Source organism: Nocardia sp. NPDC002869, assembly GCF_046764065.1.
In the GTDB taxonomy this organism is placed as follows: Bacteria; Actinomycetota; Actinomycetes; order Mycobacteriales; family Mycobacteriaceae; genus Nocardia; species Nocardia rhamnosiphila.
This window is the reverse complement of sequence record NZ_JBKOOL010000007.1, coordinates 1-55589: the sequence shown is the minus strand read 5'-3', so window position 1 is coordinate 55589 and position 55589 is coordinate 1. Positions and strand designations below refer to the sequence as shown.

Genomic DNA, 55589 nt, shown 5'->3' with positions numbered 1-55589 from the left:
CACCGCCACACCGGCCTTCGGGCATCTCCGCGACGTTCCCGCCACGACAGTGCACGCCGACCGATCCACCGGCAAGCGACAGATGAGGTGCGGTGATGAGCACTTCCGACGACGAGTCCGGCCCGGACCGGCCACCGGAGTCCACACCCGGCGCCGATCCGATCGGTGAGGCCGAACGCACTGCGGCAGCGCTGAGCAGCGGCTCGCAGCCGCGCGGCGGACTCGGCCCTCGATTCGACCGGAACTCACCTTTCTTTGTCGGCATGACGGCGGCCGCCGGGGTCTTCACCACGATCACCGCGGTCGCGGCGTTGCGGGCGGTGGAACCCGTACTGGTGATGATCGGAGTCGCGTTCTTCCTCGCCCTGGGCCTCGAACCTCTCGTCCAGTGGGCGACCGCGCGCCATCTGCCGCGCTGGGCGGCGGTCACCGGAGTGTTCGTCCTCGGGGGCGCGGCGGTGGCCGGATTGGTGGCGGCGGCGGTCCCCCCGCTGACCCAGCAGGCTTCGCAGTTCATCGATGCGGTCCCCCGGTATCTCGACCAGCTCACCGATCCCGCGTCGTGGACCGGTCGGCTCAACGACCGGTTCGACCTGCAGAATCGGTTGACGCAGGCGTGGAACGGCGCCGGATCATCGGTGGTCGGCGAGATCGCCACGGCGGGGGAGGCGGTGTTCACCGCCTTGACCGACACCGTCATCGTCACGGTCCTGACCGTCTACTTCCTGGCCGGACTGCCTCGTCTACGGGCCGCGCTGTACCGGTTCGTGCCCCATTCCCGCCGGCCGCGGGCGATCCTGCTGGGCGACGAGATCTTCGCCAAGGTCGGCGCCTACGTCGCCGGCAACGTTCTCATCTCGGTGATCGCCGGAGCGGCGACTTTTCTGTGGTTGGTCGCGTTCTCGGTGCCGTACGCACTGCTGCTGGCCCTGTTCGTCGCCGTGCTCGATCTGGTGCCGGTGGTCGGTTCGACGATCGCCGGGATCGCGGTGGCGGCCGTGGCGCTGACGGTATCGGTTCCGGTCTGCGTCACCACTGTCATCTTCTTCGTCGCTTTCCGCCTCGCGGAGGATTATCTACTCGTCCCCAAGATCATCGGAAGGTCGGTGAAGGTCCCCGCGCTGAGCACTCTCATCGCGGTCCTGGTCGGCGGGGCACTGCTCGGACTGGTCGGCGCATTGGTCGCCATCCCTGTCGCCGCCGCCCTGCACCTGATCGCCCATGAGGTGCTCTTTCCACGCCTCGACAAGGCGTGACGCGCGACGCGCCAGGTCCTCGGCGACCATGTCGTGCCGGTGGGCTCACCGCCGTTCGGTGATCACGACCGGCTCGACCCCGGCCGGGGTATCGGCCGGCCATATGGTGCTCCACCGGGTCGCCGCTACGTCGCGGCCGCGTCGGCGCCCACGGTCTCGGGCCGCGCGGCCGGTTTCCGCAAACGGCCGACGATCAGTCCGGTCGCCGCGAGCGCACCGGCGATGGGCCACTCGACCGCTCCCGCGACGGTGAGCGCACCGAGCCCGCCGTAGTAGAGATAGCGGGTGGGCAGGCACAGCTCGACCGGCCCCGCCTTCATCTTGATGCCCTGGCCGGGAATCGCGACCTTGGCGTCGAAGAAAGGCAGGGCCAGTGTGGCCGCGGGCGCGGCCTCGGTGGTGGGCTGCCCGGCCGGTTTCTCCGGGGACCCGGAGGTCTTCTCGCGGGCTGATCCGCCGCCGCCGGCCGCGGCGGTACTGTTCGTTTTACCTTGTGCAGGCACGGGACACGATCCTCTCGTCGTCGAGAACTACCGGTTCCGGCCTCTCCGGCGCGCGCCGGAGAGGTGTGACAGCGAGCGTGAACGTCATCGATGATCGCGCTCCGAGGGGGTGGAAGGCAACCGATCGACACGATCGATCAGCTCCTCGGTGCGCCGGGCGAACCACGCCGGGGAGAGCACGACCAGCGCGGTGGCGGCGGTGACCGCCGTGAGCACACCGGCCCAGGCCACCGGACCCAGCGGTGTGCACCCGAAGAACTGGCTGACGCCGGGTATCTCGACGACGGCCACGAGCACCGCCGCGCTACCGACCGCCGTGGCCACCACGAGCGGATCATCGTGCCGCAGTAGCAGCGTCTGGGCAAGTTGGGCGCCGACCAGTGCCGTCAACCCCATGGTCGCGGAGCGCCGCCGGGTACCCGGCGTCCAGCGGCCGATCGCCCACGCGACGGTGGCCCCGGCGGCGGTGGCCGCACCACGACGGACTATCGCCTCGACCAATGGGCGGCCGAGCGAGGGAGCAGGTGCGGACAGGACCGAATCCGCATAGCCCGCACCGGTCGCGGCCGGCCCCGCCGCGGCCGCGGGACTCGGCGGTGACACCGCGATGGCGAGCGCCGGGAACATATCCGTGAGCAGGTTGACCAGCAGGAGTTGCCGGGTACTCACCGGGGCGCCGCCGCGGCCGAGGGCGGTGCCGAGGATGGTGAACACCACTTCGCCCGCATTGCCTCCGAGCAACAGGGTCAGGGCATCGCGGACCCCGATCCACATATTGCGGCCTTCGACGAGAGCGTCGAGCAGGGCGGTGAGGTTCTCGCCGGTCAAGACCAGATCGGCGGCTTCGCGGGCCGGTGAGGACCCGCGCCCGGTCACTCCGATACCGGCATCGGCCATCCGGATCGCGGCGGCGTCGTTGGCGCCGTCGCCGACCATGGCGACCACCCGGCCGCACTGCTGCAGGGCCGCGATCACCTGTACCTTCTGCTCCGGGCCGACCCGCGCGAAGACCTGGGCCGAGGCCGCCAGTTCGGCGCGGCCGTTCTCGTCCGCGGCGGCCAGTTCGGCACCGGTGACGACCCGGGCGCCGGCCGGGAAACCGAGCTGGCGCGCGATGGCACGGGCGGTGACGGGGTGATCCCCGGTGATCAGCGCGACGGCGCAGTGGGCGGTGGCCAACTGCTGCAGGAGGGGGCGCGCCGAATCGCGGACGGTGTCGGCGAGACCGACGTAACCCGTGATGGTCAGCTCGCCGGCCAGTTCCTCGATCCGGTCCTGATCGAAACGTGTCCCCTCCCCCAGCGAGTCGAGCTCGCATTGGGCGACGGCGAGCACCCGCAGGCCCTGATCCGCCAGGTGGTGGACGAGATCATCCGCTGCGTCCCGGCCCGAGGATCCGCTGTCGAACCGGCAGCGCGGCACGATCACCTCCGGGGCGCCCTTGAGCACCAACCGTGCCGAGGCGCCCGGTCCGCCGTCGCCGTCGACGATGACGGCCGCCGCGTAACCGCGGCAGGATTCGAAGGGCAGCTCCGCGATCACGATCGGATCGGGACCGTCCTCCGGCAGGCGGGCGGCCGCGGTGAGGACGGCCTCGTCCGTGGCATGTGTATGACCCTCACCCGTGTGCGGACGGGGACACGCCCATGCGGCGGCCCGCACCACCGCGGCCGCGGCCGGTTCGGTGATCTCCGGATAGCCGCCACCCGGCGGGAAATCCGGGGGCACCGCCGTCACGACGGCGAGCCGGTTCAGTGTCAACGTCCCCGTCTTGTCGAAGCAGACGGTGTCGACCCGGCCGATGGCCTCCAGCGCCCGGGGCGCCCGGACCAGTACCCCCAGTTTCGACAGCCGGCGGGCGGCGGCGAGCTGTGCCATGGTCGCCACCAGCGGTAGCCCTTCCGGAACGGCTGCCACGGCAATGGCCACCCCGTCGGCCACCGCCCGGCGCAGCGGTCCACGACGCACCAGCGACAAACCGGTGACCACCGCGCCGCCGGCCAGTGTGAGCGGCAGTACCCGGCCGGTGAGATCGCGCAGCCTGCCCTGGACCCCGGTGGCCGGTGCCACGCCGGACACCGTCGAGATCGCGCGATTCGCGACCGTGGCGGGGCCGGTGGCCACGACGATCGCGCGGGCCCGCCCGGCGACTATCGTGCTGCCCTGGAACAGCATGCTGGCGCGTTCCGCGGCGTGGCCGGCCACCGGTTCGACGTGTTTGAGCACCGGCACCGACTCGCCGGTCATCGACGACTCGTCGACCTCGAGATCCTCGGCGACCAGCAGCCGGGCATCGGCCGGGACCACCTCCGGCGCCCGCAGCTCCAGGACATCGCCGGGCCGCAGCCGGGTCGCGGAGATGACACTGAACCGGTCCGAGGTCCGCGCCGCTTCCAGCCGGTTCGCCGTGGCCGCCTTCGGAACGACGACCCGGCGGACAGCCTGTTCCTGTTCGGCGAACAGGGCTGCCGCGGCATCCTCCGCGCGCAGCCGCTGGATACCACTGACCAGCGCGTTGACGCTCATTACGCCCGCGACCAGCAGCGCGTCGACATTGCTGCCCAGGATCGCGGCGGCCGCGGCACCGATGGCGAGAACCGGGGTGAGCGGATCGCTCAGTTCCCGGCGTGCCGCACCGGCCAGCCGGCCCAGCAGCGCTGTGGGTACGCGCAGTCGTTCGCCCACCACGCTGTGCGACAGGGCGGAGGCCCTCCGGCGCCAACCCGGCGCGGGGTTCGGAATCGGCGCCCGCCGGCCACGGAGGACACGCGCGTACACGATCGCGGGATCGAGGGCGTGCCAGGCGGTGAGCGGGTGCGGCGGCGGGTCCGGTGACCGCACCACCCGCTGCGCGGCCAGCCCGCACAGGATCCAGGCGGTGGCGCCCGCGGCGTCGACCGGAGCGAGCCACCGCCCCAGCCCGAGCCGGCTCCGCCGGCCGGTTTCCCCGGTCACCACGAGCAGGCCCGCCAAGGTGCTGCCCGCCTTGGCCAGGCGCACCGCGGCGTCGATCGCCGGACGCGCGGCCACGACCGCCGCGAGCACCCGGACAGCGTCGGCGAGGTCGGCGCCGGTGACGAGGTCGGCGGTCCACGGTGCCGCTGCCGCGGGATCGTCGACGGCGACCCCGATATCGGCAAGCGCCAGGGCGGCCAGGGTATCCACCGCGTCGGCGTCCGGATGCAACGACGAGATCAGCAGCACCGGGCCACGGTCGGCGCGCAGTTCCCGGACGACGTCGAGCAGGCCGGTACCCGGGCGGTAGGCGGCAGTGACGGAGGCGCCGAGTTCCTCGGTGCCGGCCACATTGCGCAGCACCACCCGCGCACCGGTACGCCGAGCGGTCTCGATCAGCGGAACAGCGCAGGGGTCGAGCTCCCACCCGATCGTCACGGTGGCGACCACCGCGCCGTCGGCGAGCAGGTCGGCGCGGTCGGTCCCCGGCACCGTGGAATCCGGAGTTTCGTGCCACCGCAAGGTGGCGCTGTCGAAACCGGTCTCGTCGGCGGACGCGGGGATCGGCTCACCGTGCAGCAGGGCATCGGCGATCTCGAAGATCCGTCCCCGGCGCCACCCCGGCGCCGAAACCTCGACGTCGAGCACCGTCCGGGTCTCGCCACGCAGTGCCGCGCCGTCGATGACGACCACCCGGACCCGGTCGAGCCGGCGCAACACCCCCGGGTCCAGCACCAGTGAGCCCGCCTTGGCCAATCCCCGGCCGAGGACGAGTGCGTAGGCCTCCCGGCCCATCTGCGCCGCCTTCGGTATGCCGGCCAGCAGCGTATCGGCGATATCGTCGGCCGTACCGCCCCCGAGCAGGGTGCCCGCGGCCGCCACGAGCGACCCGTTGGCGGCTTGTTCGGCGTACTCCTCGACCGGACCGGCTGTCGCGGTGGCGACCGGATCCTCGGCCGGGCGGAGTTCGGATCCGGCCTGCTCCGCCGCGTAGATCGCCGCGGGAGCCGGGCCGCGCGGCCGGGTGGCGGCCGCGAGCCCGGGTTCGCGTTCACACCAGGCCTGCCGGCGGGCCAATGCCTCGGAGATCTGGGCGGTGCGCGCGACGAGATCCAGCAGCGGCGCGGCGGGCGCCAGACCGAGCCCGTGCGCGGTGGCGGAGAACATGGTCGTCAGCAGATCGGTGCCGGCCCGTCCGAGCTTGGACTCCAGTAGGGCGACGATCCGCGGCTGATGGTTGATCACCGCCGCGGCGGCCCGGGCGGCCCGCGGTGCCCGGGGGAACCGTCCCAGCCATCCGATCACCGAGGTACCGACCGCGAGAACATCGGCCACCGCGGCCACCACCGGAACGGCGACCGCCAAGGGGTCCCCGGGATCGGTTGCCGGCCTGCGGTATTGCGTCCCCGGCTCCGGCCCGGCACTCGGCGGGCCGGCCGCGGGGCGGATCATCCGGCGGATCTCGTCCGGATCGGCGGCCTCCGCCAGCTCGATCACCAATCGCCCGAGGATGTTCTCGACGTGCGCGGACACAACACCGGCCCCGGCGCCGACCAGCCGTTCGAGCTCCGCGGCGCCCTCGACGCCGTCCGTCCCCGGCAGGGCCCGGTCCAGATCGATGTGCAGTCTGCGTCCGGACGCCCACACCGGCGGGACACCCGCCTCGTCCGTGTCCCCGCGCGGTGGACCGCCGAGTACGACGCGGGCCCAGTCGCGAATCGGCCCGACCGCCGGGCCCACGAGCGCAGGCGCGACCAGCGCGGTAGCGGATCCGATACGGACGGTCGCCGCCATCGCCCCTGCCGCGAGCCGCGCGATCCCACCGAGATCGATACCCCGCATGCGCTCAGGCTTCCCGAGTGATCGGTCGATGCATTCGGGCGAGTGTAGGCGGGGGAAAGGGCAGTCCCGGAGGCGCGCGCCGCATGTTGCGGTATCGGGATCCAACTGTGCACACGCTGCGCCGAATGCCGATCAGCTCTGATTTGTTGCCTCCACTATCCAGGCCGCTATCTGGACGCGGGAGGTGAACCCCAGTTTGGTCAGAATGTGTTCGACATGCCCCTGAGCAGTGCGCGGCGAGACAACCAGTTCGGTGGCGATCTGCTTGTTATCGACCCCGCGGGCGACCAGAGCGGCGACCTCCCGTTCACGTCTGGTCAAAATGCTGGGAACCGTGCCGGCGATGGACTGCTCGCCCAGTGTCGCGGGCGGCGGTGAGTACGAGCAGGCCCGCCGCGAGTCCTGCCCCGTCCATCGCCGTACAGACCGCGACACCACCGCGGCACGCTCGACGAACAGCGTCACCGCATCGAAACGAGACAGGTCCTGCAACGACGGCTGACGATCCGGAGCCGGGGTTTTCAGCGGCATCACCCACACGGTCGCCTCTCCAGCGATCCTCAGCGGCTCACGACTGGTGATAATGGTCCGCACCCCTGGGCAGGAGAGCAGCAGCGTTTCGGTGAGCTCAGCAACGGCCGCCACGATCTGCTCACAGTTGTCCAGGACAAGCAGCGTTTCGCGCCGGCTCAGATAATGCACCAGGACCTCGAGCAAAGGCCTCGTTGGGAACGAGGCGCTACGCGACGGCGCGGCGGGCGTGGCCCCAGCGGCCGGACCATCCCTCGACACCACCGGGGCGGCAGGCAGCTCACCGGGTGCCGACGGCGTAATCCTGGCGGCGTGGGCGGCCGCGAACCCGTACCTCCGGTGATCGCCGGTCTACCGGGCCGGATACCGTCCAGGGGTGAGCAACCCGGACTCGTAGGCGAGGACGACGAGCTGTGCGCGATCCCGGGCGCCCAGCGCCGCCAGCAGACGGCTCACATAGGTGCGGGCCGTAGCCGGGCTCAGGTGCAGGCTCGCACCGATCTCGCTGTTGTTCTCCCCCCATACCGACGGGCGCGAGTACCTGCCGTTCCCGTTCGGTCAGCCCGGCGATGAGCTCGGGACGGGTCGCGCCGAGATCCCGGGCCACACGGTCGACGAGGGTGCGGGTGATCGACGGAGAGAGTAGCGAGTCACCGGCGGCAACGGTGCGTATCGCGGCGCGCAGTTCGGCGGGGCCGATGTCCTTGAGTAGATAGCCGACGGCGCCCGCCCGGATCGCCGCGACGATGTTGTCGTCCTCGCACCGCGGCCACTCCGTCCGTGCCCGTGGCCGCCTCGCCGACGATGTGGAGACCGGCTTCGCGCAACTCCCCGAGGACGAGCACAAGATCGCCTTCGGCGGTAATACCGACGGCTGGGCCGGCGAACTCGCCGAACTCGTCCAGTACCTCGATGCAGCCTGACCAGGAAACCACCGCCGAACGGGTCTTCGTCGCTCTCGCCGATCCGAGCAGGCGCTCAGTCCTTGCCACCCTCGCCGCGGCCGGTCCAGCCACCGCGACCGATCTCGCCGATCGACTGCCCATCACTCGACAGGCCATCGCCAAACACCTTGCTCTGCTTTCGGACGCGGGCCTGGTGATCGCGGAACCCGGGGAACGGCGGCGCGTCCGGTACCGACTCGATTCCGCACCCATGCAAGTGGCGCAGCAATTCCTGGCCGCGATGGCGCGGGACTGAGACGGCCCGCTCGACGCATTACGTAGACAGCTGGACAGCGGGGAGCATGCGTAGCGGAGTTCATTTCACCCACAGGTAGACGGCCGCCGCGAGCAGGTCGGCGACCTCCGGCCGGACCGCGGCGGCCGGGAGCGAGGCCCTCTGCGGCGCCGCCAGGGACGCGGCGAGCGCGCCGATGGCGGCGGCCGGCCCCCAGCCGATCATCAACATCCGGCCGACCGGCACGCCGATCAGGTGCGCCGAGTCCGGGTTACCGGCGGCTCTCCACGGGGCGCTGGGCAACGACGCGACCGGCGTCGACGAGTACCGCCGACGTGCCGATGTCGAGCGCGAGATGGGCGTTCCTCGCCGGCGGGCACCGCGAAGTCGATGCCGTGCAGCACTTCCGCGCTGCCGGAGCGGGCATGCAGCCCCTCGACGGAGCCGGGACGGTCGGCCGATATGGCGGTGATCGACGTCGACGGGTCACGAGCACACGACATATGTGCCGCGATCGTCGAGGGCGGCGGCGGTATGACCGAGGCGACGATAGTGGTCGGCGAAGTACGCTTCCGGCGTGCGCGGCGGCGAACCGTTACAGCGACGGCCGGTGATGCCGGCCCGCCGGGTGCGCTGCTCGCGGCGGGCTGCACCCGCGCCGACCTGCGTGCGGACAAGGGCTACGACTGAGGGTGCGTGGGATGAGTTCCATCGCGTGGTTGACCGGCTACCGGCGATTGACGATCCGCTACGAACGCCACGGCCATCTCTTCGCCGCATTTCTACAACTCGCAGCCGCGATCACCTGCTACAAGAAACTGCCCACATAAGACACCCTCTTACTCGTCTAGGCGGGTACCCCGAGCCCTTCGGCGAGGAGCGGCCAGGACCGGTAGAACGCGTCACGCCAGTAACCCCACGAGTGCGTGCCCGACGGCGCGTAGTCGAAGGTGGCCGGAATCCGGAGCTGAGCGAGCCGGTCCTGGAGGTTGCGGGTGCACCAACCGGTGGCGGCCTCGATGACGCCGCCGACCAGGAGCTGATTGGCCAGGCCCTGGGGGCCCGGCAGTGCGTAGTCGCCGTCGACGGTGTCCCACTGCCCGGGCAGTCCGTTGCCGGTCGACACGAACAGCCTCGTACCGCGCAGTGCCTCGGCGTTCACCACCGGATCGTTGGCGACCCAGGCCGGATCGTCGTCTTCGCCGTACATATTGCGGACATCGCCGCCACCGTAGAGTTCGACGACGAGTTTGGTGAACTGTCGCCCGACGGGGTCCGCGATCTGGGCGCAGCCGCTGTACCCGGCGACGCTCCGGTAGAAGCCGGGGGCGGCCTCGGCCATCTGCAGAATCGCGGTGGCGGTCATCGAGTTCGCGGCGATGGCATTGACCCCGTTGGTGCCCAGGGCTGCGTCGACCAGCGGCGGCAGCTCCTCGAGGAAGAAGGTGCGCCACTTGTTGCGGCCGAGCACCGGATCATCGCGCTTCCAATCGGTGTAGTAGGCGAACGCGCCACCGACCGGCATCACGACATTCACGTCCTTGGTGGCCAGGAAATCGCCGACATCGGTATTGACCCACCAGGTCGCCGCGTCGGTACCCCCGCCTGCCCCGTTCACGAGGTAGAGCACCGGCCGGGGTTGTGAGGCGTCCCGGGGGCGCTGCACCCGGACGGTGATGTTCTCGTCCATCGCCGCGGAGTGGACCAGCATGGTCAGGCTGCGGCCGTCGACTCTGCTCGCGACGATTCGCGAGCCGTTCGGCGAGACCGGTTCGGCGAGCAACTTCTTGGTGTCGACGATCGGATCGCCGCTGTCGGCGGAGCCGTTCCCGGCGCCGAATACCGTGACGGATGCGGCGAACATCACAGCGGCAAGAGCGACCAGCAGCGCGGGCCTCATACGTCGGCGTCTCATATCGAACCCCAGGTCTCGACTCACGACAGACGGTGCGTCGGCCGGGATTGGAAATCTACCCGATAACCCTGTGGGGCAACCATTCCCGGCCGGCAGATTCCGGGCCCGCGCGTCGCCGCCGCCGCCGCACTCTTCCTGGACCGAGCGCGGGCCGCCGACGCCCGACGGTCAGCCGTCGGTGAAGAGTTGATAGCCCGCTACGACCACGGCACCGCCGATCCTCATGTCGACTACTCCCTCACCGCCGCCGGAACCCGGCTCGTGGCCACGATCCATACGCTGTGTGATTGGCCGCGTACCCACCTCGACCGGCTGCTCGAGGCACCCGCCCATCGAGCAGAACCTTCCGCATGATCCCGGCCGTCCGAAGCCGCCCGGGCGCACGCGGATGCCGGGCCGCTCGGTCACACGGGTATCGACAGCGAGGACGACCGGTGGTACTCCGGCTGCTCGCCTCGCGGAACCCGTCCGGCGGTGAGCGGCGATACATGAGGCGTATCACAGGCTTCGGACACCGATGTCCCGGACGCGGCCTGAGCGAATCCGCTGCCGCAGCGGCGGTCGAACGGTCCCGCGTACCCGCGATGCTCCTGGACACCTCGCCTCCACGCCGGATTCTGAGTTCCCGGATCGGACAGCTGGTGCCATAGGGCCGGGTACCGAGCGCACGACCGCGACAACTCACCTCTTTCGGGCGCACGTTGCGCGATAGCCGGATAACAGTTCGGTTGCGCACCCCGGGGCGCGGATCCACGAGCTCACGACCACCAGTGGGCGAAAGGCATCATGGCTTCCGATTCACCGTCAGGAAGCGTGACCGTGCCATTCCGTATGTCCGAAACACAACAAGGAGGAGTCTCCGTGACAGAAGCGCGTGACACGCTGCCGGGTCCTTCTGCCGTGACGCACACCGCGATGGAGCCGGCCCGGTGAAGATCGGGGTTCCCCGCGAGCTCAAAACGCACGAATACCGTGTCGCGATCACGCCCGCGGGCGCACACGAACTCGTTCGCCGTGGCCATACCGTCGTGATCGAAGCGGGTGCGGGCATCGGTTCCTCGTTCTCCGACGACGATTTCACGGCCGTCGGCGCCGAGATCGCGAGCACCGCCGAGGAGGTATGGCGAACCGCCGATCTGCTCCTCAAGGTGAAAGAACCCGTGACGGAGGAATATTCGCTACTGCGCGCGAATCAGGTGCTGTTCACCTTCCTGCATCTGGCGGCCTCGAAATCCTGCACCGACGCGCTGCTGGCCTCCGGCACCACGGCGATCGCCTACGAGACCGTGACCGCGGGGACGTCCCTGCCGCTGCTGGCGCCGATGAGCGAGGTGGCCGGCCGGTTGTCGGCGCAGGCCGGGGCCTACCACCTGCTGAAACCGACCGGTGGCCGCGGGGTCCTGATGGGCGGGGTCCCGGGGGTCCGGCCCGCCGAAGTCGTGGTGATCGGCGCCGGGGTCGCCGGAAGCAACGCGATCGCGGTGGCATCCGGGATGCGCGCGGATGTGACCGTTCTCGACCTCTCCCTGGATCGGCTCCGGGATATCGACGCGCGCTATGGCGGACAGGTCGAGACGGTCACCTCCAATGCCTACGCGATCGAGCAGGCTCTCCTGCGTGCCGATCTCGTCATCGGAGCGGTCCTGGTACCCGGCGCGAAGGCTCCCACGCTCGTGCCGAACAGCCTGGTGGCGCGCATGAAACCCGGATCGGTCCTGGTCGACGTCGCCATCGACCAGGGTGGCTGCTTCGAGGACTCCCGGCCGACCACGCACGCCGAGCCGACCTACCGGGTACACAACTCGTTGTTCTACTGCGTGGCGAATATGCCCGGCGCCGTTCCGAACACGTCGACGAACGCTCTGACGAACGCCACCCTGCCCTACGTCGTCGCCCTGGCCGACAAGGGCTGGCAGCGCGCGGTTGCCGACGATGCCGGGCTCTCCTCGGGGCTGAGCACGGATCGCGGGCGCCTGTTCTCCGAAGAAGTGGCCGCCGCGCACGGTTACGAGTTCGTCGCGCTCTGAGCCGGCTGCCCCGGCCTCGGCCAATGGCTGCCCGAGACGGCCGCGCCGCGCGTCGGCGGGTTTCAGCTGCCCGGCCGCCCCGGCGGAAGCGGTCGCCTCCGCCGGCCAGGACGGGCCGGACACCCGTTACGCCTCGTTCTCACCGCGCAGACACCGTGGCCCCGAGTCCGCGCCGGCGTAGCACAGCCGTCGCGCGGACAGGCCGCCCGTTCACCTGTCGCACCGACGCCCCGCCGGTGCGGCGGCCCCGGCGAAGTGGGGCCGATTGGACTCTACTGGCCGGTACCGCGCGGCCCTATGCTTCAGAAGTGGCCGTTCTCGGCGTCGTCAAGCGACTGCTGGTAGGGCCCGCGTTACGTACCGAACGCGAGCGGGGGCAACTGCTGCCCAAGTGGGTGGCCCTGCCGGTGTTCTGCTCCGATCCGATCTCCTCGGTGGCCTACGCCACCGAGCAGATCCTGCTGATAGTAGGTCTCGGCGGCGTCACCTACCTGGGGCTGGCCGCACCTGTTTCAGTGGCAGTGGGGGTACTGCTGGCTGTGGTCGTGCTCTCCTACCGGCAGACGTGCCACGCCTATCCCGGGGGCGGCGGGGCATTCGTGGTCAGCATGGACAACCTCGGAGAAAAGGCCGCGCTGACCGCTGCCGCCGCCCTGCTGGTCGACTACGTGATGACCGTGACCGTGTCCGTGGTGGCCGGGGTTCTCGCCATCACCTCACGATTTCCGGCTCTGCAGCCGTATGCCGTCGAACTCGCGGCCGGCGGTGTGCTCGTCCTGGCCGTGGGCAACCTCCGCGGGGTGAAGGAGAGCGGGAAGGCGTTCGCCGCGCCCACCTACGCATTCATCGCGCTGGTTTTCCTGCTGCTCGCCACCGCGGCCGTCCGGGATGTTCTCGGCCTCGGCATCCCGCTCGCGTCAGGGGCCGGTGAGCAACTGGTCGCACATGAAGCGACCGGCGGATACCTGACCCTGTTGTTGGCGCTGCGGGCATTCGCGTCGGGCTGCACCGCGCTCACCGGTGTCGAAGCGATCAGCAACGGCGTCCCCTCGTTCCGCCCGCCCCGAGCCCGCAACGCGGCCACCACCTTGACGATCATGGGTGTGCTGGCGATCGCCATGTTCACCGGACTCACCGTTCTGGCAGCGAAAATGCACGCCCGGGCCTATCCCGACGGTTTCCCGTCGGTGATCAGCCAGCTCGGTGCCGGAATCTGGGGATCGAATTCGATAGCGTTCCTGTTCTTCCAGCTCTCGACCGCGGCGATACTCATCCTGGCCGCCAATACCGCATTCAACGGGTTCCCCGTGCTGGCCTCGATCCTGGCGCGGAACCGCTACCTGCCACGGCAGCTGTACCACCGCGGTGACCGGCTCGTCTATTCCAACGGCGTGCTGCTGCTCGCGGGCTTCGCGGTCGTGTTGATCATCGGTTTCGACGCCAATATCGACAAGCTGATCCAGCTCTACATCGTCGGGGTGTTCACCTCGTTCACGCTGAGCCAGACCGGTATGGTCCGCCACTGGCAACGCCTTCTCGCACAGACCTCCGAGCCGGTGACCCGCACCCGCATGCGCCGGTCCCAACTGATCAACCTCACCGGCGCGGTGACCACCGGACTCGTCCTGAGCATCGTCATCCGCTACAAGTTCGTCGGCGGCGCCTACCTCGCCATCATCGCCATGGTGGTGCTGTACGCGATGATGAAGGCGATCAACGTCCACTACCGCCGGGTCGGGGAGACGATGTCGGTGCCCGAGCACGCCGAACTCGTCCAGCCCAGCCGCAACCATGCCATCGTGCTGGTCTCCCAGGTCAACCAACCCACCGTATTCGCCCTCGGCTACGCCGAGCTCATCCGTCCCGACCGGATCACCGCGCTGTCGGTCGCCATCGACGAACCCGAAGCCCGTCGGCTCCGCGACACATGGGAGCGGCAGCATTTCGACATCCCGTTGACGATCGTGGAGTCGCCCTACCGGGAGATCACCCGACCGATCCTCGGCTATATCCGCCGACTGCGCCGCGGTTATCCGCGCGATGTCGTGACCGTGGTGATCCCCGAGCACGTCGCCGGACACTGGTGGGAACAACTCCTGCACAACCAGAGCGCGCTGCGACTGAAGACCCGGCTGCATTTCGAACCCGGGGTCGTCGTCGCCAGCGTGCCCTACCGGCTACGGCCGTCCCTCGGCGCGGGCCCGGTGCCCCGCGCCCGGACGCACCGGATACCCGGGCAGTAGGGCGGGATACGAGCCGCAGCCGTACCGGTACCAGTCATGTTCCCGCGCCCCGGTCCGCTACCGGCGATGGTCCGATCGGCGCCGCCGGCCGTCCCGGCCGGTCTACTCCGCAACGCCACCCTGCACCTCTATGCCACCGATCTCGGAACCGGCGGCACACGACGGGCCGGCGAGGCCGGACCGACAGCGCGTCGGCCCGGCTCTCTTCGCAGTACAGCGGAACTCGGTCCCCGAACCGCCCCCGCGCTCATCGCGGCGCAGCGCCACGGACGATTTCGACGGACGCGGCTCAGGAGATCTTGCGGCGGTAGGTGTTCATGGCGAAGAGATAGGCGACGATCAGGATGCCGACGCACCAGCCGAGGGCGATCCAGATGTCCTTGCCGACCGGCTGCTCGGAGAACAGGGCGCGGATGGCGTCGATGATGGAGGTCACCGGCTGATTCTCGGCAAAAACACGAAGCGGGCCCGGCATGGTGTCGGTGGGCACGAACGCCGAGCTGATGAACGGCAGGAAGATCAGCGGATAGGAGAACGCGCTCGCGCCGTCCGGGGTCTTCGCGGACAGGCCGGGGATGACCGCGATCCAGGTCAGCGCCAGAGTGAACAGGACCAGTATCCCGGCCACCGAGAGCCACGACAGCACTCCGGCGCCGGAGCGGAAACCCATGAGCAGGGCGACGAGCACGACGACCACGACAGAGATCACGTTGGCGACCAGCGAGGTCAGTACATGCGCCCACAGCACCGACGACCGCGCGATCGGCATCGACTGGAATCGCTCGAAGATGCCACTCTTCATATCGAGAAACAGCCGGAACGCCGTGTAGGAGATACCCGATGCGATCGTGATGAGCAGGATGCCGGGTAGCAGATATCGGACATACGAATCCGATCCCGAGTCGATCGCGCCGCCGAAGACATAGACGAACAGCAGCATGAACGCGATCGGAATGATCGTGGTCGTGATGACGGTGTCCACGCTACGCGTGATATGCCGCAGGGATCGTCCCAGCAACAGGGTGGTGTCGGCGAAGAAATGCGTGGTCATCGTCGTTCCTTATCTCGTCCGAACCGCGCCGCGGTCATTGCCGGAAGTACCCTTGTCGTCATCGTCTCCGACGAGAGCGAAGAAGATGTCCTCGAGGCTCGGCTGCTTCTCGACATATTCGACTTCGGCAGGTGGAAGTAGCTGTTTGAGCTCGGCCAGGGTCCCGTTGACGATGATCCGGCCCCGGTGCAGGATTGCGATCCGGTCGGCGAGTTGTTCGGCCTCGTCCAGGTATTGCGTGGTGAGCAGCACCGTCGTGCCGTGCTCGGCGAGTTCTTTCACCGCGTCCCACACCTCGATGCGCGCCTGCGGGTCGAGCCCGGTCGTGGGCTCGTCGAGGAAGATCACCGGCGGGTTCCCGATGAGGCTCATGGCGATATCGAGGCGACGGCGCATTCCACCGGAATACGTAGAGACCTTCCGCGTGGCCGCGTCGGTCAGTGAGAAGCGCTCGAGCAGGTCGTCGGCGACGGTGTCCGCGTTCTTCAGGTGCCGCAATTTGGCGATCAGCACGAGATTCTCCCGCCCGCTGAGAATTTCGTCGACAGCGGCGAACTGTCCGGTGAGGCTGATGGACTCCCGCACGTGGCCCGGTTGCGTGGCGACGTCGAAGCCGTTGACGCCGGCCGTTCCCGCGTCGGCCGCGAGCAGGGTGGACAGGATCCGCACGATCGTGGTCTTGCCGGCGCCGTTCGAGCCGAGCAGCGCGAAGATACTGCCCCGTTCGACGTCGAAGTCCACGCCGCGCAGCACCTCCGCCTTGTTGTAGGACTTCTCCAGACCCTGCACGCGGATCGCCGGAACTTGCTGTGTCGTCATCGAAAGGCCCTACTTTCCTTCTGTGGCGGCGCGCTCGATGGCGCTGTTCAGCCGAGCCCGTTCCCGATTGAGCCAGGATTCCTCTTGGTAGTTGCGCGCGAAGGTCTCGATGAACCCCACCGGGTCGCCTCCGACGACCTCGCGGATGGGGATTTCATCGGCCGCGCTCTGCTCGAACAGATCGATGAGGTCGTCGAACATCGCAACGCCGCCGCCGCCCGTTCCGCCGTACATCAGGTACCGCTCGAAAGCCTCGACCGCGGTGCGATAATTCGGGGGTAGCTGCTTGGATCGCGTTTTGTACTGCCGCCACCGCTTCTTGTCGCCCAGGTCGCCGATCACCTTCGAGGCGAGATCCGATACGTCCATGGCTATTTGCCTCCCTTTACACGGAGCTGTTCGATACGTTCAGCGAGGAAGCTCCAGGTCCTCCAGAACTCGTCGAGATATTCCTGTCCTGCGGCGTTGAGGGAATACACCTTGCGCGGGGGTCCCTTCTCCGAGGGAACCTTTTCCACGTCCACGAATCCGCGCTTCTCGATCCTGACCAGCAGGGCGTAGACGGTGCCCTCGGCGATATCGGAGAAACCCTGCTCCCGCAGCCATGCGGTGATCTCGTAGCCGTACGCGGGACGACCGAGCAGAATCGCCAGCACAATGCCCTCCAGCGTTCCCTTGAGCATTTCGGTCTCCTGTTTGCCCATGAACACTCCTCAGCTACTCGGTGACACTGACTACTGCTAGATAGTAACACTGAGTAGTAGTTCCGCAAGCCCCTCGGCCGGCCCACGCGGCCGGCGGCCGAACCGGCCGAGAGGCGGGCATGTCCACACCCGTCGGCGCCACCCGGGCGATCGACTCCGGCACGACAACAGGCTGATCATAAGTAGACGTATACGTACAAGCCCGACGCTGAATATACGTATAGTTGCACGTATATGCAAGCAGCAGGTGATAAAGCAATTCGAGCCTCGCCCGCGGCATGTCGCGCCACCGCCCGGCTCTTCGTCACTGTGCCCGGACACCTGGTCGCACACGCCGACCATGGCCCGACGAGCGAGGGCACCGCGGTAGATGTCAGCAGTTGCGACCAGGACTGCGCGCACGGATTCGCACACCCTCGATGGCCTGCGCACACCGAGAACGGGGGCGTGGACACCCTGGCCGGATCACCAGGTGCGGTGCTGTCCGGCCAGGGGCGTCTACGCTGCCCCGCTCGTCGCCGCGTAGACCAGCAACGTCATCATCGGCGCGATGAATCCCAGCACACCGCCTATGAGGGCGTCCTTCCGATTGGTCGCGATACCACGATCGACGCGGTCCCAGCCGATGAAACCCGCTATCACAGCGGCCAACCCGGCCGGTGCCGTGAGAATCTCGCTCGCGAAAGGAACGAAGGCGACCGCGACCGCGAAGATACCGAGCAGCAGTGCGGCCGATCCGGCACCGTTACGGGCAGGCGGGGAGTCGTCCGGGTCCGGTGCCATATCCGCGAGCCTGGACTTCACGCGGCCGGCCACCGCGCTGGTCGCCGGCGCGGCCGTCGACCGGGGCCCGGCCCCGCGCGACCTCTCGCATCTGCAACCCGACTTCGTCCCCGCCCCCGGTCCCGATACCGCCCTGCCGGGACACGACTTCGGCGCGACACTCACCCCGCCGGCCGCGCACTACACCCGCGGCACCCGGGCCGAGGTGGAATTCGCCTCCGCCCACCCGAAACACAACCCCCGCCGCAACGGCACCTTCCTCGAGGTGCAGCGGCTGGTGGACGGGAGGTGGGTGCGGGTCGCGAACGAGGGCGAATGGGCCGTGCGCTTCCACTGGAGCACACGCGGCCCGGGGACCTCGGTGGCATCCTTCACCTGGGATATCCCCGCCGATGCCGCACCGGGATGTCATCGTTTCGTGCACTTCGCCGATCGGCTCACGCCCGGCGGCCGCCTGGAGCCGATCGTGGGGACCAGTACCGAATTCGACATCGCCTGATACCGCTCGACCGCCGCGGCACGCGATCGAGCGACCCGTTCAGGGCAGGATGGAATCGATGTAGCCGCCGTCCACACGGACCGCGCCCCCGGTCGTGGCGGAGGCCTGATCCGAGGCGAGGTAGACGACCATATTGCCGATCTCGGCGGGTTCGATCAGTCGCTGGATCAGCGAATGTGGGCGATGCTCCTGCATGAAGCGGTGCTGGGCCTCCTCCCAGGGCAGCTCGGAGCCGACCAGGTCGCGGACGAAATCCTCGACGCCGGGTGTATGGGTCGGACCCGCCATCACGGAATTGACGGTGACCCCGGTACCCGCCGCGGCTTTCGCATATCCGCGGGTGACGGCGAGCAGCGCGGTTTTCGTGGTGCCGTAGTGCACCATTTCGAGCGGGGTCACCACCGCCGAATCGCTGGCGATGTTCATGACGCGACCGAAACCCTGCTGCATCATGCCGGGCAGATACATCCGGATGAGCCGGATGGCGGACAGTACATTCACCTCGAAGTAGCGCCGCCAGTCGTCGTCGTCGATCTCGAGTACCGGTTTCGCCTCGAAGATTCCGAGATTGTTGACGAGGATGTCCACCTCGGGGACCTTCTCCCGCAGTATTCCGGCCCCCACCGCGGAGGACAGGTCGGCGGCGACAGCACGCACCGAGGCCCCGGGCACCTCCTCCAGAATGCGGGTGCGGGCCGCTTCGGTTTTATCCGGCCCGCGCCCGTTCACGATCACCGACGCACCGGCCCGCGCCAGTGCGGTGGCGATGGCCAGGCCGATGCCCTGGCTGGAACCCGTGACCAGTGCGTGCCGTCCGGACAGGTCGATATTCATCCCCTCATCGTGCCGCAAACCGCGCACCGCCCGGGCGTGCCACACGGTCTTTCCTTACCCAGGGGCGCCCATAATCCGCCATTGACAAATGGCACATTCGTCAATGATTCTGAACGCATGACTAGGTCGACGAGGACCTCACGCTCCGATGTGCCGTGGACGCCCTCCCTGCGTTCACGGCTCGCCGCCACCGCGGCGGAATACGGTCTGCGCCCGATCAACTGCGCGGTGCCGCTGAACCCACCGGGCGTACTGTTCGCCCGCACACTCATCGCGACGATCATGGAACTGGCCGGGCCGCCCCTGCGCGGAACAGCTGTCCAGGAGGTCCGGGCCGCCGGTGTCCGCGGCGAATGGGTGCGCGCCCCCGGCGTCCGGGCCGGTGGCCGGGCCGTCTACTACGTGCACGGCAGCGGATATGTGCTCTGCTCGGCCCGGACCCATCGCGGCCTGGCCTCCCGGCTGTCCCGCGACACCGGACTGCCCGTATTCGTCGTGGACTACCGGCTCGCCCCCGAACATCGCTTCCCGGCCGCCGCCGACGATATCGCCGCCGGTTTCGAGTGGCTGCTCGGACAAGGCTTCGCCGCGGACGACCTGGTGATCGCCGCCGACTCCGCAGGCGGGCACCTCACCCTCGACCTCCTCCTGGAGAACGCCGCCCGGGGTGCGGCACAGCCGGCCGCCGTCGCCCTGTTCTCCCCCCTGATCGATCTCACCTTCGCCCTGGCGACCGCCCAGGAGCGACGGCGGCGCGATCCGGTGATCTCGGCCCGGGCCGCCCGCCGGCTCCCCCGGGTCTACACCAGCGGGCACCCCGACGACACCCCGCGGCTGCGGCTCACCGTCGCGGCCGGTACCGCGCTGCCGCCGATGCTGGTCCAGGCCGGCGGCGCCGAGATGCTCAGCGCCGACGCCCGGCACCTGCACACGATGGTGCGGACCGCGGGCGGTGACTGCACGCTCGAGATCTGGCCGGGCCAGGTGCATGTGTTCCAGGCACTGCCGCGCCTGGCTCCCGAGGCCGACGCCGCCCTGGGCCGGGCCGCCGAATTCCTGTGCGCGGCATTCACGGTCGGCACCCCACGGAAAGTGAGCTGAGATGCCAGCCCTGCGCAACCTCCTGCCGTTCGGCGGATCGGGCCGCACTCACGGCGCCCGCGCGGTGGTCACCGGCGCCGGGAGCGGAATCGGCCGCGCCCTTGCCCGCGAACTGGCCGCCCGGGGCGGACAGATCGTCTGCGCCGATATCGACGAGAGCCGCGCCGCGGAAACGGTGGCCCTCATCGAACGCGAACACCCCGGCGCCGCCCACGCGTTCCGCTGCGATGTCGCCCGCCGGGAGGACGTGGAAATCCTTGCCCGGTTCGCCGACTCGGTATTCGACGGTCCGGTCTCGCTGGTGGTCAATAACGCCGGTGTCGGAATCGGGGGGAAACCGGTCGGCGAGATCGGATTCGGCGACTGGGAGTGGGCGCTCGGTATCAACCTGTGGGGCGTGGTGCACGGATGCGAGATCTTCGCACCCCGGCTGCGGGCCACCGGCCGCGGCGGCATCATCAATGTGGCCTCGGCCGCCGGTTTCGCGGCCGCGCCCTCGATGGCGGTCTACAACACGTCCAAGGCCGGCGTGCTCGCCCTGTCGGAGACGATGGCCGCGGAGTTCAGCGGCACGGATATCGCGGTCACCGTACTCTGCCCCACCTTCGTCCGGACCGATGTCGCCCGGGACGGGCGCATCACCTCGGGTTCGCGCGCTCTCGCCGACACCCTCATGCGCTGGACCGGCTTCTCCCCCGAGCGCGTCGCCCGCATCACCCTCGACGCGCACGACCGCGGCCGGCTGCATGTCCTCCCCCAGCCCGACGCCCAGCTGATCTGGCTGCTCAAACGCGCTTTTCCCGGACCGTACACCACCGTGGCGGGCCTGCTCGAGCGGCTGCTGCCGCAGGACGCGCCCACCACGCCGACCACCACCCAGAGAACAGGAGTCTGATATGGCGACCATGGACTTCCAGGACATGCTCGGCAAGATCAAGGAGCGCCAGTGGGCACTGGCCGATATCGATTGGGGCGCGCCGGGCGCCGAGACGATCACCCCCGAACAGCACGCGCGCCTGAAACCGTTCATGTCGGACCTGATGTGGATCGAGAACGTGGGGGCACGCGGATTCGCCGCCATGGCCAAGAAGGCCCCCGATGAGACCTTGCGGGAGATCTACCGTTATTTCCACGCCGAGGAGCAGAAGCACGCCAATGCCGAACTGGCGTTGATGCGGCGCTGGGGCATGCTCGAGGGTGACGAGATCCCGCAGCCGAATATCAATGTCAAACTGGTGATCGACTTCCTGGACAAATACGCCGACGACATGTCGCTGTCGTTCCTGGGGACCGTGATCCCGATGCTCGAGGTGGCGCTGGACGGCGCACTCGTCAAATTCATCATGGACGAGATCGAGGACCCGGTGTGCCAGGAGGCGTTCCGGCGGATCAATGCCGACGAATCCCGGCATCTGGCAGTCGATTTCGCGGTGATGGATGTGCTGGGCCACGCCGAGATGCGCACACTGCTCATCGAACTGGTCGGCGGCTGGGTGAAACCGACCTTCCTGATCGGCGTATTGAGTTATATGCCGCTGCTGAACAAGATGCGCGACAACATCGTCGCGATGGGAGTGGATGAGAAGAAGCTGTACTCGGCGCTCGAGCGCTACCGGAAGGTGGGCGAGCGCAGCGAGTTCGCGCGCCGGCTGCCGATGTACCAGATCGTGAAGAGGCACGGTGACTGGGTCGTCGACCGGCGGCACCCGTATCACCTGCTCGCGGACACCCTGGTGAAGGTCACCGGGGCCATTCCGCGACGGCTGCTGCGTAAGGACCCGAGCTGGTCGAAGGAAATCACCTACACCCCCGCCGCGTGACGAGGACAAACCATGACCACGACCAGCACAGCTCCGCTCGATGTCGCCGTGATCGGGGCGGGATTCGCCGGAATCGGCGCGGCCATCCGGCTCCGGGATCGCGGTATCACGAATTTCGCGGTGTTCGAACGCGGTGACGCCATCGGCGGAACCTGGCGGGACAACACCTACCCCGGCGCGGCCTGCGATATTCCCTCCCGGCTCTACTCCTACAGTTTCGCGCCCAATCCGGACTGGTCGCACACCTATTCCGGAAGCGGTGAGATCCTGGGCTATATCGACGCGATGGTGGCGAAATCCGGTATCGCGCCGCATATCCGGTTGCGGCACAACGTCACCGGAATGGAATTCGACGAGTCCACCGGGACCTGGGAGATCTCGATCGAGGGCTCCGGGGAAGTCCGCGCCCGCGCGGTGGTGCTGGCGTCCGGACCGCTGACCGAACCGGGCTACCCCGATATCCCGGGTATCGACTCCTTCGCCGGCCATACGATCCACAGTGCCCGCTGGGACCACAACTACGATTTCGCCGGGAAACGGGTCGCGGTCATCGGCACCGGAGCCAGTGCGGTGCAGATCATTCCGGAACTGGTGGAGCGGGCCGGTTCGGTGAAGGTTTTCCAGCGCACCCCCGGCTGGGTCCTGCCCCGGGTGAACCGGCGCACCGGCGCCCTCGCCAAAGAGCTCTACCGGCACGTTCCCGGCGCGCAGACCCTCGCGCGGCAGGCGTGGTTCTACGGGCACGAATCGGTGGCGCTCGGCGTCGTCTGGAACACCCCGCTGACCCGGGTGGTCGAACTGGCCGGCCGGGCGCAATTGCGGCGGCAGGTCGCCGACCCGTGGCTGCGCCGGCAGCTCACACCCGATTTCCGGGCGGGCTGCAAACGACTGCTCATGACCGACGACTACTACCCGGCGCTGCAACGGGAGAACTGCAAACTGATCACCTGGCCGATCGCCCGGATCGCGCCGGACGGTATCCGCACCGCCGAGGGGATCGAGCATCGCGCCGACTGCATCGTGTTCGCCACCGGATTCGAGGTCTCCAGAACGGGGACGCCGATCCCGATCACCGGTCGCGACGGCCGGGTGCTCGCCGACGAATGGCGGCGCGGCGCGTTCGCGTACCGCAGTGTCGCGGTCTCGGGATATCCGAACCTGTTCCTGACCTTCGGGCCCAATTCCGGCCCGGGACACAACTCGGCCCTGGTGTACATGGAAGCGCAGATCGACTACCTGGTACAGGCGATCGGCCTGATCCTCGACCGTGATCTCCGGATGCTCGAGGTGCGCCCCGAGCGCCAAGAGCGTTATAACGCGGCGATCCAACGCAGGCTCGGTGCGACCACCTGGAACTCGGGCTGCCGCAGCTGGTACCTGACCGAGGACGGGTTCAACGCGACCATGTACCCGGGGTTCGCCACCCAGTACCGCAACCAGTTGCGCGAGGTCGATCTCGACGACTACACGGTGGTGGCGGCCGAGCCGCGGAGCGCGCCGACGGTGGCATCGGTCTCATAGCCGGCGGCTAGACTCGGATTCCCGAGCCGGAGTCACCGGCGCAGGCGGGCGAGGGAGGTGCGGATTCATGGCGCGATACCGGATCGACGATCTCGCCCGCGCCGCGGGCACCACCTCCCGCAATGTCCGCGCCTATCAGGAACGCGGACTGCTGCCGCCCCCGGCCGACCGCGACGGCCGGGCCAGTATCTACGACGATTCCCATCTCGAGCGGCTCCGCCTCATCGACGCGCTGCTGCAGCGCGGTTTCACCACCGCGCATATCGCCGATTTCATCACCAGCTGGGAAACCGGTAAGGACCTCACCGAGGTGCTGGGTCTGCAGCACGCCGTCACCGCGAACTGGTCGGAGGAGGAGACCTTCGAGGTCCCCCGGGAGCTGCTCGCCACCATCCTCGGCGAGCAGACCGACGAACTGGTGGCGCAGCTGGGCCGGATGGGTCTGGTCCGGGTGGACGGCGAGACGGTGGTGATCACCGATACCCAGCTGCTCACCTCATTCACCGAACTCCACGAGTACGGGGTGGAGCTGGGCACGCTGATCTCGGTGTACGCCGAGGTCGCGACGCGGATCGACGATATCAGCGAGTTGCTCATCAACGCGGCGAAGAAACATATCGTCGACGAGCACGGGCCCGGCTGGCTACCGGATTCCAACGACGAGATCGCCGCCACCACCCGCATGCTCAATACGATGCGCGAACTCGGTGTCGCCGCGGTGCACACCAGTCTGGCCCGGTCGCTCGACACCACCCTGCGCCGCGAACTCGGCGACTATCTCGCCACGGCGGCCGAACGAGAACGGGAACGGAATATGGGCCGCGCCCAGCGCGACCGCTGAGCATTACGGCACTTCTCAGGCCAGATGGCACAATGTTTTGCCGGTCGTCGCGCCCGACAGCATCGCCACCAGGGCGGCCGCCGCCTGCTCGATCCCCTCGAACACCGATTCCCGGTGGACCAGTCGTCCGGCCGCGAGATGCGCACCGACCTCGGCGCGCATCGGCGCCTCGAGGTGGTTGAAGGATCCGGCCCGGAAACCCCGCATGCGCAGACCTCTCGCCACCATGGTGAACAGGTTCGGCGGCCCGGCCGGGGCGGCGCCGTCGTCACCGGACACCGCACCGCACAACGCGATCCGGCCCTGTGGGCACAGGGCGTCCAGCGCCGCGGTCAGATGGTCACCACCGGCATTGTCGAAATACGCGTCGATTCCGCTGGGCGCGAGCGCGGCCAGCGATTCCGCCAGGGCGGGTTCGCGGTAGTCGAAGGCCGCGATGCCGAGTTCGTCACGCAGGTAGGCGACTTTATCCGGGCTGCCCGCCGACCCGAGCACCGTGGCGCCGCGCAATACGGCGAGTTGGGCGGCGAGCGAGCCGACCGCACCGGCGGCCGACGACACCCACAGCGTGTCCGCCGCGGTCAGCTCGAGGATCTCGATCAGCCCCACATACGCGGTGAGTCCGGCGCTGCCCAGCGGCCCGAGGAACCATTGCGGCGGCAGGCCCCGGCTTCGATCCGGGTGGGCGCGCCGTAGCCGCCGATGGTCTGCGCCCCGGCACCCACCAGCGCGTATTCACGGTAGCCGAGGGTGTGGGAGACCAGATCGCCCACGGCGTAGTCCGGATGACGGGTCTCGGCGACCATGCCGAGCGCGAGACCGCTGAGACCTTCACCCGGCCGCAGCGGCGGCAGGTACCCATCGGGTGTGGTCTCCGCCGGCCGGATGCGGATGGACGGATCGATCGACAGCCAGGTGTTGCGCACCAGTATCTCGCCCGCACCGGGTTCGGGAACGGGTTCCTCGATCAGGTCGAGATCGGTGACGCTCAGCTTTCCGGCCGGGCGCCGGGACAGGCAGAGCCGGCGATTCATCGGTGATCCTCCTTGTCGGACGGGCCCGCACCGCTCAGCGTGCGAAGGCGACCTCGGGTGTCCGGGCGATGAGCAGGCGGCGATCGCGGCGCTACCGGGCGTGGTGCAGGTGTGCGTCGTGCCCGTCCCCGACGATCTCCTCGGCGAACGCGCGGCGGCCCTGGTCGTCACCGATACCGCTGAGCTGACTCTGCCGACGGTCACCGCGCAGCTCGCCGCCGCGGATTTCCCCAAATTCAAATGGACCGAATACCTGTTCACCGTCGCCGACCTCCCGCAGAATCGGGTCGGGAAATTATCCCGGCCGGGGACGCGGTCCGACTCGCCGCAGCCGACTCGAGTTCATATCGGGTGGGGTAGAGTTGAAGCATCCACATCGTCGAATCCTGGGGGCACTTCACTCATGACCGTTGATACCGGAACTCGGCGGGAGAGCCCGCGTTCCAAGCGCGGCAGCATCCTGACCGCGGCCATCGAGCAATTCGGACGAATCGGTTACGAGCATACGAAATGGGCCTCCATCGCCGACGAAGTCGGAATCGGCCAGACGGCGCTGTACCACTATTTCGAATCGAAAGCGCACTGCCTGCTGACCATCATGCGGCTGGAATTGGCCGATTCCGCGGATCGTTTCGTCGCGGCCATCGAGGGTGAGGAAAATCCGGAAATGGCATTGCGCGCGGCGGTGGCCGCGGCATTGCGCGCCGAGCCCATCGACGCGTTGCAGCGACGCATCCTGCAGAACCATATGGATCTGCTCGCCGCCCCCCGGCAGTCCGAGAAAGAGGAAGCCGAACGGCTCCGCTCACGCGAACTGGTCCAGGAGATCGAACAGAACTGGACCGACCTGATCGCCCGCGGTGTTGAGACCGGCGATTTCGCCGGTGACGATCCGCGGATACTGGGCCGGCTCGTACTCGCCGCGGTGATCAGCGTCTGGCGCTGGTACCGCCCGGACGGCGCGCTCACCCTCGCCGCGATCACCGAAACGGTCACCGAGACCGCGGTGCGCATGGTGCGCGCGTAATCACCCTCCGCCGGGGGTGCGCACTGTCGTGCGCCCTACGAAACTGAACAGAATTCAGTTAGGATGCGGTCATGTACAACCTCATGGTTCTGGCGGCACGCCCGAGCGATTGGACCCACGACCAGTTCATCGAGTGGTGGCGCGGCGAACACCGCCGCGGGTCACCTACCCCCTGCCCGGCCTGCTGCGCTGGCAGCACACCGAACTGCTCGACAGCTTCGACGAGCGGTCCGCCGGATGGGATGGGCTGTCCATTCTGAGCTTCGAATCCCGGGAGGTGCTCGACGCCGCGCTGGCCGGTCCGGAGTGGAAAGCGGCCGTCCGCCATGTCGGCGCCATGGTTCAGCACATCGGGCCCGGCTGGGAGGCACATTTCGCCATCGATCATCTCGGCCACTTCGCGCTGATCACCGCACTGCGGCCCGCATTCGCCCCGACCGGCGCGCGGGTGGTCTCGGTATCGTCGTCCGGGCATTTCCTCTCCGGTATCCGCTGGGAGGACGCGCCTTTCCGGCACGACTACGCTCACTGGGCCGCGTACGGACAGTCCAAAACCGCCAACGCACTGTTCGCTGTGCACCTCGACGAGCTCGGCGCAACCGATGGACTGCACGCCTTCGCGGTACACCCGGGCAGTATTCTCACACCGCTGCAGCGGCGTATTCCCAGGTCCGAGCAGCTCGCCCAGGGCCGGCTCACCGACGACGGCCGTATCGCCCCGGGTTTCAAGACCCCCGCCCAGGGAGCGGCCACCGCGGTGCGGGCCGCCACCTCACCGTTGTTACCCGGCCACGGCGGCGCGTACTGCCAGGACTGCGATATCGCCGAAGCGGCCCGCGGCGACGATATGCTCGTCGGCGGCGTCAAGCCGTGGGCAACCGACCGGGGCGCCGCGGCCCGGCTGCGGACGCTGTGGGTCGAACTCACCGTGGTGGACGGGTTCGCCGCCTCCCCGGCCCGGTACCGATGAGACCGGGTGCGGGTGCCGGTCGCATGCGCCCCTGGCCGGTACTGTGCCGAATATGACCGAACCAAGTGGACTACCCGATACCGCCGAACCGTTGGATGCGCGGTCGGAGGTCGAACGGGTCCACTCGCTGCTGGCCACCTGGCTCGGTACACCCGCGTCTCCCCAGGTGCTGGACGGATTCGCCGCCGCTCAGCACGACGATTTCTCGATGGTGACGGTCGCGGGCGCGGTAGTGCGGAAAACCGAACTGCTCGCGGGCCTGCACCGGGCCCGCAACAGTCGCCCGGGTCTGGTCATCGAGGTATCGGATATCGAGACAGTCTGCGCCTCGGCCGATCTCACCGTGGTGCGCTTCGTGGAAGAGCATCGCGACGGCGACACCAGCGAGTATCGGCGGACGAGCGCAGTACTGCGCGCCGACCCGGACGAGAACCGGTACCGCTGGCTGACCGTTCACGAAACCCCGCTCGGACCGGACGAGATCCAGCGTTCCCTCACCTGACCGGGGCCCGGCCCGGGTGCGCCCGGCTTCCGGGGCCTCGACCGGCAGCCGGACAGCCGGGAACTCACATGGACAAGTAGGCGTCGATTCCGGCGGCGGCGAGGGCGACAACCGTGACGGCGGCGACCGCCAGGTGGGTGCGGCGATAGTGGGTGGTCAGGACGGCCGCGAACTCGCGCAGGAAAGCGGCGGGGATGAAGTAACGCGCGGTGCGGGCACCGACGACCTGGGCCCGGATGCCGAGACGTCGGGTCAGCGCCGCGGCGCGCAGGACATGGAAGTTACTGGTGACGACCGTGACCCGGGCGTCCGCGGCGTCGAGCCCGTACCGGTGGAGCAGGTCCGCGGTATTGCGCAGGTTCTCCTCGGTATTGCGTGAGCAGCGTTCCCGGAGGATCGACGTCTCGGCGACACCGGCGTCGACGAGATAGGCCGCCATCGCGTCGGCCTCACTGAGTGCCTCGTCGCTGCCCTTCCCCCCGGAGGTGACGAGGACCGGCCTGCGCCCGAGCGCTGTTTCGGCGCGATAGACCTGGAGTGCTCGGTTCAGGCGGGCCGCGAGCAGGGGCGTGACGCGGTTCCGGTTCAGGCCGCAGCCCAGGACCACCACGGCGTCCGCGCCTGTCCCGTCCGGGAGTTTGCCGTACAGCACGGCATGCCCGGCGAAGGCGAGCAGATGCGCCAGCAGGTAGATACCCACCAGAGTGGCCGTGGCGGCGATGAGCATCAGCCAGTGCGGTACGGCGGGTCCGCGTCGTAGGGCGAGCAACGCCGCGAGGGGGAGCACGAGCAGACCGAGGCCCACCACCACCGGGGCCATGGTGATCGGCCGCACCCCTTCGCGCCGGGCGACGGTGATGCCGTTCGTGAGCAGCCCGAGTCCCACCACGATCACACCCAGCGAGAACAGCGCGCCCAGGAGCACCGAAACCGATTCCGGGCCGGACGGATCGGCCAGCCGCGCGGCCGCGGCTCCCGCACCGGCGAGGACCAGCGCGACCGCCGCGAGCAGGAAGAATCCCGTGGACAACCGGCGCGGCTCCCGGCCGAGCCGGGTGGCGCCGAACACCCCGGCCGCCCACCCCGCCATGAGCAATACCGCAGGATCCACTCTCTCTCCTTCTCCACCGTTACGGTCGAACTGCCGCTACACCGGCCGGATACCCGAAAAATTGCCCGTCGTTCGCCTCGGCGCGGAGTAGGAAGGCCCTCTGCGGATATGGGTCGTCCCGAGACGCTCGCCCGGGTGATCATCCGGCCGCACAGCACGTTAGGGCGGGCAGAACCACCACGGCGCGGGAACTCACCCGCCGGTTCCGGAGTCACGGAGCTTCGACACCCAGGAGATCGGCACCGTCGACCCCGCCGGCCGCGCGGCGGCGACCCGGCTGCCCGAGGGCGAGAAACTCACCAACGGGCTGAGCGTGCGCCGGGACGGTACCTCGGTCCTCACCACCCGCGCGCTCTACGAGATGCGGGCCGGGAACTCCGGTGTGCCCGAGGTGGTCTGGCGGCGGCCCTACGCGGCGGGCACGATCCGCAAACCCGGCCGGCTCGGGCCCGGATCCGGTACCACGCCGACCTATTTCGGCCCCGGCGGTGACGAATGGGTGGCAATCGTCGATGATGCCGAACGCCCGGATCTGCTCGTCTACCGGGCCGACGACGGAACGCAGGTGTGCCGGACCCCGGCCTTCGGAACCTCCGGGCAGGGCACCGAGAACTCACCGATGGCCTGGGGAGATTCCCTGGTGATCCCCAGCACCTACGGGTTCGGCTATCCACCGGCTGCGACATCCGGACCCAGCGACCCACCGAATGCGGTGTTCACCGGCGGTATGACCCGCATCGATGTCTCGGAGACCGGGTGCCGCCGGATCTGGGAGACCGGGGACCGGATGGCCTCGCTGCCTCGCCTGTCGCGCGCGGACGGCCTGATCTACGGGCTCTCCTACCGGCCGCTCCCGCCCGGCGGCGGAAGCCGGCAGGTGGGTCCGGTGTACTACACGGCGGTGGATTTCGGCACGGGTGAGCTGCGGGCGCACCGGCCGGTGGGTATCGCGCCGCTGGACGAACCCCTGCAGCTCACCGGGACCATCGGCCCCGATCGTTCGTATTGGCAGGCCACCGTCGGACGGATGCTGCGCATCGCTCCCTGAGTACGCCGCCCGAGCAGTCGATCGGGTCCGCCGAGGTGGATGGCCCCGCGACAGGGCCGACGGCACCGGAGGGCGGGTACCCGCGGACACCGGCTCGATGGGTGCCCGAGCAGAGGTCAGGAACGGCGAGCGGCCCACACGGTCACGGTGAACACTGCGACGCCGAGAGCCGCCAGACCCGCGCCGACCAGCGCCGGTGCCGTATAGCCGTAACCGGCCGCGATCACCAGTCCGCCCAGCCAGGCGCCGGCGGCGTTGGCGATGTTCAGGGCCGCGTGGTTGAGCGCCGCGGCCAGGGTCTGCGCGTCGGCGGCCACATCCATCAGCCGGGTCTGCAGTCCGGGCGCCAGCGCGGCGCCCGTGGCACCCACCAGCAGGGCACCGATTCCGGCGGTGATGGGATTGTGCGCCGCGGCGACGAAGCCGAGCAGCACCGCCGTCATGGCGCCCATGGCCACGAAGATCGACCGGTCCACCCCACGATCGGCGAGCACCCCGCCACCGATATTGCCCAGCACCATGCCGACGCCGAAGAGCGCGAGCACCAGCGGCACCAGGCCCGCTCCCATACCCGCGACATCGGTGAGGGTGGTGCTCACATAGGTGTAGACGGCGAACATGCCGCCGAAGCCGATGGCGCCCACCGCGAGGGTCAGCAGAACCTGCGGCCGGCGCAGCGCGCCGAGTTCGGTGAGTGGATTGGTGGTCACGACCGCCGTCAGCGGTGGGACGAAGCGCAGCAGCGCGACCACTGTGGCCACCCCGAGCACCGCGACCACCACGAAGGCACTGCGCCACCCGAGATGCTGCCCCAGCCAGGTCGCCGCCGGGACGCCGACCACATTCGCGGTGCTCAACCCGAGCATCACCGCCGCCACGGCCCTGGCGCGCTGCCCGGCCGGCGCCAGGGACGCGGCCGCCAGCGAGGCGACACCGAAATAGGCGCCGTGCGGGAACCCGGAGACGAACCGGGCGGCGACCAGGGTGGCGAAGTTCGGCGCGAGCGCCGAGGCGAGATTGCCGATCGCGAAGGCCGCCATGAGGACCACCAGCAGCCGCTTCCGCGCCACCTTCGCGCAGGCGGCCGCGATCACCGGCGCACCGACCACCACCCCGAGCGCATAGGCGGAGACCGCGTGCCCGGCGGTCGGCTCGGAGACCGAGAAAGCGCCGGCGATATCGGGGAGCAACCCCATCGTGACGAACTCGGTGGTGCCGATCCCGAAGCCGCCGAGCGCGAGGGCCAGCATCGCCGGTACCTGCCAGCCGGTGCGGGGAGAGGCAGCGACAGCTGTGCTCGCCGTGGTGGTAGCGGTGGAAGTCACGCTTTCGTGCAACAGGCGACCCGCGGCGAGGTTTCCGCACACCGCTGTGAGTTGGGGCACCCGCAACCCGGTCCAAGGCGCTGACCACCACTCGCGCCGCGGTCGGCGATACCGGGCCGGTGCCGGGCCGCGACAGCCCGGAGATATCATCGCCGGGACCGTACTGCGGCGAGCCGGCGGTGCACGCGATACGTGGGGCTCCACGGACACCGTCCGGGCGGGGCAGGATTCCGGATCGAGGACTATGGATGGGCGACACGCAGATCCGTGACAGGCACCTTTCCGGACTCCGGGGCCGGATACCGATCCGCGAGTATCTTCCCGCCGCACCGGACCCGGCGGCCCCGCCGTTGCTGTGGATCCACGGTGGGGCGTTCGTCTCGGGCGGGCTCGACCAGCTGGAATCGCATGCGGTGGCCCTGCGGGTCGCCGCGTCCGGGCGCCGGGTACGCACCGTCGATTACGCGCTGGTCCCCCGGTTCCGGGCGTGGGGCCCGCCGAAGTACCGGCCGTCGGACAACCGGTACCCGGCGCCGCTCGACGATGTACTCACCGCAGTCGCGGACCTGATGACCGACGAACCCCGGACCGTGCTCGGGGGCGCCAGCGCGGGCGCCTGCCTCGCCGCATCCGCCGCGCTGCGGCTACGTGACTCGAGCGGGCCGGGGCCGGCCGGGCTGGTCCTGGCCTATGCCACCCTGCACGCCGAACTCCCCCGCCTTCCGGAACCGGTGCGCGCCCGGCTACGCGGCCGGCGCCGGATCGGCACGTTCACCCCGGATGTCATCCGGCGGATGAATCTCAACTATGTGGGCTCGGAAGAGCTGCTGCGCGATCCGGACGTCTTCCCGGGCGGAGCGAAATCGACCGGGCTGCCGCCGGTGCTGCTGCTCGACGCCGCCTACGACTCGTTGAGCGCGTCGAGTACGACCTTCGCCGAGGAACTCACCGACGCCGGGATCGAGACCGACCATGTGATCGTCCCCGGCACCCGGCACGGCTTCCTCAACCGGCCCCGGTCCGCCGGATTCCGGGACGGGACCGAGACCCTGGTGCGCTGGCTCGATCGACTGGCCTAGTGTTCCGGCCGGCCCCTTCGTCGAACCGGCCGGAACACCGGGCTCAGCGGGCGGCCGCGGCCGTCTGCCCCTCGGCCGGATGGACACCGTACTGATCGGTTTCCATCAGATGCGCGATATCGCGGCCGGCCGGGGTCATGGTCAGGTCCGACCTGGTCTCGATGAGGAATGCTCGGTATCCGGGCTGCACATCCTCGTCGGGCCCCTGGTGCAGCAGGCCCTTGGGCGTCCAGGTGACGGTCCCGGGCGTATCGACCGAACCCCACGGGGACGGCCCCATGGCGTAGCAGATGACCTCGTCGAAATCGGCGTTGTGATGGACCGGCGGGCGGGTACTGCGCCGGCTACCGGTGCCGAAGACGAAATCGTTGCCCGAGGTGCTGTTCATGAGCCGGGCCGGGGCGAGACCGCCCTCGGCGACGGCGAGGCCCTGCACATGTTCGAGGTTGAAACGAACGACGAGTGGGGCGCCGAGTACATCGAGGCACGGAATGGGATCGACATCGTAGAAATACGAGGTGAAGGTGTCGCCGGTGCGGACGACCACCTCGTATTCGTCGTCGACCGGTAGCCCGGGGCGGCCGTGCGGAGTGGGCCGGTCCAGGTGCAGGTCGGGATTGAAGGTGCCGGGCGCGCCTTCGGGGTCGAGGTGGAGCTCGGAGGCGGTGACCACGATGAACTCGTTGATCTCCTCGGCGATCCCGCCCCACCGATAGGTGACCGCACGTGGGATCAGGACGATATCCCCGGCCCGCACGTCGAGCGTGCCCACCTCGGTATCGAGTTCGCCGCGCCCGGACACGATGTAGTGCAGTTCGTCGGACCGGACATTGACGTAACCGAAGGACATCGCGGCCGAGCGCCGATGCAGTTCGAAGCCGATGCCGTCACCCTCGAGAATCGGGACCGGTAGGGCCTTCGGCTCGGCGAACACACCGGCGGGTAGGTCCCAGGTGTGGAAGCGCCGCGGCACATATTCGCCGCGGGCGTGCAGGAAACGGGGCCGGTACTGGGCGCGCACGATGGTCGTGTTCGGACCGGCGAAACCGTTGCGGGAGAACAGCTCGATGTTGGGCTCCAGGACTTCGTCCGGCATGCAGCACCTCCGAAACTCGTTGTGCCACAGATCCTAGACCCGCGCCGAACCCCGCGCGCACTTTTGCGAACTCACCTTTGCCCAGGTATCTGTCACCGAAAGTACACTCCCAGCGGGGATTCCGGATCAGCGCCGGAACGACGGTACCGGCAGATCGTCACCGAAGATGTCCGGTAGATCGCGCGCCACACTGTCGGGATACCGCGCGGGCCGCTTCTCCAGGAACGACGACACGCCTTCCTTCGCGTCGGCGCCGGCACCCCGGCTGTGGATACCGCGCGATTCGACCCGATGCGCGATCATCGGATGATCGGCGCCCAGCCCGCGCCACAGCATCTGCCGCGACAGCGCCACCGAGACCGGAGCGGACTGCTCGGTGATCCGGCGTGCGAGCGCATAGGCCTGTTCTCCGCGCCGGCCGACAGATCCGCGCCGGCACAGAAGGCGCGGCCGGCGCCGGTGAGCACCACGGCACGTACCGCGTCGTCACGGTCGCAGGTGTCGAACGCCTCGATCAGCTCACAACCCATCGCGGGGGTGAAGGCGTTGAGTTTGTCCGGGCGATCGAGCGTGATGGTGGCGACGGAGTCGAAGATGTCGAGGCGAATAGCGGCCATACGGGACAGCATGCCAGCTGTGTCCCGGATACGGACGGTTCACCGTGCGGTCGCGCACCGCACGAGGATCTCCGCCGCATCCGCCGGCGGGTTGCCGCGCCGCCAGATGGCACGGAACTGCCGGGTCAGTACTACCGAATCGGCCAACGCGACCTGATGCAGCGCACCGGCGGCCAGTTCCGGGGCGGCGACAAGAGTGCTGAGCACCGCCGGCGCCATCCCGCTCCGGGCGGCGGCGACGATGGCGACCGCCGAGCCGAGTTCGGCGGCGGGCGGCGCCGGCGGACCATAGGAGCTCAGGATCTCCTGGACCGTTTCCCGGGTCCCGGACCCGGATTCGCGCCACAGCAGTGGGGTCGTCGCCAGCTCGCGCAGGCTCACCGGATGGGTACGGGCCGCCCACGGATGCGTGGGTCCCACCACCACCAGTAGTTCGTCCGCGCCGAGCACCCGGCCGCCGAGACCGGGCGGCGGGTGCGGGCCCTCGACGAACCCGATATCGGCCGCACCCGCGCGCACCATGGCTTCCACCTGGGCCGTGTTGTCGACCTCCAGCGAGACCGCGATATCCGGACGGACCCCGCGCAGATCGGCGAGCCACTGCGGCATCCGATGGTCGGCAATGGTTTTGGAGGCCGCGATGCGCAGCCGGGGAGTATCGGCGGAATGCAGGGCGGCGACGGTCTCGTTGAACGTCCGGGCCGCGGCGAGCACCGTGCGCGCCTGATCGACCACGGCGCGACCGGGTTCGGTGAGCGTGGAACCGGTGGGTCCCCGGTCGAGCAACCGTAATCGCAACCGCCGCTCGAGGGCACTGATCCGCATACTCGCGGCGGGCTGGGTCATCCCGTGCCGCCGGGCCGCGGCGCCGAGGCTGCCGGTATCCGCCACGGAGACCAGCAGGTCGAGCACCGCGAGGTCGGGGGTGGTGGGCGGCAGGGTCACGCCCTCGATTATGGAACGCCGGTCATCAGGTTTTCTTATGAGGTCCTCCGGGATCGGCGGCTACCGGCGCGCGCCGACATTCAGCAAGGTCGCAGGGGTGAACGAGGTGTATCGCAGGTTTCCGGGCCTGATGCTGGCGGCCGCGCTGGCAACCGTGGCCACCGCACTGGCCGTTGCCGTCCCGCTCGCGGGAGCTCCGGTGCTGGCTCTGGCCTGCGGGGCGGTCCTGGGCGGCCGGGTCGCACGGTCGGACCGGTTCGGCCCCGGGCTGGACTGGGCACGGCAACATCTGCTGGCCGTCGCGATCGTCCTGATGGGGCTCGGTCTGCCCCTGGACGCGGTGCTCACCGTCGGCCGGGAAACCGCCGTGGTGCTGCTGGGCACACTGGGTGTGGCGGCCGTGACCGCGGTCGTGGTGGGACGGCTGCTGGCGCTGCACCGCGAATCGACGGTACTGATCGCGGCGGGGTCCGCCATCTGCGGCGCGTCGGCGATCGCGGCCGCCACCGCGGTCCTGAAACCGGACCGCGAACGGGTGGCCTACGCGCTCGGCACGATTTTCGTCTTCAATATCGCCGCGGTGCTGGTCTATCCGCCGCTCGGCCGGCTGCTGGGTATGTCGGAGCGGGCGTTCGGACTGTGGGCGGGTACCGCGGTCAACGACACCTCCTCGGTACTGGCCGCCGGTATCGCCTTCGGCCCGGCGGCGGCGAGTTTCGCGGTGATCGTGAAACTGGTGCGCAGCCTGATGATCGTCCCGCTGTGTCTCGGCCTGCACCTGTCCGCCCGTCGCGCCGCACCATCGGGACCGCGCGCTCCGCTGTGGCGCAGCGTTCCGCTGTTCGTCGTGCTGTTCGTCGCGGCATCGGTCGTCGCCGGGCTCGGTGTGCTGCCGACCGGCTGGACCGACCGGCTCACCGGCCTCAGTTCCTGGCTCGTCGCCGCGGTCCTCGCCGCGATCGGTACCTCGCTCACCTGGCGGCGGCTGCGCGCGGCCGGACCGCGACCGCTGCTGTTCGGCGCCGTCCTCGCGGTGACGCTCGCGGTGTCCGCGCTGGTATTGCAGTACGCGACGGGGTGGCGGTGAGATACGCCGCGACGGCCGGCCCGTTCCATCTTCCGGAACGGGCCGGCCGGGTGTTCCGGCGGCGACCGGTCGAGCGCCTGCAGGTCCCGCGGGGTGAACTGCTCGGCGATCTCCTCACCCGCCTGCTCGGGGGTGATCACCGGCGCCTGCACCGGCGCCACCGGGACGCCGCCGTCGCGCCGCGGGGTGAGCACCGCGGTGCCCCCGTCGATCCGGGCCGCGATCGGGTAGGCGATATCGTCCTTGCGATAGGTCAGCGGGACCGTGGTCAGCGGAGTGTCGTCGACGGCCTTCAGGATCAGCTGGTCACCCCGCCAGCTGCCATTTCCCGTTCGTGTCCACCACCGCGGAGGCGCCCTCCTGGGTGATCTCGTAGGTGAGTTCCCGCGGCACGGGCGCGGGCCCGGCGTAGGCCGGGGCGGCCGCCGCACCGAGGGAGGCCGCCGCTATCGCGGCCGTCGCTACGCTGGTTCTGATTTTCATGGGGGGTGTCCGCATCACTTGATCGAGGCGGGCCGCCGGCGCCGGATCGCGCCGCGGACGTAGTGGTGGGCGGGGTTCACCGGCCCGCGGTGTCGACGAGATCGCCGGCGAGCGCCCAGCGGTCCCCTTCGAACCGCTGGATCCGCATGGCCTCCATGGGGATTCCGTCGCCGTCGCCGGTGCGCAGGGTGATCCCGGGCAGCAGCAGATCGATCGCGACATCGTCGAGTGAGCGCATGGCGTCGCGCAGGCCCTCGCGGGTCTTGCAGGACGCGGCGTCGAAGGTCTTGTGGAAGCTCTGAGCGATGGCCCAGCCCACGAGGGTGCAACCGTCGGCGGGGTCGGCGCCGGGCTGGTACCGGGCCACTTCTCCCGGTACAGCTTCATCCCGGGATCGCCGGCCCACTGCGGATCGCCCGGGTCCTCGACGGATACCGAGGTGACGACGTTCTGCACATTCGGAATTCGACTGCGCGGACCGCATCGTGAAACTCGATGTCGGCCGGGTGGTGACACCGGCGACGCGAGGGAGAACTGATCGCCTGCGCCCTCGCGCAAGACCGGGCGGACGAGGCCGAAACGCCGGGCCGTTCGCATGCGACTTCCGCAACGGCCTGGGTATCATCTCTCGCCAGACGCGAAAAGCGTACCGGCCGAACGCTTTCGAGCAGGGGAACCCGCTGCGGCCGGTGTACAGTCCCGCCCGGATGCCGGGCGCACGACCTCAGGGGGTACCTCGAGTGACAGGGCCGAGCCGGCTGCAGCCGGCGCACAGACGCGGTAGACATGCCGCCACCGAGACCAGCGCGTCCCGGATCCCCATCTACACCGCCGAGTTCGCCGCCGATCCACACGGCTGCTACCGGCAGATGCGCGCCCGGCACGGATCGCTGGCTCCGGTGGACCTCGCGCCCGGGGTGCCCGCCACCCTGGTCCTCGGCTACCGCACCGCCCTGCGCATTCTCGCCGATCCCACGCATTTCCCGGCCGACCCGCGCGCCTGGCAGCAGAAGGTGCCCGCGGGCCTGCCCATCGTCGCGATGATGCGCCATCGCCCGAATGCGCTGCGCACCGACGCTACCGAGCACGAGCGCTATCGTTCGGTGATGGTCGCGGCACTTGCCGGTGTCGATCCGCACGCGCTGCGCGCGATGACCGCGCGGGCCGCGGTCGAGCTGATCAACGAGTTCTGCGGCGCCGGCGGCGCCGACCTCCTCGACCGGTACGTCACACCGCTGGTGTTCCGGGTGCTCGGCGAATCGGTCGGTTGCCCGCCCGCGCTCGCGGACCGGCTGACGCCGGCGCTCACCGCCGTATTCGCTATGCGCACCGACGAGGATGCCGCGGCCGAGACCGAGGCCGCCCTCGCCGAACTCGTCGCGGCCAAACGCGCCGAACCCGGTGACGACATCACCACCCGCCTCCTCGACCATCCGGCGGAATTGACGGACGCCGAACTGGTCGACCAGTTGCTCGCCGTCTATCAGGCGGGGGTCGAGCCGACCCGTGATCTCATCGCCAACACGCTGCTGTTGATACTCCTCGACCCGCGGTTCACGACCAACCAGGTGGGCTTCGCCCCGCCGACCCGCGCGGCGCTGGAGGAGGTGCTGGCGACCGACCCGCCGCTGGCACACCACAGCATCGTCTATCCCCCGCTGCCGGTGCTGATCGAGGATGTGTGGCTGCCCGCCGATCAGCCGGTGCTCATCAGTGCGGGGGCTTGCCACGACGATCCCGAACGCGCGGCCGCCCACCATCCGGGTCACGGCACGGATCTGGCCTGGGGCGCCGGCGCGCACGCCTGCCCGGCGCAGGCCCGGTCCATCACCTACCTGCTCGCCGAAGAGGCCGTCGACCAGTTGCTGGACGCCCTGCCGGATCTCCGCCCGGAATTCGGCCCGGACGAACCGGCCTGGCGGCCGGGACCGTTCCAGCGTGCGCTCACCGCCCTCCCGGTCACCTTCCCGCCCACCCCGGGTATGACCGTCCTCTGACCCGCCCGCCGCTGTTCATCGCGCGTCCTCCGGCTGCCCACCCGCCGCTGAGCCGGCCGGCACCTGCCGTGCCGCCGTCGCGGACAGTGGGCGGTGGTCCCAGGCCGGACGCACCCCGGGCACCGCGTCCTCGACCACGTAGGAGGCGCGGGTCGAGATCGGCGCACCCGGACGACTCACATAGGGCAGCACCCGGAAGTCGGTGCGCCATTCCTGCGCGTCCACCTCGACCCGGGCGTAACCGCGCTGCCCGTTGCAGAACTTCAGATCGGGATCGGCGGCGAGCAGTTCGCTGCCCCGAGCGCCGATATCGATACCGTCGCCGCCGCTGGTGATCGAGGTTCCGGTGAATTCCGCCACCACCGGGGTACGGGGGTCGGCGGGGTCGGCCCGGAGATCGGCGGCGTAGTTCTCGTGCCGGTCGCCGGTGATCACCACCAGGTTGCGCACCGACCGCGCGGCGGCGGCCAGCACGGCGGCACGTTCGGCGTGATAGCCGTCCCAGGAGTCGGCGGACAGCACCGCGGCGGGCCCCGCATCGTGATCGGTACGACCGAGCACCACCTGATTACCCAGGACCTGCCAGCGCGCGGCCGCTCTCGGCGAGGAAGTGCCTGCGTGTGGTGTCCATGTTTCATGGATCCCGCACTCGGCCGACCACCCCGTGGCGCCCGGATGACGACGCGGTGACCATCGGACGAGCGTTTCCGGACCGGGTCGCGCGGCGGGCTCCGGACGATGTCAGGACGACATGGAGCTTCGCCTGGTGTAACGTGTGGGTGTTCGCCGGTTCTCGGCCCTTCATCCCAGTTTCGAGCATTCCTCGGTTTATGTGTAACCGTCGGTTACACATAAATGAGCGTGCTGAGATTCGATATCGGGCAGGCGAACGTGTTGTCGCCCACCAAATCGGCCCCCGCGCGAAGGATCCGGCTAGTACGGTATAGCCACCGCATTGCTGCGGGGTCAACGGGAGCGGTGGGAAAGGCGGGGCAGGATATGTTCGATCCGGTATCGTCGTCGACCGGAGTTGTTCCGTCGCAGGCTGATATGCCCGCTTCGGCACCGCGTGCCGGACAACTACCGAGGTATCTACGCCGGATGCGCCTCGATGCCACACCGTTGCTGGCGGGCGACACGCTCGACACGCCGACCGCCACCGGGGCCCTGACGGACCCACTCACCGACGATCCGGCCCTGGCGTTCCGCTATCGCAGCGCCGAACCGATCGATTGGGAGGGCACGACGGTCCACCCGCTCTACAGCGAGCAGTTGTCCACTACGACAGCGGCGCTCACGGTCACCCTGCTGTCGGCCACGCCGCCCGCCGGGCTGACCGGCGTCGGCATCGGCCTGTCCATGGTGGACGGGTACATCGATATCGACGGTCGCCGGCTGGCCGGTGTCGACATCTGGCGCGACGCCCTGGAGCGGGGAATCACCTTCGATCTGACCGCGAATTCCCCCGGCACGCTCTTCGTCCTGACCCCGGTCTGGGCCGATGCCACCGGGGAACCGCGGTCCTGGTCGGGAAACTACGGCATCGTGGTCGAACGCACCGATAACGACCGCACCGTGCTGTGGTGCAGTATGGGCGAGGGACCACCGCATTTCGCGGATCTAGTGGTCGAGGTCCGCAGTACGCCGCTGGATCCGCCTCCGCGCCTGTTCACTCCGGGGACAGGCGTCGTACCGTCGGTATCCGTGCCCGCCACGCGCGACGCATCCGGCGGGGGAAGGATTCCGCGCCCCACCGCTGTCGGTACGACCACGGTCCCCGCCGTCCCGGGATATCGAGCCGCGGGCTCCGGGCGCCCCGTCGCGGACAGCGGCGAACCGGAAGGCTACCCGTGCAGTCTCGCGGATCTGGTCCTGCACTCTCCGGACGTCGGCAGTGCCGATATTCTCATCGAACCCCTGGACGGCATCGACGAATTCTTCGACTACTCGTCCCTGTTCGACGAACCGATCCCCGATCCCCTACCCGCGTTCGCGTTTACCAGTCCGGCGACGCTGCTCACCGGCCCCGAACAGTGGTATCTGCGGAACTCCGCGGACAATACGGACGCCGATCCGGCCGCCACCCACGGCTGGGCCGACTCTCCGGACCAGACCGGCCTGGTCCCGGTGATCAGCGGGGCGGACCTGCCGGACTACGGCCCGGAACCGGTCCGGGAGCCGCGCGGCGGCGAACCGTCCGTATTCCCCCTTCCCGCGGCCTATTTCACCGCGTCGCGAGCCGCCCACGGCATCCCGGAGTACGACCCGTCGGCCCCCGATGACGAATCCTCGGTGGCCGATACCATCGCCGACGGTTCACTCGCCCCGTTTCCGGCCGACGAGAGCGCAGCCGCCACCGGCAGCCCGGACCGGCTCTACGATCTGGGCGCGGCCCGGTGCGCGGCGGGAGACGACGAGCAGGCCGCGCGGTGGTGGGCCCAAGCCGCCGACGCCGGGCATCTGGGCGCCGCCTACGATCTGGGCGCACTCTATTACCGGCACGACGAATTCGATGCCGCGCAACGCTGGTGGCGGGTCGCGGCCGGGCGCCGGCACATCCGGTCCATGGCATGCCTCGCCGATCTGCTCGAGCAACGCGGCGCCGTTCCCGAGGCGCGGATGTGGCGGACCCAGGCCGTCGCCGAAGAGGTCCTCGCCAATGCCGCCCAGATCACCGACTCCTTCGCGGTGCCGACCCCGGGCCGGTGAGCGACACCGAGCGGGCATTTCCACGGGCACCGATCATTTTCGGTGGCGGCGGCGGTCAGAGGTGGTGATACTTCCAGCAGGTCACCCCTTGACCTGAACCAATGTCGAGGTTGTTGAGTACATGACTATGGAATCCACCCGGCGCTCCGCCGCCGAGCCCGCGGCCCGTCTCGATTTCGGCGACCCCACCGTGCGAACCTTCGCGCAACTACTGGTGAACGTGCTGCTGGTGTCGTTCATCAACTTCACCGTCTGGTTCGGCATCACATTCTTCGTGTACCTCGAGACCCGATCGGTCTTCGCCACCGGGATGATCGCCGGCATCTTCCTGGTCGCCATGGCCGGCACCGGGGTGTGGTTCGGCAGCATCGTCGACCACCACCGCAAGAAGAGCGTGATGCAGGTGTCCGCGCTCGTCTCGCTGGGAATCTATGCCGTCGCGCTGGTCTACTATTCGATCACCCCGGCCGAGGAATGGCGTGATCCGGCGAGTGTCCGGCTGTGGGTCTTCGTGGTTCTCGCGATGAGCGGGGTGATCGCCGGCAGTCTGCGCACGATCGCGCTGCCCACCGTGGTCACGGCCATGTTCGACGAACGCCACCGGGATCGGGCCAACGGGCTGGTCGGGACGACGACCGGTATCTCCCACCTGGTCACCTCGGTGGCCAGTGCGCTGCTGGTCGGCTGGAACGGCATGCTGGGCGTGCTGGTACTGGCCGTCGTCGTGCTCACCATCGCGGTGGTGCACCTGCGCGGATTGATACTGCCGGAATCGCTGGCCCACGCCGCCGCCGCGGGCGAACCGCAACGGGTCGATCTGCGCGGGACCGTCCGAGTCATCCGCGGGATCCCCGGTATGGTCCCGCTGATCGTGTTCTCGGCGTTGAACAACCTGCTGTTCGGCGGGCTCATGGCCCTGATGGACCCGTACGCGCTGTCGATGATGTCGGTTCAGGCGTGGGGGGCCATCTGGGGAGCACTCAGCGCGGTGATGATCGTCGGCGGGCTGCTGGTGGCCCGCACCGGGACGTCGTCGAACCCGGTGCGGTTGATCCTGCTCGTCAATCTGGCCCTGTGGGCGGTCATGCTGATCTTCCCGATCCAGGATTCCGTCCTGCTGCTGATCGGCGGAATGGCCGTGTTCATGGTGCTCATGCCGTTCGCGGAGGCGGCCGAGCAAACCGTGCTGCAGAAGGTTGTGCCCTATCAGCGCCAGGGCCGGGTCTTCGGCTTCGCGCAGAGCGTCGAACAGGCCGCCTCGCCGCTCACCGCGTTCCTGGTCAGCCCGCTGACCCAGTTCTTCTTCATCCCGTTCATGACCACCGGACCGGGTGCCCGCTCGATCGGCGGCTGGTTCGGCACCGGTGAGGCCCGCGGAATGGCACTGGTCTTCGTCCTGCTGGGTCTGCTCGGCCTGCTCTTCACCGGCTACGCGCTGGGCAGCCGGCACTACCGGCGACTGAGCCGTAGCTTCCGCGCCGGTGCGGATGCCGCGGCGACGACCGGCGCGGCGGGCCCGGTCGAGCCCGGACTCGCGGAACTGGGCGCCCTGCCGGACCGGCGGCACGACATACCATGCCCGCAGGGCGCGGGAACCGCCTGATCTCTCGCGGCGACGAGCCCGCGGGCCCGACGGCCGGTGATACCGGAAATTCGGTGGACCGGGTCCGCCGGGCCTGCCTAGGGTATGGCCCCGTGGGATCTTTGGGCAGCGACGGAGTGTGCGCGGTCGGCGCGCATTACATCCGGCAGCGCACGGCAGCTCGGACTCTGCCGGTGCACCCCACACTCCGCTGACCGATCCGGGCAGTCCCCATCGCGGGACCACTCGGCGGTAAGCGGCGCCGGTTCACTCGAACCGGCGCCGTCGCGATCGTTCGGCGCCACTGCGCGCCGCCTCCTGCCCCGGCATGGGTCCGGGCGAATCAGCGTCTCTCGATTCGGCCCACTCTTCGGAGGATCCCATGTCCCACCCCGCCCGCCTGGTCGCCGCGGCGTGTGCCGCCGCCGCGATACCGACCGACGCACCGGTGGGTCCGGTGCCGCCGGACGCGTGGCTCACGTTCTGTCGACGGCTGCACGCAACGCCCGATCCCGGCCCGGGTACCGCGCGCCACTGGCCCGGACACGACGACGGGGACGAACCCCGAGTGGATTCGTCCCCGTCGCCCTGGGCAACTGTCCCGTCTACACCGGCGTGAACTCCCGATCGGCGATATAGGTCGGCCGCCGGGCCGGTGCGGCGAACGGTTCCTCCAGCGTGTTCTCGACACTGTTGAACACCAGGAAGATATTCGACCGCGGGAACGGCGTGATGTTGTTGCCCGAGGCGTGCATGATGTTCGAGTCGAACAGCAGCGCCGAACCGGCCGCACCGGTGAACTGGGCTATCCCGTATTTATGGGCCAGGTCGGTGATATCGGCCGTGGTCGGCACTCCGGTCTCCTGCTCACGCAACGACTCCCGATAGTTGTCCGTCGGCGTCGCGCCCTGGCAGGGGACGAATGTCCGGTGCGACCCCGGCATCACCATCAGGCTGCCGTTGTACGGGTAGTTGTCGGTCAACGCGATGGACAGGCTCACCGCTCGAGGCGAGGGCATACCGTCCTCGGCATGCCAGGTCTCGAAATCGGAATGCCAATAAAAACCGGTGCCGAAGCCGGGCAGATAGTTGACCCGGCTCTGGTGGATGTACACATCCGATCCCAGTACCTGCCGGGCCAGGTCCACGACCCGTGCCTCCCGCACCAGCTCCGCCACCGCCGGACTCAGTGTGTGCACCTCGAATACCGAGCGCACCTGCTGCGACGATTTCTCCACGATGAGCCGGTCGTCACCCCGCAGATCCGGATCGCTTGCCAGCCGGTCGATCTCGGCGGCGTACTCGGCCACCTCCTCGGGGGTGAGCAAGCGATCCAGGATCGCGAAACCGTCGGTATCGAACGCAGCCAGCTCCGCGTTGCCGATCCGGCCCCACACAGTCGCGTCGTGCCGCTCCTGCAGCGGCAGGCGCTCGGCGGTCCTGGTCGGATAGCGATCGATCCGATTGTCTATCAACGTCGTTCGTCCTTCCTCTCAGTCGGCCGGAACGGCGATCAACGGATAAACGCCGTTCTCGTCGTGCACCTCCTGCCCCGTGACAGGAGGATTGAACACGCACAGCATCCGCATCCGTGTCCGGGTCCGCACCTCGTGCTTCTCATGCCCGTCGAGCAGGTACATGGTGCCCGGGGCGAGGTCGTAGGTGCGGTCGTTGGTCAGGTCGTGGAGGGTGCCTTCCCCCTCGACCAGCCAGACCGCTTCCACATGGTTCTGATAGTGGAAGACGTGAGAGGTACCGGCTTCGATGGTCGTCTCGTGGAACGAGAATCCGACTCCGTCACCGCCCAGCACGATCCGCTTGCTCCGCCAGTTCTCGGCACCGACATCGCGGTGGGTGCCGGTGATCTCCTCGGTGGTGCGCACGATCATCGGTAGATTTTTCCTTTCAGCTGCAAACGGTTTCGACGGAGTCGCTCAGAAGGTGCAGGCCCTGGTCGAGTTCGTCGTCGGCGATCGTCAGCGGCGGGAGCAGTTTGACGACTTCGTCGGACGCACCCGAGGTCTCGGCCAGCAGGCCACGCTCGAACGCGACCTGGCAGACCTTTCCGGCCTGCGAGGCGTCGTCGAAGACCAGCCCGTGCACCAGGCCACGGCCCCGAGTGGACACCCCCGGAACGGCCCCGGCGATCTCCTCGAGCGCCGTGGCCACCCGCTTGCCCTTGGCGAGGGTGGCCTTCTCCAGTACATCATCGGACCAGAAGTGCTCGAGCGCCACCTGCGCGGTGGTGAAAGACGGATTGTTACCGCGGAAGGTGCCGTTGTGCTCACCGGGTGACCACACATCGTGCTCCGGCTTGAACAGCACCAGCGCCATCGGCAGGCCGTAACCGCCGACAGACTTGGACAGCGTCACGATATCGGGGGTGATACCGGCCGATTCGAAGGAGAAGAACGGGCCGGTCCGGCCGCAACCCATCTGGACGTCGTCGACGATGAGCAGGATGCCACGGGCGGAGCACAACGAGGCCAGGTGCCGCAGCCATTCGTCGCGCGCCAGGTTCACCCCACCCTCGCCCTGCACGGTCTCCACGATGACGGCGGCCGGACGATCCATACCGGAGGACGAATCGTCGAGCACCCGTTCCATCCACAGGAAATCGGCGGTGGCGCCGTCGAAGTAACCGTCGTACGGCATCGGGGTGGCGTGGTTGAGCGGGACGCCGGCGCCTGCCCGCTTCATGGCGTTACCGGTCACCGACAGTGCGCCCAGCGTCATCCCGTGGAAGGCGTTGGTGAAGCTCATGATGGTCTGCCGGCCGGTCACCTTACGGGCGAGTTTGAGGGCGGCCTCGACCGCGTTCGCGCCGGTCGGTCCGGGAAACTGCACCTTGTAGTCCAGGCCGCGGGGTACCAGGAGGGTGTCGCGGACGGTCTCCAGTAGTTTGCGCTTGGCCACTGTCGACATATCCAGTCCGTGCGTAATTCCGTCACCGGCGATGTAGTCGATCAGCGCCGATTTCAGCACCGGGTGGTTGTGCCCGTAGTTGAGCGCGCCCGCCCCCGCGAAGAAGTCGAGAAAATCTTTACCGGACTCATCGCGCAGCCATGCGCCCTGCGCGGTCTCGAAGACCGTCGGCCAGGAACGGCAGTAACCTCGGACATTCGATTCGATTTCGTCGAAGATCGTCGTTTCGGCGGCAATCATGAGTGTTCCCTTTCGGTTTTACGGGCGATCGGGGAAAGGTGATACAGGTCCTCGGCGGCATGGCTGTCCGGAAAAACATCCGGTTCGAACAGCTCGCTGCGCACCATTTCGGCGCCACGGCGGCGGGCCAGCGACGCGAACATGGCGATCGAGGCGGGATTGTCGGGGGAAACGGTGGTCTCCAGCGCCTCGACGGCGCCGCCGGTCGGATGACCGGGCGCGGTGACGGTGGATACCAGCCAGTCCAGCATGGCGACCCCCAGGCCACGGCCACGCTGGTCGGCGTCCACGGCGACCTGCCAGACGAACAGGGTGCCGGGCGCTTCGGGTCTCACATAGCCGGTCACGAATCCGACGACTCGGCCTTCGCTCTCGACGACTACCGAACTGCCGGCGAAATCGCGACACCACAGCAGGTAGGCGTAGCTCGAATTGACATCCAATACTTGCGACTCGTCGGCGATCTGCCACAGTCGCGCGGCGTCGGTGATCCGCGGTGCCCGCAGGACCACGCCGGTACTGGCGGGCTCCGCATCGGTGGCGGCGGACGAATTGGCCGAGCCGTTGCCGGCGGCGCCGCCGGTCTGCGTGGACTCAGTTTGTAAAGACATACAACTCCGATGTCTGCGTGCAGTACTTTCCCAGGCTCACGAATCAACTGCGCGGCGACTGGTCGAGCTCTTTACGGTCGTGTTACGGGCGTGTTAAGTGGCCCCTTTCGTTGAATAACCCGAATTCGGAGAACGAAACGCCCGATTCGGCGGGGCGCTCCTCACATTCCACCCCGCCAGGGCATGCAGCCGCCGGTGTCCCGGCGGCCGGAGACGGGCCGCGACCCGTGCCGGGACGGGCGCAACGGCGGCTCGCGCGTACGGCCACCGCCCCGCCGGACACCGGCGGATCGGCGTACGACCGGCCCGAGTCGGCGGCCGCCGCGGTCACCCGCCGCGATACCGGGCGCACCCGCCGCGATCCGTCCTCGCGCCGCCGGTCCAGTAGATCCACAGCGGTGACCGACGTGTTCAGGGGGGTGCGGAGTTCGTGACAGACGTCACTGGAGAGCCGTGGATCCCGGCGGACGCGAGCGCGGGCGGTCGTCGCCGGGCCAGAGGGCGATACGACAGCGGTATCCATCCGATTGCGCAGCGCCCATCCCCTCGCATCGAGTCCGATACGAGTCGCGCCCGTCGCACTGCCCATGAGCTAGCGCTGGACGCCCAGCCGGTGACCGGGACCGGGAACGGCGGCCACGGCATTCTCGGCCACCGCGACGTCGTAGCCCTCGTTCTCCACGGCCGGGCGCACAACACCCCGGACCCGCTCGCCGTCCTCCACGATCATCAGGTTCGCGCTCAATATTCAATCCCTTGCAGACACACGTGACGTGCCGCGGCGCGGGTTTCGCATCCCGTACCGACGCGACAGCCCGCTACTCAGCTAACTCGAGCAACCTTTCGGTTATACGGATAGCCAGAATGCCTGCCGGGTAAACCCCCAGAGTGAAATGCCTCACGTTCAGATATCGCCGACGCGTTCCAAGCGGAAGAAATTGCTGGGCGTGCCGTCCGGACGCATCTCTTGGTACCGGAAGTTCAGTTTCCGGGCGTCGAAGGTTGCGAACCAGTCCGCCCAGCTGACCGGCTGCAGTACCGCACCACCGTAGTGCGGGAAATCCAACCGCAGGACGCCCACCTCGCCGTCGTACTGACTGCCGGGCGTCGTCGCCGGGTTTGCCCCGCGCCGCTGGGCCCACTGGCGGATGACCTCATGATTCGTGGTGACCATGGTTGTTCCGGGAGCGGCGGACAGGCCACCCTTCATGACGAACCTCCTTGCGGTAGGTGCGTACGTGCTCTCCCCGCGCGACCTCGGTAGCCGCACCGGCTTTCCCGTCTTGTACCCGACTTCGCACTCTTGCAAACACAGCGGACACGAGATGTCCGCGGTGTCCGCCGCCCCGTCCCCCACCCGGAGCCGCCGCCGTCCCGGCCGGTTCGCCACATTGCCCAGGATTTGCCGGGGCCGGCTATCGGATCATCCGGCGGCGGGAATCGGGGTCAGCGCGACTGTGATGTTATCGCTGCCACCACAGACGACGGCGTAATCCACGAGCGCCCGCGCGCCCTCGGCGATCGGCACGCCGAGCACCCGCCGCGCCAGATCGGCCGCGCCGGGCAGATAGTTCCACAACCCGTCGGTACACAGCAGGAGCGAACCGGGCGTATCCACGTAGTAGGTACGGATACTGTCCGCGGACCACGGCTGCTGCCCGGCGTCGGCCCCCAGCCAGCGCATCAGGGTATGCGCCCGGGGATCGGCCATGGCGGCTATCTCGTCCATGGCGCCGGCTTCCACCAGCGTCTGTGCCCACGAATCGTCCAGGGTGAGCTTCTGCGCCCCGGCCAGCGGCTCCGGATGGCCCGACCGGGCCGGCTGTTGGGCCGCGGGCTCGCCCGCCGCCAGCCAGTAGGCACGGCTGTCGCCGATATTCGAGACGGTGATCGAGATACGGCCTCCGGTCTCGGTGCGCACGATCGCCGAGACATAGGTGCACGACGGCGCGTCACCATCGGGGCCGACCAGATTGCGCACCGCTTCCGAGGCCGCCGCCATCCCCGCGGCGGTGGCCTCCTCGGCCGTACGATCACCGGCCAGCGCCGCCACACACGCATCGACCCCGGTACGCACGGCAGTACCCGAGGCGGCCTGCGGATCGGGCGAGGAGGAGACTCCGTCGCAGACCACCAGCACGATGGTCCCCGGCTCCCCGTTCTCGTCCGGTACCACCGCGGCGGCCACGGCATCCTCGTTGCGCGCGTGCAGGATTCCGCGATCGGTGACCAGACCGGCGACACCCAGATCGGCCTCGAACCGGTCCTGGACGCGGTGCGGATGCTCACAGGTGGGACAGCGCGGGCCCCGGCTCTGCGTCCCGCAGTTCACGCACACCACTTCGGCGAGCTCGTCGTCCGGCAGAGCGACCCGGTGGACACCCGAGCCCAGCGACTGTCGCGGCACGGTCGCTTCCGCGGCGGCGGTACGGCGACGGGTATCGAATGTTTCCCGCACTCGCGGTACCGGCTCGGTCACCGCGTCGAGAATATCCGCCGGGTCGGCGCCGCCGGCGTTCGCGTCAGGGTTCATCCGGCCGCCACATTCATGAGTAGTTTCCGGTGCTCGCCGATCCGGACGAACCGGATATCTCGGGTCCGCACACCGACCCCCTTCGTTCGACCCGTTCCGTACTGACGATCGACGATAGTACGCGGTACGCCGCTGAGTGAGTTCACCCGCGCTCCCGCACCACTCGCACCGCTTTGCGCGCCGCCACCAGCACCGGATCCCATACCGGTGAGAAAGGTGGCGCATAGCCGAGATCGAGTGTGGTCATCTGCGCCACCGTCATTCCCGCGGTCAGCGTCACGGCCGCGATATCGACCCGTTTGCCCGCGCCCTCCCGGCCTACGATCTGCACCCCGAGCAGGCGGCCGCTGAGTCTCTCCGCCAGCATCTTCACGGTCATCACGGGCGCGTCCGGTAGATATCCGGCGCGGCTGGTGGATTCGATGGTGGCGGTGACGTACTGCAGACCCACCGCGCGAGCATCTTTCTCCCGCAGGCCCGTTCGCGCCACCTCGAGGTCGCAGACCTTGCTGACGGCGGTGCCGACGACACCGGGGAAGGTCGCGTACCCGCCGCCGATATTGGCGCCGATGATCTGACCGTGCTTGTTCGCGTGGGTACCCAGCGCGATATGCCTGCGCATCCCCGAGACCAGGTCCAGCACCTCGACACAATCTCCGCCGGCCCAGATGTTGTCGTACCCCGTCACGCGCATGGCCGAATCGGTGAGCAGCCCGCCGTGGTTCCCGGTCGGTAGCCCGCTCGCGGCGGCCAGCCTTGTTTCAGGCACCACCCCGATCCCGAGAACCACCACATCCGCCGGGTGTTCGCGCCCCGCGGCGAACACCGACCGGACGCGGCCGTCGTCCCCGGTACGGATCTCGGTGACCTCGCTGTCCCCGACCACGGTCACGTCCAGGCCCTGTAGGGCCTTACGTACCAGCACACCCATATCCGGGTCCAGGGTGGACATCGGCTGGGCGCCGCTGTGCACGATGGTGACCTCGTAACCGCGCCGGATCAGGGCCTCGGCCATCTCGACCCCGATGTATCCGGCCCCGACCACCACCGCGCGCCGGCCGGTACCGGCGGCCAATGCCGCGATCAGCGACTCGCCGTCGTCCAAGGTCTGTACGCCGTGGACTCCGGGCGCGTCGATTCCGGGCAGTGCCGGCCGGATCGGACGCGCCCCGGTGGCCAGAACGAGGTGGTCGTACCCGGTCCACGTTTCGGTACCGGTGGCCAGTTCCCTGCTGCGCAACCGGCTGCCGGCTACATCGAGTTCGACGACTTCGTGGCGCAGGCGTACATCGATACCGCGCGCCCGATGCTCCTCGGGCGTCCGGGCGATGAGGTGATCACGCTCGCGCACATGCCCGCCCACCCAGTACGGGATACCGCAGGCGGAGTACGAGGTGAAGTGCCCGCGTTCGAACACCACGATCTCGAGGTCCGATACGTCCCGGTGACGCCGCGCCTGGGCGGCCGCCGACATTCCGGTCGCATCCCCGCCGACGACCACCAACCGCTCTGTCATGAGATCAAACTACCCAGCCGGCGCCCGATGCCATCCGCACCGCCTGCCTACCGGCTCGGCTCCGGCACGATGCCACCGCGGGCCGGCCACAGTTCGGCCGACGCCGGGCCGAGGTACCCGCCGCCGGCGCCGGATCCGGTTGGCTCGGCCGCCGCCGGTGCCGCCATTCCCGCAACAGGGCACCGACCGGCAACGGGCCCCGCCGCCGTGGTGGCGGCCAGGAGCCTCCCCTCCGGGCCGGATGATCTTCGGTTCCCGGCCGGGTCCACCTCGACCTCAGGCGGGCCGGGTGCCGATGAGCGGCAGGCGGCTCGCCGCGCCGCGCGCCCGGCCCCCGGAACTGGTGGTCTCCGCCCCGGCGCGGTCGGTGAAGGTCAGGATGCCGTCCTCGATCGGGCTCTTGCGCAGGTAGGAGCGGTCGCGGAAGTAGCTGTTGACCACCTTCCACGGGCCGCCGGTCCCCTGCCGCGGCATCACCGCGTCCCCGCGCTGGATATACCCGGAACTCAGCGCCCCGCCCATCACCGACACCTCGGAGCGGTCGGAATCCTGCGCCCGGACCACGAACCGGGTGTATCCCTTGTCCCGCATCCGGTTCAGCACCCGGCAGAAGTACTCGGCGGCCAGATCGGCCTTCAGGGTCCAGGAGGCATTCGTGTACCCGAGCACCATCAGGGCGTTCGGCACACCGTCGAGCAGTGACCCCTTGTACATGACCCGGTCCCGGGTGACCACCGGTTCACCGTCCACCTCGAGCGCTACGCCGCCCAGGATCTGAATGGTCAGCCCGGTGGCGGTGATGACGATATCGGCTTCGATCTCTTCGCCCGAGGAAACCCGGATACCGGTTTCGGTGAAGGTCTCGACGGTGTCGGTGACCACCGAGGCGTCGCCGCGGCGCAGGGCCTTGAACAGGTCGCCGTCGGGTACGACGCACAGGCGCTGATCCCACGGCGCGTACTCCGGGGTGAAATGACGCATGTCCACCCCGGGGCCGACCGCCAGCCGGACCCACTTCAGGAACAGCTGCCGGGCCAGCTTCGGCTGCCGCCGCGACAGCTGGTAGCCGGCCTGCTGCACCGCGATATTGCGGGCGCGACCGACCTGATAGGTGAGCCCGGCGGGGGACCCGACCTTCGTCATCCCCAGCGCCACCGGGTCGTCACCCGGGATGGAGGCGATATAGGCGGGCGATCGCTGCAGCATGGTCACATGGGCGGCCTCGCCCACCATGGACGGCACCAGCGTGATCGCGGTGGCGCCGCTACCGATCACGACCACCTTCTTGTCCCGGTAGTCCAGGTCTTCGGGCCAGTGCTGCGGATGCACGATCCGCCCGGTGAACGCGTCCTCGCCGGGGAACGACGGCCGGTGGCCGTTGTCGTAGTCGTAGTAACCGGTGGCCCCGACCAGGAAGGTGCTGGTCCAGATCTCCTCGGCGCCGGTCGTCTCCTCGAGCACCCGCACCGTCCACCTGTTGTCCGGGCCGGACCAGCTCGCCGAAACCACCTTGCGGCCGAAACGGATCTTCGGCGTCACACCGTATTCGTCGGCGGTCTCGGCGATATAGCGGCGGATACCGGCGCCGTCGGCGAGCATGCGGGTACCGCGCCAGGGCCGGAAGCCGTAGCCGAACGAGTACATATCGGAGTCGGAGCGAATTCCCGGATAGCGGAACAGGTCCCAGGTGCCGCCGACGGCGGTGCGGCGCTCCAGGATCGCGTAGCTGCGCCCGGTGTTCTCCTTCTCCAGGTGACAGGCCACATCGATACCGGACAGACCGGCTCCGATGATCAGTACGTCGACATGCCGCGTCATTGCGTTCCTCGTCTGCTCGTGCCCGGGGTCGTCGCCAATCATGACAGACACACCTTTTATCTGTAACCGAGAGTACTTGATAAACCCTCGGCTGCACGCCGGGTTGCGCACGCCGATCCGATGAGCCTGCGGCGCCCGGCCGATCCCGTGGAACGGAGTCTCCGGCCGCCCGGATGCCTCGGTTTTCAGCAGAACCCTCAGCAGCAGACCGCTGCCACAGCAGCCGTGAGACCGCCCGCCGAGGTGAGCCCGATCGGCACCACAACCCGCGCACCCCGCCATCGGCCTCCCTCCGCCGGCCGGGCCGATGCACTCTCCCGCGGCGGCCGGCCGTTGCGCCATCGGCGCCCCAGCGTGATCAGCACTGTCGCTATCGGCATCTCGGACCCCTCACACCCCGGCCGCCGGCACCGGGCGAGCACTCGGACCGGATCCGGCCCGCCCGGGCGACGGCACCACCCCCGCACGCAGCAGACTCTCCGCCGTATCACGCACCGTGTCGTCCACCGGGCGCATCGCGCACCCCAGGTCACGCCGGGCTCGCGCGGCGCTCACTCGCTCGACCTTGCCCAGCGCCGGAACTGTCAGCCGCAGCCCACGATCGAACAGCGCCACCAGGCGTACGAGTGGATCGGGCAGCGCACGGGTGGCGACGCGGAACCTGTGCGGCCCGTACGCCGCGGCCGGAATCTGCGCCATCCCGCATCCACACATGGTCACCGGCGCAGATGTAGCGGTTCCCGGCCGCGTGCGTGGTCTCCATGGCCAACCGGTGCGCCACCGCCAGATCGCGGACATCGACCACCGACCATCCCACGCGCGGCACACCCGGAACAGCGCCTGCCAGTAGCCGGCGGACCGGTTCGTGCGACGTGCTCGTCGCCGGAGACAGCACCGGCCCGAGAACCATTCCCGGGTTCAGCACGACCAGTTCGAGACCACGCGCCGCGGGTAGGGGCTCGGCGAATCAGTTCGCTGTCGTCGTCGGGCGGGGCCGCCGGGAAGGGCGAGGCCACATGCAGCACCTGCGCACAGCCCGCGACGGCTTCGGCCCAGCCGGCATCGCGATCGAGGTCGGCCGCGACGAATTCCAGGTCACCGCCCACGCGGGCGGCGTAGTCGACGAGATGCGCCCGCCTGCCGGTGCCGGTGAGATCGCGCACGGTGCGGCGCACCGCGTACCCGTGATCCAGTAGTTCGGCGATGTCGCCCGGGAGGCCGGCGTCAGTTCCGGCGCTCCGTACCACCATTTCGCCGATCGCGGCACTGCTGGCCGATCTCGCCACCCAGGGCTTCCGCTTGCTCACCGACCAGCTCTCCGCCGCCCGCGCCACCGCCGACTCCCCCACCGCGGCACTCCTCGCCCTGGAACAGTCCTATATCCGGTTCGCCCGGGAGCAGCCCGGCTACTTCCGGCTGATGTTCCGCCTGGAACTGTCACAGCCGGAGAAGCACCCCGATACCCGCGCGGCCGGCGAGGCCGCCTTCGGCGTACTGGCCGACGCGGTCGAAGCCTGCGTGATCGCCGGCGAACTGCCGCCGGAGCGCGCCGAACCGACCACCCTCACGCTCTGGGCGCTCGGCCACGGCTTGGCGTCGCTGTGAGACGGCCAGTTGGACAAACGCGGCACCCCGTTCGGTACGACCGCAGCTGCTCTGGTGGATTCGGTGGTCGACGGCATTCCCGGATTTCTCGGCGCCGGATCACCGCCCGTTCTCCCGCCGGAGTGAGCCGGCCGCCGTGGTGGGTATGCCCGGCATAGAGTGAACTGGACTCGGGTCCGCCCCACGCGGCCCGAGCCGACCAGGAGGATTGTTGTCGATGAATGCCACGAAGGCCCGCGCGGCCCTGTTGATCGCGGCCGCCGTGCTCACACTGGCCGGCTGTACCGAAATCGAACGGGCCATGAACAAGGGCGGCGACACCCCGTGCCGCGAGTACGTGGAGCAGGACCAGAAGACCCAGCGCGTCACCATCACCAAGTTCCTGGAGGAGCAGCGGGGCGCGGAACCGAGCGGTACGAACGTGGACCTCTCCATCGCGGCGGTCAACGCGCTGTGCAGCGTGCAGGCCAACGCCGACACTCCGATCGAGCGGGCCGACGTCGCGGGTATCTTCATCCGCAAATGAACCGGCGCGCAATGATTTCCGAGACGTCGTAGCGCCCCGCCCGGGCGGCCCGGTCCGCACAACTCGTTCCGAGCCCACGAGCACACGGGGCTATACCACAAGCGTTTTCGGCCGCTCACGGACACCCGCTCGCTCCGGCGACCGCAATACGCAAGAATGTGTTTGCAAAAGTGCCGGCCACCACGAGCCGGTATCTCGGACGGCGGGTGTATCGAATCCCCGGACCGTCCGATACGGGGCCGGCGACGATGCACAAGGGAGCGAGATGTTTCATCGGATCGATTCGGCAACGCCACCGCGGTGCCATTCCACGGCACGGAGTTGCTGATGGCGTATCGCAGCGACCGGGTCGCGGTAACGGATCGGGCCCGCAACGCGTTACGCGAGTTGATCGAACAGCACGGGCCCATCCTGCTGTACCTCCCGCACCGCGATTCCGCCGACCCGCAACCGGACTGGCTACCGATCCGCGATTTCCGCGCCGCCGAGGGAGATACTCTGTTCGGCCGTCTCGCCTGGCATACCGAGCTATGGATGAGCACGGAGGCCTACACCCGTTTCGAGCGCGAACATCTCACCGTGGACGTGCCCGCCGACGCCGGTCCGGCACCCGGCGGTGATTCGAACGGCGGATCGCCGCCCGAAGAGGCCGCCATCTTCCTGCTCCGCACCCGTCGGCTCAGTGCCGCGGAAGCCGCCGCGCTCGACAGCCGCAAGCGCGGCGGCCACGGCACCGCCACCTGACCCGGCCGGTCTCAGCGGCCGGGCAGTAACCGCTG

55 protein-coding genes and 5 pseudogenes are annotated in these 55589 nt (G+C 69.0%); 28 read left to right on the top strand and 32 right to left on the bottom strand.

Going from position 1 to position 55589, the window contains the following annotated elements:
• Positions 1–95 precede the first annotated feature (95 nt).
• Positions 96–1256 carry an AI-2E family transporter gene (locus ACLML9_RS02300; protein ID WP_411943882.1) on the top strand — a complete coding sequence of 387 codons (1161 nt, stop codon included), beginning with the start codon at positions 96–98 and terminating at the stop codon, positions 1254–1256.
• Positions 1257–1381: 125 nt separating this feature from the next.
• Here ACLML9_RS02300 and ACLML9_RS02295 read toward each other — a convergent pair whose 3' ends face one another.
• The 4 genes and pseudogenes from ACLML9_RS02295 to ACLML9_RS02280 all read right to left on the bottom strand — a co-directional run bounded on the left by ACLML9_RS02295 (position 1382) and on the right by ACLML9_RS02280 (position 7570).
• Positions 1382–1759 (bottom strand): hypothetical protein, encoded by a 378-nt coding sequence (locus ACLML9_RS02295; protein ID WP_411943881.1) that lies wholly within the window; start codon positions 1757–1759, stop codon positions 1382–1384.
• 84 nt (positions 1760–1843) lie between these two features.
• Positions 1844–6556, bottom strand: a complete 4713-nt coding sequence (locus ACLML9_RS02290; protein WP_411943880.1) for an HAD-IC family P-type ATPase — start codon at positions 6554–6556, stop codon at positions 1844–1846.
• Positions 6557–6688: 132 nt separating this feature from the next.
• A pseudogene (locus ACLML9_RS02285) lies at positions 6689–6886 on the bottom strand (response regulator transcription factor); the annotation flags it as partial.
• A 552-nt stretch (positions 6887–7438) separates the two neighbouring features.
• Positions 7439–7570, bottom strand: coding sequence for a hypothetical protein (locus ACLML9_RS02280; protein WP_411943886.1), 132 nt, complete (start codon positions 7568–7570; stop codon positions 7439–7441).
• A 263-nt stretch (positions 7571–7833) separates the two neighbouring features.
• Between ACLML9_RS02280 and ACLML9_RS02275 the strand changes: the two genes are divergently transcribed.
• The gene (locus ACLML9_RS02275) at positions 7834–8010 is read left to right on the top strand and encodes a hypothetical protein (RefSeq protein WP_411943879.1); all 177 of its coding nucleotides are present in this window, start codon (positions 7834–7836) and stop codon (positions 8008–8010) included.
• On the top strand, positions 8000–8287 hold the full coding sequence (locus tag ACLML9_RS02270; protein WP_411943878.1) for an ArsR/SmtB family transcription factor: 288 nt from the start codon (positions 8000–8002) through the stop codon (positions 8285–8287). Before ACLML9_RS02275 ends, ACLML9_RS02270 begins: the two co-directional genes overlap by 11 nt.
• 60 nt (positions 8288–8347) lie before the next feature.
• On the opposite strand, the gene ACLML9_RS02265 is transcribed toward ACLML9_RS02270, so the two are convergent.
• Positions 8348–8569, bottom strand: a complete 222-nt coding sequence (locus ACLML9_RS02265; RefSeq protein ID WP_411943877.1) for a hypothetical protein — start codon at positions 8567–8569, stop codon at positions 8348–8350.
• A 159-nt stretch (positions 8570–8728) separates the two neighbouring features.
• On the opposite strand from ACLML9_RS02265, the gene ACLML9_RS02260 reads away from it, so the two are divergent.
• Both ACLML9_RS02260 and ACLML9_RS02255 read left to right on the top strand, forming a co-directional pair.
• On the top strand, positions 8729–8956 hold the full coding sequence (locus ACLML9_RS02260; protein WP_411943876.1) for a hypothetical protein: 228 nt from the start codon (positions 8729–8731) through the stop codon (positions 8954–8956).
• An 11-nt stretch (positions 8957–8967) separates the two neighbouring features.
• Entirely contained in the window at positions 8968–9096 is a 129-nt protein-coding gene (locus ACLML9_RS02255; protein WP_411943875.1) for a hypothetical protein, read from the top strand.
• 17 nt (positions 9097–9113) lie between these two features.
• Here the strand turns inward: ACLML9_RS02255 and ACLML9_RS02250 are convergent, their stop codons facing one another.
• Positions 9114–10166 carry an alpha/beta hydrolase gene (locus ACLML9_RS02250; protein WP_411943874.1) on the bottom strand — a complete coding sequence of 351 codons (1053 nt, stop codon included), beginning with the start codon at positions 10164–10166 and terminating at the stop codon, positions 9114–9116.
• Between the two features lie 201 nt (positions 10167–10367).
• On the opposite strand from ACLML9_RS02250, the gene ACLML9_RS02245 reads away from it, so the two are divergent.
• The 3 genes from ACLML9_RS02245 to ACLML9_RS02235 all read left to right on the top strand — a co-directional run bounded on the left by ACLML9_RS02245 (position 10368) and on the right by ACLML9_RS02235 (position 14451).
• Positions 10368–10535: a winged helix-turn-helix transcriptional regulator gene (locus ACLML9_RS02245; protein ID WP_411943873.1), complete on the top strand. Its 168-nt coding sequence runs from the start codon at positions 10368–10370 to the stop codon at positions 10533–10535.
• A gap of 575 nt (positions 10536–11110) precedes the next feature.
• Entirely contained in the window at positions 11111–12208 is a 1098-nt protein-coding gene (ald, locus tag ACLML9_RS02240; RefSeq protein ID WP_411943872.1) for an alanine dehydrogenase, read from the top strand.
• Positions 12209–12516: 308 nt separating this feature from the next.
• Entirely contained in the window at positions 12517–14451 is a 1935-nt protein-coding gene (locus ACLML9_RS02235; protein WP_411943871.1) for an APC family permease, read from the top strand.
• Between the two features lie 289 nt (positions 14452–14740).
• On the opposite strand, the gene ACLML9_RS02230 is transcribed toward ACLML9_RS02235, so the two are convergent.
• From ACLML9_RS02230 to ACLML9_RS02210, 5 genes are all read right to left on the bottom strand, one after another.
• On the bottom strand, positions 14741–15502 hold the full coding sequence (locus ACLML9_RS02230; RefSeq protein ID WP_411943870.1) for an ABC transporter permease: 762 nt from the start codon (positions 15500–15502) through the stop codon (positions 14741–14743).
• Positions 15503–15511: 9 nt separating this feature from the next.
• Entirely contained in the window at positions 15512–16321 is an 810-nt protein-coding gene (locus ACLML9_RS02225; protein ID WP_411943869.1) for an ABC transporter ATP-binding protein, read from the bottom strand.
• A 9-nt stretch (positions 16322–16330) separates the two neighbouring features.
• A complete protein-coding gene (locus tag ACLML9_RS02220) occupies positions 16331–16663 on the bottom strand; it encodes a DUF1048 domain-containing protein (protein WP_411943868.1) in 333 nt (110 codons plus the stop codon).
• A gap of 29 nt (positions 16664–16692) precedes the next feature.
• Positions 16693–17025: a PadR family transcriptional regulator gene (locus ACLML9_RS02215; protein WP_039822337.1), complete on the bottom strand. Its 333-nt coding sequence runs from the start codon at positions 17023–17025 to the stop codon at positions 16693–16695.
• A 498-nt stretch (positions 17026–17523) separates the two neighbouring features.
• Entirely contained in the window at positions 17524–17667 is a 144-nt protein-coding gene (locus ACLML9_RS02210; protein WP_411943867.1) for a hypothetical protein, read from the bottom strand.
• Positions 17668–17689: 22 nt separating this feature from the next.
• On the opposite strand from ACLML9_RS02210, the gene ACLML9_RS02205 reads away from it, so the two are divergent.
• Positions 17690–18307: a neutral/alkaline non-lysosomal ceramidase C-terminal domain-containing protein gene (locus ACLML9_RS02205; protein ID WP_411943866.1), complete on the top strand. Its 618-nt coding sequence runs from the start codon at positions 17690–17692 to the stop codon at positions 18305–18307.
• A gap of 39 nt (positions 18308–18346) precedes the next feature.
• Here the strand turns inward: ACLML9_RS02205 and ACLML9_RS02200 are convergent, their stop codons facing one another.
• Positions 18347–19141, bottom strand: a complete 795-nt coding sequence (locus ACLML9_RS02200; RefSeq protein ID WP_411943865.1) for an SDR family NAD(P)-dependent oxidoreductase — start codon at positions 19139–19141, stop codon at positions 18347–18349.
• 117 nt (positions 19142–19258) lie between these two features.
• On the opposite strand from ACLML9_RS02200, the gene ACLML9_RS02195 reads away from it, so the two are divergent.
• The 5 genes from ACLML9_RS02195 (at position 19259) to ACLML9_RS02175 (ending at position 24424) form a co-directional block, all read left to right on the top strand.
• Positions 19259–20242, top strand: coding sequence for an alpha/beta hydrolase (locus ACLML9_RS02195; protein WP_411943864.1), 984 nt, complete (start codon positions 19259–19261; stop codon positions 20240–20242).
• Position 20243: 1 nt separating this feature from the next.
• Positions 20244–21137, top strand: a complete 894-nt coding sequence (locus tag ACLML9_RS02190) for an SDR family NAD(P)-dependent oxidoreductase (protein ID WP_411943863.1) — start codon at positions 20244–20246, stop codon at positions 21135–21137.
• 1 nt (position 21138) lies between these two features.
• Positions 21139–22062: a ferritin-like domain-containing protein gene (locus ACLML9_RS02185; protein WP_411943862.1), complete on the top strand. Its 924-nt coding sequence runs from the start codon at positions 21139–21141 to the stop codon at positions 22060–22062.
• Positions 22063–22074: 12 nt separating this feature from the next.
• Positions 22075–23583 carry a flavin-containing monooxygenase gene (locus ACLML9_RS02180; protein WP_411943861.1) on the top strand — a complete coding sequence of 503 codons (1509 nt, stop codon included), beginning with the start codon at positions 22075–22077 and terminating at the stop codon, positions 23581–23583.
• Between the two features lie 67 nt (positions 23584–23650).
• Positions 23651–24424, top strand: a complete 774-nt coding sequence (locus ACLML9_RS02175) for a MerR family transcriptional regulator (RefSeq protein WP_030519546.1) — start codon at positions 23651–23653, stop codon at positions 24422–24424.
• A 15-nt stretch (positions 24425–24439) separates the two neighbouring features.
• Here ACLML9_RS02175 and ACLML9_RS02170 read toward each other — a convergent pair whose 3' ends face one another.
• Together ACLML9_RS02170 and ACLML9_RS02165 are read right to left on the bottom strand one after the other, a co-directional pair.
• Positions 24440–25033 carry a zinc-binding dehydrogenase gene (locus ACLML9_RS02170; protein WP_411943860.1) on the bottom strand — a complete coding sequence of 198 codons (594 nt, stop codon included), beginning with the start codon at positions 25031–25033 and terminating at the stop codon, positions 24440–24442.
• The gene (locus ACLML9_RS02165; RefSeq protein ID WP_411943859.1) at positions 25024–25458 is read right to left on the bottom strand and encodes a hypothetical protein; all 435 of its coding nucleotides are present in this window, start codon (positions 25456–25458) and stop codon (positions 25024–25026) included. Before ACLML9_RS02165 ends, ACLML9_RS02170 begins: the two co-directional genes overlap by 10 nt.
• A gap of 73 nt (positions 25459–25531) precedes the next feature.
• Between ACLML9_RS02165 and ACLML9_RS02160 the strand changes: the two are divergent.
• From ACLML9_RS02160 to ACLML9_RS02145, 4 genes and pseudogenes are all read left to right on the top strand, one after another.
• A pseudogene (locus ACLML9_RS02160) lies at positions 25532–25818 on the top strand (AMP-binding enzyme); the annotation flags it as partial.
• Positions 25819–25861: 43 nt separating this feature from the next.
• Positions 25862–26485 (top strand): TetR/AcrR family transcriptional regulator, encoded by a 624-nt coding sequence (locus ACLML9_RS02155; RefSeq protein WP_411943858.1) that lies wholly within the window; start codon positions 25862–25864, stop codon positions 26483–26485.
• A 71-nt stretch (positions 26486–26556) separates the two neighbouring features.
• Positions 26557–26825 (top strand): annotated as a pseudogene (locus ACLML9_RS02150) (EthD family reductase); the annotation flags it as partial.
• 682 nt (positions 26826–27507) lie between these two features.
• Positions 27508–27957 (top strand): hypothetical protein, encoded by a 450-nt coding sequence (locus tag ACLML9_RS02145; protein ID WP_411943857.1) that lies wholly within the window; start codon positions 27508–27510, stop codon positions 27955–27957.
• A 64-nt stretch (positions 27958–28021) separates the two neighbouring features.
• On the opposite strand, the gene ACLML9_RS02140 is transcribed toward ACLML9_RS02145, so the two are convergent.
• Complete coding sequence (locus ACLML9_RS02140) at positions 28022–29068, bottom strand: YdcF family protein (protein WP_411943856.1); 1047 nt, start codon at positions 29066–29068, stop codon at positions 28022–28024.
• Between the two features lie 235 nt (positions 29069–29303).
• Here ACLML9_RS02140 and ACLML9_RS02135 point away from each other — a divergent pair.
• Positions 29304–30116 (top strand): annotated as a pseudogene (locus tag ACLML9_RS02135) (hypothetical protein); the annotation flags it as partial.
• Positions 30117–30232: 116 nt separating this feature from the next.
• Here the strand turns inward: ACLML9_RS02135 and ACLML9_RS02130 are convergent.
• Positions 30233–31441, bottom strand: coding sequence for an MFS transporter (locus ACLML9_RS02130; RefSeq protein ID WP_411943855.1), 1209 nt, complete (start codon positions 31439–31441; stop codon positions 30233–30235).
• Between the two features lie 248 nt (positions 31442–31689).
• Between ACLML9_RS02130 and ACLML9_RS02125 the strand changes: the two genes are divergently transcribed.
• Complete coding sequence (locus ACLML9_RS02125) at positions 31690–32520, top strand: alpha/beta hydrolase (protein WP_411943854.1); 831 nt, start codon at positions 31690–31692, stop codon at positions 32518–32520.
• 43 nt (positions 32521–32563) lie between these two features.
• Here ACLML9_RS02125 and ACLML9_RS02120 read toward each other — a convergent pair whose 3' ends face one another.
• From ACLML9_RS02120 to ACLML9_RS02110, 3 genes and pseudogenes are all read right to left on the bottom strand, one after another.
• Entirely contained in the window at positions 32564–33616 is a 1053-nt protein-coding gene (locus tag ACLML9_RS02120; RefSeq protein ID WP_411943853.1) for a homogentisate 1,2-dioxygenase, read from the bottom strand.
• A 126-nt stretch (positions 33617–33742) separates the two neighbouring features.
• Positions 33743–34233: pseudogene (locus ACLML9_RS02115) on the bottom strand (enoyl-CoA hydratase-related protein).
• Between the two features lie 39 nt (positions 34234–34272).
• Entirely contained in the window at positions 34273–35178 is a 906-nt protein-coding gene (locus ACLML9_RS02110) for a LysR family transcriptional regulator (RefSeq protein ID WP_356955740.1), read from the bottom strand.
• 37 nt (positions 35179–35215) lie between these two features.
• On the opposite strand from ACLML9_RS02110, the gene ACLML9_RS02105 reads away from it, so the two are divergent.
• Positions 35216–36265, top strand: a complete 1050-nt coding sequence (locus ACLML9_RS02105; protein WP_411943852.1) for a YeiH family protein — start codon at positions 35216–35218, stop codon at positions 36263–36265.
• Between the two features lie 306 nt (positions 36266–36571).
• On the opposite strand, the gene ACLML9_RS02100 is transcribed toward ACLML9_RS02105, so the two are convergent.
• Both ACLML9_RS02100 and ACLML9_RS02095 read right to left on the bottom strand, forming a co-directional pair.
• Positions 36572–36748, bottom strand: a complete 177-nt coding sequence (locus tag ACLML9_RS02100; protein WP_411943851.1) for a hypothetical protein — start codon at positions 36746–36748, stop codon at positions 36572–36574.
• Positions 36749–36824: 76 nt separating this feature from the next.
• Positions 36825–37115: a hypothetical protein gene (locus ACLML9_RS02095; protein ID WP_411943850.1), complete on the bottom strand. Its 291-nt coding sequence runs from the start codon at positions 37113–37115 to the stop codon at positions 36825–36827.
• 373 nt (positions 37116–37488) lie between these two features.
• Between ACLML9_RS02095 and ACLML9_RS02090 the strand changes: the two genes are divergently transcribed.
• Positions 37489–38745: a cytochrome P450 gene (locus tag ACLML9_RS02090; protein ID WP_411943849.1), complete on the top strand. Its 1257-nt coding sequence runs from the start codon at positions 37489–37491 to the stop codon at positions 38743–38745.
• Between the two features lie 15 nt (positions 38746–38760).
• Here ACLML9_RS02090 and ACLML9_RS02085 read toward each other — a convergent pair whose 3' ends face one another.
• Positions 38761–39306, bottom strand: coding sequence for an alkaline phosphatase D family protein (locus tag ACLML9_RS02085; RefSeq protein WP_411943848.1), 546 nt, complete (start codon positions 39304–39306; stop codon positions 38761–38763).
• 540 nt (positions 39307–39846) lie between these two features.
• Here ACLML9_RS02085 and ACLML9_RS02080 point away from each other — a divergent pair.
• Both ACLML9_RS02080 and ACLML9_RS02075 read left to right on the top strand, forming a co-directional pair.
• Positions 39847–41454: a hypothetical protein gene (locus tag ACLML9_RS02080; RefSeq protein ID WP_411943847.1), complete on the top strand. Its 1608-nt coding sequence runs from the start codon at positions 39847–39849 to the stop codon at positions 41452–41454.
• 121 nt (positions 41455–41575) lie between these two features.
• Positions 41576–43057, top strand: coding sequence for an MFS transporter (locus ACLML9_RS02075; RefSeq protein WP_411943846.1), 1482 nt, complete (start codon positions 41576–41578; stop codon positions 43055–43057).
• A gap of 584 nt (positions 43058–43641) precedes the next feature.
• On the opposite strand, the gene thpD is transcribed toward ACLML9_RS02075, so the two are convergent.
• The 10 genes from thpD to ACLML9_RS02025 form a co-directional block, all read right to left on the bottom strand.
• Positions 43642–44511 carry an ectoine hydroxylase gene (gene thpD / locus ACLML9_RS02070; protein WP_411943845.1) on the bottom strand — a complete coding sequence of 290 codons (870 nt, stop codon included), beginning with the start codon at positions 44509–44511 and terminating at the stop codon, positions 43642–43644.
• 18 nt (positions 44512–44529) lie between these two features.
• Entirely contained in the window at positions 44530–44925 is a 396-nt protein-coding gene (locus tag ACLML9_RS02065; protein ID WP_063058599.1) for an ectoine synthase, read from the bottom strand.
• Positions 44926–44941: 16 nt separating this feature from the next.
• The gene (gene ectB / locus ACLML9_RS02060; RefSeq protein WP_411943844.1) at positions 44942–46201 is read right to left on the bottom strand and encodes a diaminobutyrate--2-oxoglutarate transaminase; all 1260 of its coding nucleotides are present in this window, start codon (positions 46199–46201) and stop codon (positions 44942–44944) included.
• Positions 46198–46812 (bottom strand): diaminobutyrate acetyltransferase, encoded by a 615-nt coding sequence (ectA, locus tag ACLML9_RS02055; RefSeq protein WP_411943843.1) that lies wholly within the window; start codon positions 46810–46812, stop codon positions 46198–46200. Before ectA ends, ectB begins: the two co-directional genes overlap by 4 nt.
• A gap of 592 nt (positions 46813–47404) precedes the next feature.
• Complete coding sequence (locus ACLML9_RS02050) at positions 47405–47557, bottom strand: hypothetical protein (protein WP_411943842.1); 153 nt, start codon at positions 47555–47557, stop codon at positions 47405–47407.
• Between the two features lie 159 nt (positions 47558–47716).
• Complete coding sequence (locus tag ACLML9_RS02045; protein ID WP_084533823.1) at positions 47717–48022, bottom strand: hypothetical protein; 306 nt, start codon at positions 48020–48022, stop codon at positions 47717–47719.
• 213 nt (positions 48023–48235) lie between these two features.
• Entirely contained in the window at positions 48236–49345 is a 1110-nt protein-coding gene (locus ACLML9_RS02040) for a PP2C family protein-serine/threonine phosphatase (RefSeq protein ID WP_411943841.1), read from the bottom strand.
• A gap of 142 nt (positions 49346–49487) precedes the next feature.
• The gene (locus tag ACLML9_RS02035) at positions 49488–50861 is read right to left on the bottom strand and encodes an FAD-dependent oxidoreductase (protein WP_411943840.1); all 1374 of its coding nucleotides are present in this window, start codon (positions 50859–50861) and stop codon (positions 49488–49490) included.
• A gap of 276 nt (positions 50862–51137) precedes the next feature.
• Positions 51138–52679: a flavin-containing monooxygenase gene (locus ACLML9_RS02030; RefSeq protein WP_411943885.1), complete on the bottom strand. Its 1542-nt coding sequence runs from the start codon at positions 52677–52679 to the stop codon at positions 51138–51140.
• A gap of 390 nt (positions 52680–53069) precedes the next feature.
• Positions 53070–53378, bottom strand: coding sequence for a hypothetical protein (locus ACLML9_RS02025; protein ID WP_411943839.1), 309 nt, complete (start codon positions 53376–53378; stop codon positions 53070–53072).
• A 317-nt stretch (positions 53379–53695) separates the two neighbouring features.
• Here ACLML9_RS02025 and ACLML9_RS02020 point away from each other — a divergent pair, with 317 nt between their 5' ends.
• The 4 genes from ACLML9_RS02020 (at position 53696) to ACLML9_RS02005 (ending at position 55554) form a co-directional block, all read left to right on the top strand.
• Positions 53696–53875 (top strand): hypothetical protein, encoded by a 180-nt coding sequence (locus tag ACLML9_RS02020; protein WP_411943838.1) that lies wholly within the window; start codon positions 53696–53698, stop codon positions 53873–53875.
• Positions 53876–53882: 7 nt separating this feature from the next.
• On the top strand, positions 53883–54284 hold the full coding sequence (locus ACLML9_RS02015; RefSeq protein WP_411943837.1) for a TetR-like C-terminal domain-containing protein: 402 nt from the start codon (positions 53883–53885) through the stop codon (positions 54282–54284).
• 217 nt (positions 54285–54501) lie between these two features.
• A complete protein-coding gene (locus tag ACLML9_RS02010; protein WP_411943836.1) occupies positions 54502–54810 on the top strand; it encodes a hypothetical protein in 309 nt (102 codons plus the stop codon).
• A gap of 327 nt (positions 54811–55137) precedes the next feature.
• Positions 55138–55554 carry a DUF779 domain-containing protein gene (locus tag ACLML9_RS02005; RefSeq protein ID WP_411943835.1) on the top strand — a complete coding sequence of 139 codons (417 nt, stop codon included), beginning with the start codon at positions 55138–55140 and terminating at the stop codon, positions 55552–55554.
• Positions 55555–55589: the final 35 nt, after the last annotated feature.

What these genes read in the sequence shown, in the direction of transcription:
- ACLML9_RS02300 (WP_411943882.1), top strand. Translation starts at nt 96, where the DNA reads ATGAGCACTTCCGACGACGAGTCCGGCCCGGACCGGCCACCGGAGTCC.
- ACLML9_RS02290 (WP_411943880.1), bottom strand. Translation starts at nt 6,556, where the DNA reads ATGCGGGGTATCGATCTCGGTGGGATCGCGCGGCTCGCGGCAGGGGCG.
- ACLML9_RS02275 (WP_411943879.1), top strand. Translation starts at nt 7,834, where the DNA reads ATGTTGTCGTCCTCGCACCGCGGCCACTCCGTCCGTGCCCGTGGCCGC.
- ACLML9_RS02270 (WP_411943878.1), top strand. Translation starts at nt 8,000, where the DNA reads ATGCAGCCTGACCAGGAAACCACCGCCGAACGGGTCTTCGTCGCTCTC.
- ACLML9_RS02260 (WP_411943876.1), top strand. Translation starts at nt 8,729, where the DNA reads ATGGCGGTGATCGACGTCGACGGGTCACGAGCACACGACATATGTGCC.
- ACLML9_RS02255 (WP_411943875.1), top strand. Translation starts at nt 8,968, where the DNA reads ATGAGTTCCATCGCGTGGTTGACCGGCTACCGGCGATTGACGATCCGC.
- ACLML9_RS02250 (WP_411943874.1), bottom strand. Translation starts at nt 10,166, where the DNA reads ATGAGGCCCGCGCTGCTGGTCGCTCTTGCCGCTGTGATGTTCGCCGCA.
- ACLML9_RS02230 (WP_411943870.1), bottom strand. Translation starts at nt 15,502, where the DNA reads ATGACCACGCATTTCTTCGCCGACACCACCCTGTTGCTGGGACGATCC.
- ACLML9_RS02225 (WP_411943869.1), bottom strand. Translation starts at nt 16,321, where the DNA reads ATGACGACACAGCAAGTTCCGGCGATCCGCGTGCAGGGTCTGGAGAAG.
- ACLML9_RS02215 (WP_039822337.1), bottom strand. Translation starts at nt 17,025, where the DNA reads ATGGGCAAACAGGAGACCGAAATGCTCAAGGGAACGCTGGAGGGCATT.
- ACLML9_RS02200 (WP_411943865.1), bottom strand. Translation starts at nt 19,141, where the DNA reads ATGAATATCGACCTGTCCGGACGGCACGCACTGGTCACGGGTTCCAGC.
- ACLML9_RS02195 (WP_411943864.1), top strand. Translation starts at nt 19,259, where the DNA reads ATGACTAGGTCGACGAGGACCTCACGCTCCGATGTGCCGTGGACGCCC.
- ACLML9_RS02190 (WP_411943863.1), top strand. Translation starts at nt 20,244, where the DNA reads ATGCCAGCCCTGCGCAACCTCCTGCCGTTCGGCGGATCGGGCCGCACT.
- ACLML9_RS02185 (WP_411943862.1), top strand. Translation starts at nt 21,139, where the DNA reads ATGGCGACCATGGACTTCCAGGACATGCTCGGCAAGATCAAGGAGCGC.
- ACLML9_RS02180 (WP_411943861.1), top strand. Translation starts at nt 22,075, where the DNA reads ATGACCACGACCAGCACAGCTCCGCTCGATGTCGCCGTGATCGGGGCG.
- ACLML9_RS02175 (WP_030519546.1), top strand. Translation starts at nt 23,651, where the DNA reads ATGGCGCGATACCGGATCGACGATCTCGCCCGCGCCGCGGGCACCACC.
- ACLML9_RS02165 (WP_411943859.1), bottom strand. Translation starts at nt 25,458, where the DNA reads ATGAATCGCCGGCTCTGCCTGTCCCGGCGCCCGGCCGGAAAGCTGAGC.
- ACLML9_RS02155 (WP_411943858.1), top strand. Translation starts at nt 25,862, where the DNA reads ATGACCGTTGATACCGGAACTCGGCGGGAGAGCCCGCGTTCCAAGCGC.
- ACLML9_RS02145 (WP_411943857.1), top strand. Translation starts at nt 27,508, where the DNA reads ATGACCGAACCAAGTGGACTACCCGATACCGCCGAACCGTTGGATGCG.
- ACLML9_RS02125 (WP_411943854.1), top strand. Translation starts at nt 31,690, where the DNA reads ATGGGCGACACGCAGATCCGTGACAGGCACCTTTCCGGACTCCGGGGC.
- ACLML9_RS02120 (WP_411943853.1), bottom strand. Translation starts at nt 33,616, where the DNA reads ATGCCGGACGAAGTCCTGGAGCCCAACATCGAGCTGTTCTCCCGCAAC.
- ACLML9_RS02105 (WP_411943852.1), top strand. Translation starts at nt 35,216, where the DNA reads ATGAGGTCCTCCGGGATCGGCGGCTACCGGCGCGCGCCGACATTCAGC.
- ACLML9_RS02100 (WP_411943851.1), bottom strand. Translation starts at nt 36,748, where the DNA reads ATGAAAATCAGAACCAGCGTAGCGACGGCCGCGATAGCGGCGGCCTCC.
- ACLML9_RS02080 (WP_411943847.1), top strand. Translation starts at nt 39,847, where the DNA reads ATGCGCCTCGATGCCACACCGTTGCTGGCGGGCGACACGCTCGACACG.
- ACLML9_RS02075 (WP_411943846.1), top strand. Translation starts at nt 41,576, where the DNA reads ATGACTATGGAATCCACCCGGCGCTCCGCCGCCGAGCCCGCGGCCCGT.
- ACLML9_RS02065 (WP_063058599.1), bottom strand. Translation starts at nt 44,925, where the DNA reads ATGATCGTGCGCACCACCGAGGAGATCACCGGCACCCACCGCGATGTC.
- ectB (WP_411943844.1), bottom strand. Translation starts at nt 46,201, where the DNA reads ATGATTGCCGCCGAAACGACGATCTTCGACGAAATCGAATCGAATGTC.
- ectA (WP_411943843.1), bottom strand. Translation starts at nt 46,812, where the DNA reads ATGTCTTTACAAACTGAGTCCACGCAGACCGGCGGCGCCGCCGGCAAC.
- ACLML9_RS02045 (WP_084533823.1), bottom strand. Translation starts at nt 48,022, where the DNA reads ATGAAGGGTGGCCTGTCCGCCGCTCCCGGAACAACCATGGTCACCACG.
- ACLML9_RS02040 (WP_411943841.1), bottom strand. Translation starts at nt 49,345, where the DNA reads ATGAACCCTGACGCGAACGCCGGCGGCGCCGACCCGGCGGATATTCTC.
- ACLML9_RS02035 (WP_411943840.1), bottom strand. Translation starts at nt 50,861, where the DNA reads ATGACAGAGCGGTTGGTGGTCGTCGGCGGGGATGCGACCGGAATGTCG.
- ACLML9_RS02030 (WP_411943885.1), bottom strand. Translation starts at nt 52,679, where the DNA reads ATGACGCGGCATGTCGACGTACTGATCATCGGAGCCGGTCTGTCCGGT.
- ACLML9_RS02025 (WP_411943839.1), bottom strand. Translation starts at nt 53,378, where the DNA reads ATGGCGCAGATTCCGGCCGCGGCGTACGGGCCGCACAGGTTCCGCGTC.
- ACLML9_RS02020 (WP_411943838.1), top strand. Translation starts at nt 53,696, where the DNA reads ATGCAGCACCTGCGCACAGCCCGCGACGGCTTCGGCCCAGCCGGCATC.
- ACLML9_RS02015 (WP_411943837.1), top strand. Translation starts at nt 53,883, where the DNA reads ATGTCGCCCGGGAGGCCGGCGTCAGTTCCGGCGCTCCGTACCACCATT.
- ACLML9_RS02010 (WP_411943836.1), top strand. Translation starts at nt 54,502, where the DNA reads ATGAATGCCACGAAGGCCCGCGCGGCCCTGTTGATCGCGGCCGCCGTG.
- ACLML9_RS02005 (WP_411943835.1), top strand. Translation starts at nt 55,138, where the DNA reads ATGGCGTATCGCAGCGACCGGGTCGCGGTAACGGATCGGGCCCGCAAC.